This window comes from Polaribacter sp. KT25b (assembly GCF_900105145.1).
GTDB lineage: Bacteria > Bacteroidota > Bacteroidia > Flavobacteriales > Flavobacteriaceae > Polaribacter.
In genome coordinates this window covers 3,664,900-3,722,570 of record NZ_LT629752.1, presented here as the reverse complement: position 1 = coordinate 3,722,570, position 57,671 = coordinate 3,664,900, and the positions used below count along the sequence as shown (strand labels likewise).

The 57,671-nt window shown below is 28.4% G+C and carries 60 protein-coding genes and 1 pseudogene (2 of these 61 only partly in view); 26 read left to right on the top strand and 35 right to left on the bottom strand.

Annotation, left to right across the window (positions count from 1 at the left end; all coding sequences use genetic code 11):
* A protein-coding gene (locus BLT70_RS16170) for a nuclear transport factor 2 family protein (protein WP_091896767.1) crosses the window boundary here: on the bottom strand, positions 1–475 show its 5' portion. The gene continues 5 nt to the left of window position 1, outside the view; 475 of the gene's 480 nt are visible here — the first part of the coding sequence; the start codon lies at positions 473–475; its stop codon lies off the left edge, out of view.
* Between the two features lie 139 nt (positions 476–614).
* Between BLT70_RS16170 and panB the strand changes: the two genes are divergently transcribed.
* The 6 genes and pseudogenes from panB to BLT70_RS16140 all read left to right on the top strand — a co-directional run bounded on the left by panB (position 615) and on the right by BLT70_RS16140 (position 4,218).
* Entirely contained in the window at positions 615–1,433 is an 819-nt protein-coding gene (panB, locus tag BLT70_RS16165; protein ID WP_091896764.1) for a 3-methyl-2-oxobutanoate hydroxymethyltransferase, read from the top strand.
* Between the two features lie 272 nt (positions 1,434–1,705).
* On the top strand, positions 1,706–2,644 hold the full coding sequence (locus tag BLT70_RS16160) for a 2-hydroxyacid dehydrogenase (RefSeq protein WP_091896761.1): 939 nt from the start codon (positions 1,706–1,708) through the stop codon (positions 2,642–2,644).
* A gap of 34 nt (positions 2,645–2,678) precedes the next feature.
* Entirely contained in the window at positions 2,679–3,140 is a 462-nt protein-coding gene (locus BLT70_RS16155) for a DUF1801 domain-containing protein (RefSeq protein ID WP_091897796.1), read from the top strand.
* A pseudogene (locus BLT70_RS16150) lies at positions 3,140–3,525 on the top strand (VOC family protein). The gene BLT70_RS16155 and the pseudogene BLT70_RS16150 overlap by 1 nt, the downstream one beginning before the upstream one ends.
* 9 nt (positions 3,526–3,534) lie before the next feature.
* On the top strand, positions 3,535–3,810 hold the full coding sequence (locus BLT70_RS16145; RefSeq protein ID WP_091896758.1) for a hypothetical protein: 276 nt from the start codon (positions 3,535–3,537) through the stop codon (positions 3,808–3,810).
* Positions 3,811–3,819: 9 nt separating this feature from the next.
* Positions 3,820–4,218, top strand: a complete 399-nt coding sequence (locus tag BLT70_RS16140) for a DoxX family protein (RefSeq protein ID WP_091896755.1) — start codon at positions 3,820–3,822, stop codon at positions 4,216–4,218.
* A 477-nt stretch (positions 4,219–4,695) separates the two neighbouring features.
* Here the strand turns inward: BLT70_RS16140 and BLT70_RS16135 are convergent, their stop codons facing one another.
* From BLT70_RS16135 to BLT70_RS16115, 5 genes are all read right to left on the bottom strand, one after another.
* Positions 4,696–5,376: a hypothetical protein gene (locus BLT70_RS16135; RefSeq protein WP_157691927.1), complete on the bottom strand. Its 681-nt coding sequence runs from the start codon at positions 5,374–5,376 to the stop codon at positions 4,696–4,698.
* A gap of 528 nt (positions 5,377–5,904) precedes the next feature.
* A complete protein-coding gene (locus tag BLT70_RS16130; RefSeq protein WP_172824430.1) occupies positions 5,905–6,762 on the bottom strand; it encodes a class I SAM-dependent methyltransferase in 858 nt (285 codons plus the stop codon).
* A gap of 112 nt (positions 6,763–6,874) precedes the next feature.
* Complete coding sequence (gene mnmG, locus BLT70_RS16125; RefSeq protein ID WP_091896750.1) at positions 6,875–8,752, bottom strand: tRNA uridine-5-carboxymethylaminomethyl(34) synthesis enzyme MnmG; 1,878 nt, start codon at positions 8,750–8,752, stop codon at positions 6,875–6,877.
* Between the two features lie 46 nt (positions 8,753–8,798).
* Positions 8,799–9,212 carry an rRNA maturation RNase YbeY gene (gene ybeY, locus BLT70_RS16120; RefSeq protein ID WP_091896747.1) on the bottom strand — a complete coding sequence of 138 codons (414 nt, stop codon included), beginning with the start codon at positions 9,210–9,212 and terminating at the stop codon, positions 8,799–8,801.
* 1 nt (position 9,213) lies between these two features.
* A complete protein-coding gene (locus BLT70_RS16115) occupies positions 9,214–12,594 on the bottom strand; it encodes a DUF4175 family protein (protein WP_091896744.1) in 3,381 nt (1,126 codons plus the stop codon).
* Between the two features lie 134 nt (positions 12,595–12,728).
* Between BLT70_RS16115 and BLT70_RS16110 the strand changes: the two genes are divergently transcribed.
* The 5 genes from BLT70_RS16110 to BLT70_RS17195 all read left to right on the top strand — a co-directional run bounded on the left by BLT70_RS16110 (position 12,729) and on the right by BLT70_RS17195 (position 17,871).
* Positions 12,729–13,580, top strand: a complete 852-nt coding sequence (locus BLT70_RS16110) for a hypothetical protein (protein WP_091896741.1) — start codon at positions 12,729–12,731, stop codon at positions 13,578–13,580.
* A gap of 221 nt (positions 13,581–13,801) precedes the next feature.
* On the top strand, positions 13,802–15,322 hold the full coding sequence (gene gltX / locus BLT70_RS16105; RefSeq protein ID WP_091897790.1) for a glutamate--tRNA ligase: 1,521 nt from the start codon (positions 13,802–13,804) through the stop codon (positions 15,320–15,322).
* 2 nt (positions 15,323–15,324) lie between these two features.
* Positions 15,325–15,879 carry a hypothetical protein gene (locus BLT70_RS16100; protein ID WP_091896738.1) on the top strand — a complete coding sequence of 185 codons (555 nt, stop codon included), beginning with the start codon at positions 15,325–15,327 and terminating at the stop codon, positions 15,877–15,879.
* 158 nt (positions 15,880–16,037) lie between these two features.
* A complete protein-coding gene (locus BLT70_RS16095) occupies positions 16,038–16,961 on the top strand; it encodes an SPFH domain-containing protein (protein ID WP_091896735.1) in 924 nt (307 codons plus the stop codon).
* Positions 16,962–17,460: 499 nt separating this feature from the next.
* The gene (locus BLT70_RS17195) at positions 17,461–17,871 is read left to right on the top strand and encodes a LytTR family DNA-binding domain-containing protein (protein ID WP_157691926.1); all 411 of its coding nucleotides are present in this window, start codon (positions 17,461–17,463) and stop codon (positions 17,869–17,871) included.
* Positions 17,872–18,067: 196 nt separating this feature from the next.
* Here BLT70_RS17195 and BLT70_RS16085 read toward each other — a convergent pair whose 3' ends face one another.
* The 5 genes from BLT70_RS16085 to rnr form a co-directional block, all read right to left on the bottom strand.
* Positions 18,068–18,259, bottom strand: a complete 192-nt coding sequence (locus BLT70_RS16085; RefSeq protein WP_091896729.1) for a twin-arginine translocase TatA/TatE family subunit — start codon at positions 18,257–18,259, stop codon at positions 18,068–18,070.
* A gap of 56 nt (positions 18,260–18,315) precedes the next feature.
* Complete coding sequence (locus tag BLT70_RS16080) at positions 18,316–19,005, bottom strand: head GIN domain-containing protein (RefSeq protein ID WP_091896726.1); 690 nt, start codon at positions 19,003–19,005, stop codon at positions 18,316–18,318.
* Between the two features lie 89 nt (positions 19,006–19,094).
* Positions 19,095–19,418, bottom strand: a complete 324-nt coding sequence (locus tag BLT70_RS16075; RefSeq protein WP_091896724.1) for a YbjQ family protein — start codon at positions 19,416–19,418, stop codon at positions 19,095–19,097.
* Positions 19,415–19,873 (bottom strand): hypothetical protein, encoded by a 459-nt coding sequence (locus tag BLT70_RS16070; RefSeq protein ID WP_091896721.1) that lies wholly within the window; start codon positions 19,871–19,873, stop codon positions 19,415–19,417. Before BLT70_RS16070 ends, BLT70_RS16075 begins: the two co-directional genes overlap by 4 nt.
* Before the next feature lie 75 nt (positions 19,874–19,948).
* Positions 19,949–22,168, bottom strand: coding sequence for a ribonuclease R (rnr, locus tag BLT70_RS16065; RefSeq protein WP_091896718.1), 2,220 nt, complete (start codon positions 22,166–22,168; stop codon positions 19,949–19,951).
* A 111-nt stretch (positions 22,169–22,279) separates the two neighbouring features.
* Here rnr and BLT70_RS16060 point away from each other — a divergent pair, with 111 nt between their 5' ends.
* From BLT70_RS16060 to BLT70_RS17190, 5 genes are all read left to right on the top strand, one after another.
* On the top strand, positions 22,280–23,185 hold the full coding sequence (locus BLT70_RS16060; protein WP_091896715.1) for a diacylglycerol kinase family protein: 906 nt from the start codon (positions 22,280–22,282) through the stop codon (positions 23,183–23,185).
* A 71-nt stretch (positions 23,186–23,256) separates the two neighbouring features.
* Positions 23,257–23,430 (top strand): hypothetical protein, encoded by a 174-nt coding sequence (locus BLT70_RS17275; protein ID WP_172824429.1) that lies wholly within the window; start codon positions 23,257–23,259, stop codon positions 23,428–23,430.
* A 680-nt stretch (positions 23,431–24,110) separates the two neighbouring features.
* Positions 24,111–24,539, top strand: a complete 429-nt coding sequence (gene rpiB, locus BLT70_RS16055) for a ribose 5-phosphate isomerase B (protein WP_091896712.1) — start codon at positions 24,111–24,113, stop codon at positions 24,537–24,539.
* 87 nt (positions 24,540–24,626) lie between these two features.
* Positions 24,627–25,073 carry a GNAT family N-acetyltransferase gene (locus tag BLT70_RS16050; protein ID WP_091896709.1) on the top strand — a complete coding sequence of 149 codons (447 nt, stop codon included), beginning with the start codon at positions 24,627–24,629 and terminating at the stop codon, positions 25,071–25,073.
* Positions 25,070–25,246: a hypothetical protein gene (locus BLT70_RS17190; RefSeq protein ID WP_157691925.1), complete on the top strand. Its 177-nt coding sequence runs from the start codon at positions 25,070–25,072 to the stop codon at positions 25,244–25,246. Before BLT70_RS16050 ends, BLT70_RS17190 begins: the two co-directional genes overlap by 4 nt.
* A gap of 155 nt (positions 25,247–25,401) precedes the next feature.
* Here the strand turns inward: BLT70_RS17190 and BLT70_RS16045 are convergent, their stop codons facing one another.
* Together BLT70_RS16045 and BLT70_RS16040 are read right to left on the bottom strand one after the other, a co-directional pair.
* Positions 25,402–25,968 carry a pseudouridine synthase gene (locus BLT70_RS16045; RefSeq protein WP_302847815.1) on the bottom strand — a complete coding sequence of 189 codons (567 nt, stop codon included), beginning with the start codon at positions 25,966–25,968 and terminating at the stop codon, positions 25,402–25,404.
* 4 nt (positions 25,969–25,972) lie between these two features.
* Positions 25,973–26,764 carry an aldose 1-epimerase gene (locus BLT70_RS16040; protein WP_091896707.1) on the bottom strand — a complete coding sequence of 264 codons (792 nt, stop codon included), beginning with the start codon at positions 26,762–26,764 and terminating at the stop codon, positions 25,973–25,975.
* A gap of 112 nt (positions 26,765–26,876) precedes the next feature.
* Here BLT70_RS16040 and recA point away from each other — a divergent pair, with 112 nt between their 5' ends.
* A complete protein-coding gene (gene recA, locus BLT70_RS16035) occupies positions 26,877–27,884 on the top strand; it encodes a recombinase RecA (protein WP_091896704.1) in 1,008 nt (335 codons plus the stop codon).
* Positions 27,885–28,023: 139 nt separating this feature from the next.
* Here recA and BLT70_RS16030 read toward each other — a convergent pair whose 3' ends face one another.
* The 5 genes from BLT70_RS16030 to BLT70_RS16010 are packed head-to-tail and all read right to left on the bottom strand — an operon-like array spanning position 28,024 to position 31,335.
* Entirely contained in the window at positions 28,024–28,176 is a 153-nt protein-coding gene (locus BLT70_RS16030) for a PspC domain-containing protein (RefSeq protein WP_091896701.1), read from the bottom strand.
* A 25-nt stretch (positions 28,177–28,201) separates the two neighbouring features.
* Positions 28,202–28,567, bottom strand: coding sequence for a hypothetical protein (locus BLT70_RS16025; protein WP_091896699.1), 366 nt, complete (start codon positions 28,565–28,567; stop codon positions 28,202–28,204).
* A gap of 5 nt (positions 28,568–28,572) precedes the next feature.
* Complete coding sequence (dut, locus tag BLT70_RS16020) at positions 28,573–29,004, bottom strand: dUTP diphosphatase (RefSeq protein ID WP_091896693.1); 432 nt, start codon at positions 29,002–29,004, stop codon at positions 28,573–28,575.
* A 4-nt stretch (positions 29,005–29,008) separates the two neighbouring features.
* The gene (locus BLT70_RS16015) at positions 29,009–29,878 is read right to left on the bottom strand and encodes an alpha/beta hydrolase (RefSeq protein WP_091896690.1); all 870 of its coding nucleotides are present in this window, start codon (positions 29,876–29,878) and stop codon (positions 29,009–29,011) included.
* Positions 29,879–29,880: 2 nt separating this feature from the next.
* Positions 29,881–31,335, bottom strand: coding sequence for a lipopolysaccharide biosynthesis protein (locus BLT70_RS16010; protein WP_091896687.1), 1,455 nt, complete (start codon positions 31,333–31,335; stop codon positions 29,881–29,883).
* 94 nt (positions 31,336–31,429) lie between these two features.
* On the opposite strand from BLT70_RS16010, the gene BLT70_RS16005 reads away from it, so the two are divergent.
* From BLT70_RS16005 to BLT70_RS15995, 3 genes are read left to right on the top strand one after another with little or no spacing between them, the layout of a single operon-like run.
* The gene (locus BLT70_RS16005; RefSeq protein ID WP_091896684.1) at positions 31,430–32,425 is read left to right on the top strand and encodes an NAD(P)H-dependent glycerol-3-phosphate dehydrogenase; all 996 of its coding nucleotides are present in this window, start codon (positions 31,430–31,432) and stop codon (positions 32,423–32,425) included.
* Positions 32,426–32,468: 43 nt separating this feature from the next.
* Positions 32,469–33,128, top strand: coding sequence for a hypothetical protein (locus BLT70_RS16000; RefSeq protein ID WP_091896681.1), 660 nt, complete (start codon positions 32,469–32,471; stop codon positions 33,126–33,128).
* A 4-nt stretch (positions 33,129–33,132) separates the two neighbouring features.
* Complete coding sequence (locus tag BLT70_RS15995; RefSeq protein WP_091896678.1) at positions 33,133–34,398, top strand: MFS transporter; 1,266 nt, start codon at positions 33,133–33,135, stop codon at positions 34,396–34,398.
* A gap of 71 nt (positions 34,399–34,469) precedes the next feature.
* On the opposite strand, the gene BLT70_RS15990 is transcribed toward BLT70_RS15995, so the two are convergent.
* The 7 genes from BLT70_RS15990 to glpK form a co-directional block, all read right to left on the bottom strand.
* Positions 34,470–34,802, bottom strand: a complete 333-nt coding sequence (locus BLT70_RS15990) for a hypothetical protein (RefSeq protein ID WP_091896675.1) — start codon at positions 34,800–34,802, stop codon at positions 34,470–34,472.
* A 143-nt stretch (positions 34,803–34,945) separates the two neighbouring features.
* On the bottom strand, positions 34,946–36,592 hold the full coding sequence (locus tag BLT70_RS15985; protein WP_091896672.1) for a glycerol-3-phosphate dehydrogenase/oxidase: 1,647 nt from the start codon (positions 36,590–36,592) through the stop codon (positions 34,946–34,948).
* A 98-nt stretch (positions 36,593–36,690) separates the two neighbouring features.
* On the bottom strand, positions 36,691–37,233 hold the full coding sequence (locus BLT70_RS15980; RefSeq protein WP_091896669.1) for a pyridoxamine 5'-phosphate oxidase family protein: 543 nt from the start codon (positions 37,231–37,233) through the stop codon (positions 36,691–36,693).
* A gap of 2 nt (positions 37,234–37,235) precedes the next feature.
* On the bottom strand, positions 37,236–37,907 hold the full coding sequence (locus BLT70_RS15975; protein ID WP_197678368.1) for a LytTR family DNA-binding domain-containing protein: 672 nt from the start codon (positions 37,905–37,907) through the stop codon (positions 37,236–37,238).
* Positions 37,904–38,959: a sensor histidine kinase gene (locus tag BLT70_RS15970; protein ID WP_091896666.1), complete on the bottom strand. Its 1,056-nt coding sequence runs from the start codon at positions 38,957–38,959 to the stop codon at positions 37,904–37,906. Before BLT70_RS15970 ends, BLT70_RS15975 begins: the two co-directional genes overlap by 4 nt.
* Complete coding sequence (locus tag BLT70_RS15965) at positions 38,946–39,602, bottom strand: hypothetical protein (protein WP_091896663.1); 657 nt, start codon at positions 39,600–39,602, stop codon at positions 38,946–38,948. Before BLT70_RS15965 ends, BLT70_RS15970 begins: the two co-directional genes overlap by 14 nt.
* A gap of 111 nt (positions 39,603–39,713) precedes the next feature.
* Positions 39,714–41,198: a glycerol kinase GlpK gene (gene glpK, locus BLT70_RS15960; RefSeq protein WP_091896660.1), complete on the bottom strand. Its 1,485-nt coding sequence runs from the start codon at positions 41,196–41,198 to the stop codon at positions 39,714–39,716.
* Positions 41,199–41,281: 83 nt separating this feature from the next.
* On the opposite strand from glpK, the gene BLT70_RS15955 reads away from it, so the two are divergent.
* Positions 41,282–42,757, top strand: coding sequence for a Na+/H+ antiporter NhaC family protein (locus BLT70_RS15955; protein ID WP_091896658.1), 1,476 nt, complete (start codon positions 41,282–41,284; stop codon positions 42,755–42,757).
* Positions 42,758–42,984: 227 nt separating this feature from the next.
* On the opposite strand, the gene BLT70_RS15950 is transcribed toward BLT70_RS15955, so the two are convergent.
* The 10 genes from BLT70_RS15950 to BLT70_RS15905 form a co-directional block, all read right to left on the bottom strand.
* A complete protein-coding gene (locus tag BLT70_RS15950) occupies positions 42,985–43,221 on the bottom strand; it encodes a hypothetical protein (RefSeq protein ID WP_157691924.1) in 237 nt (78 codons plus the stop codon).
* 23 nt (positions 43,222–43,244) lie between these two features.
* Entirely contained in the window at positions 43,245–43,640 is a 396-nt protein-coding gene (locus tag BLT70_RS15945) for a hypothetical protein (RefSeq protein WP_091896652.1), read from the bottom strand.
* A gap of 7 nt (positions 43,641–43,647) precedes the next feature.
* On the bottom strand, positions 43,648–44,244 hold the full coding sequence (locus BLT70_RS15940) for a TetR/AcrR family transcriptional regulator (RefSeq protein WP_091896648.1): 597 nt from the start codon (positions 44,242–44,244) through the stop codon (positions 43,648–43,650).
* Positions 44,245–44,326: 82 nt separating this feature from the next.
* The gene (locus tag BLT70_RS15935) at positions 44,327–45,142 is read right to left on the bottom strand and encodes a universal stress protein (protein ID WP_091896645.1); all 816 of its coding nucleotides are present in this window, start codon (positions 45,140–45,142) and stop codon (positions 44,327–44,329) included.
* 33 nt (positions 45,143–45,175) lie between these two features.
* Positions 45,176–46,591: an efflux transporter outer membrane subunit gene (locus tag BLT70_RS15930; protein WP_091897782.1), complete on the bottom strand. Its 1,416-nt coding sequence runs from the start codon at positions 46,589–46,591 to the stop codon at positions 45,176–45,178.
* A gap of 4 nt (positions 46,592–46,595) precedes the next feature.
* On the bottom strand, positions 46,596–49,739 hold the full coding sequence (locus BLT70_RS15925) for an efflux RND transporter permease subunit (RefSeq protein ID WP_091896643.1): 3,144 nt from the start codon (positions 49,737–49,739) through the stop codon (positions 46,596–46,598).
* 21 nt (positions 49,740–49,760) lie between these two features.
* Positions 49,761–50,894, bottom strand: a complete 1,134-nt coding sequence (locus BLT70_RS15920; protein ID WP_091896640.1) for an efflux RND transporter periplasmic adaptor subunit — start codon at positions 50,892–50,894, stop codon at positions 49,761–49,763.
* A 12-nt stretch (positions 50,895–50,906) separates the two neighbouring features.
* Entirely contained in the window at positions 50,907–51,410 is a 504-nt protein-coding gene (locus tag BLT70_RS15915; protein WP_091896637.1) for a GbsR/MarR family transcriptional regulator, read from the bottom strand.
* Positions 51,411–51,634: 224 nt separating this feature from the next.
* A complete protein-coding gene (locus BLT70_RS15910) occupies positions 51,635–51,892 on the bottom strand; it encodes a hypothetical protein (protein ID WP_091896634.1) in 258 nt (85 codons plus the stop codon).
* Positions 51,893–52,009: 117 nt separating this feature from the next.
* Positions 52,010–53,029: a phenylalanine--tRNA ligase subunit alpha gene (locus BLT70_RS15905; protein WP_091896631.1), complete on the bottom strand. Its 1,020-nt coding sequence runs from the start codon at positions 53,027–53,029 to the stop codon at positions 52,010–52,012.
* A gap of 192 nt (positions 53,030–53,221) precedes the next feature.
* On the opposite strand from BLT70_RS15905, the gene gdhA reads away from it, so the two are divergent.
* From gdhA to BLT70_RS15880, 5 genes are all read left to right on the top strand, one after another.
* Positions 53,222–54,577: an NADP-specific glutamate dehydrogenase gene (gene gdhA, locus BLT70_RS15900; protein WP_231962750.1), complete on the top strand. Its 1,356-nt coding sequence runs from the start codon at positions 53,222–53,224 to the stop codon at positions 54,575–54,577.
* Positions 54,578–54,697: 120 nt separating this feature from the next.
* On the top strand, positions 54,698–55,318 hold the full coding sequence (locus tag BLT70_RS15895) for a LysE family transporter (protein ID WP_091896628.1): 621 nt from the start codon (positions 54,698–54,700) through the stop codon (positions 55,316–55,318).
* A 155-nt stretch (positions 55,319–55,473) separates the two neighbouring features.
* Positions 55,474–56,016: a hypothetical protein gene (locus BLT70_RS15890; protein WP_091896625.1), complete on the top strand. Its 543-nt coding sequence runs from the start codon at positions 55,474–55,476 to the stop codon at positions 56,014–56,016.
* Complete coding sequence (locus BLT70_RS15885) at positions 56,013–57,290, top strand: hypothetical protein (RefSeq protein WP_091896622.1); 1,278 nt, start codon at positions 56,013–56,015, stop codon at positions 57,288–57,290. The genes BLT70_RS15890 and BLT70_RS15885 overlap by 4 nt, the downstream gene beginning before the upstream one ends.
* On the top strand, positions 57,287–57,671 hold the 5' portion of the coding sequence (locus BLT70_RS15880) for a hypothetical protein (RefSeq protein ID WP_172824428.1). It continues 296 nt past the right edge of the window; 385 of the gene's 681 nt are visible here — the first part of the coding sequence; its start codon is at positions 57,287–57,289; the stop codon falls past the right edge of the window. Before BLT70_RS15885 ends, BLT70_RS15880 begins: the two co-directional genes overlap by 4 nt.

Genomic DNA, 57,671 nt, shown 5'->3' with positions numbered 1-57,671 from the left:
TTTCTTCATTTACTGCTTTGCAGTTTTCTCTTCTTCTCATATCAACTAAATAAATAATTTCCCAGTTGCCATTATTATTAAATAACTGAAAAGAATTAGCGCCACAATGACTAAATTTTTCATTTAAATAAAACTCATAAGGCGTCCAAACTGAAGCTAAATTTCCATCAATTTTAATATCAAAAGAAAGTAATTTTTCTTGATAAATAGTTTCTGGCTTTTTATTAGCAATATTAGTTAACAAAGCTTTTTTAGTTTCTAGTTTTAAGATATTTTGATTTTTATCGTTTGTATAAGTAGTTTGAATTTTAATATCATTATGCAATGTGGTTTTTATAAGTGTACTATCTCCATTATGCAATCCATCAAAAAAGGTTTCAATTACATTTTTTATAGCTTTTTCTTCTGATTTATTTTGAGCTACCAAAGTAAAAGACAATACAAAAGCTATAATTGCAAGTATAATTTTAAGCATAATATGTTGGTTTTTAAGCCATAAAACTACTTAAATTTTTGGTTCTATATTCTTAAAGATTTTATTTTAACCTAATATTAACTAGTTAAATATCTCTTGATATTTCTTATTTTTACAGAATTCTAAAAATTTAAAAAAAATGTCTGTAGCAAAAAAACAGTACAAAAGAATTACCGTAAAATCTTTGGTAGAAATGAAAGCAAATGGAGAGAAAATCTCTATGTTAACTGCTTACGATTATACGATGGCAAAAATATTAGATGGTGCTGGTTTAGATGTACTTTTAGTTGGCGATTCTGCATCAAATGTTATGGCAGGTCATGAAACTACTTTACCAATTACTTTAGATCAAATGATTTATCACGCTAGCTCTGTTGTTAGAGGTATTGAGCGTTGTTTAGTTGTTGTAGATTTACCTTTTGGTAGTTATCAATCAGATCCTAAGGAAGCTTTACGTTCTGCAATTAGAATTATGAAAGAAAGTGGCGGACATTCTATAAAATTAGAAGGTGGTAGAGAGGTAAAAGAATCTATAAAACGTATTTTAAATGCTGGAATTCCTGTAATGGGTCATTTAGGTTTAACACCACAATCTATTTATAAGTTTGGTACTTATACTGTTAGAGCAAAAGAAGAAGAAGAAGCAGAGAAATTAATGGACGATGCTTTTCTATTAGAACGCCTTGGGTGTTTTGCAATAGTTTTAGAGAAAGTACCAGCTCATTTAGCAAAAAAAGTTGCAGAATCAATATCGATTCCTGTTATTGGAATTGGTGCTGGAAATGGTGTTGATGGTCAAGTTTTAGTTACACACGATATGTTAGGAATGACACATGAATTCAACCCACGTTTTTTACGTAGATATTCAGATTTATATACAGAAATGACTGGCGCATTCCAGCAATATGTTACCGATGTTAAAAGTAAAGATTTTCCTAGTGATGATGAGCAATATTAATTTAGATTGTTAATCTGTTAGATTATTAGATTTTTTGATAATTGAATTTTAGTATTTATAATTTATTTGATGATTTACATAGTTAAAAATCAAAAACATGCATAGATTATAAAGAATTAAAATTGTAGCAATTAAGTAGATTATTCTATAAATAAATTTAATTAAACCAAATTATTCTGTTTAATAATTCGGTTTAATTTTATTCTACGCAAAACATCTAACAATCCTAGAATTTTTTTATCTAAATATCCAAAAAATCTATAAATCTATTTATGAAAATACTACACCTAGACTCAAATCATCCTTTATTAATAAATCAACTAAATGATTTAGGTTTTACAAACGATGTAGATTACACTTCTTCAAAACAAGAAATTGAAGCTAAAATTCATTTGTATGATGGTTTTATCATCAGAAGTCGTTTTTCAATTGACAAAGCTTTTTTAGACAAAGCCACAAATCTAAAATTTATTGGAAGAGTTGGTGCAGGTTTAGAAAATATAGATTGTGGGTATGCAACATCAAAAAATATTGCCCTAATTGCAGCGCCAGAAGGCAATAGAAATGCAGTTGGTGAACATTCTTTAGCAATGTTATTATCGCTCTTTAACAAGCTAAATAAAGCCGATAAAGAAGTAAGAAATGGTATTTGGTTACGTGAAGAAAACCGAGGAATTGAACTTGACGGAAGAACTGTTGGATTAATTGGTTATGGAAATATGGGAAAATCATTTGCAAAAAAATTGCGTGGTTTTGATGTTGATGTAATTTGCTATGATATAAAACCTGGTGTTGCTGATGAAAATTGCAAACAAGTTTCTTTAGCAGAATTTCAACAAAAAGCAGATGTATTAAGTTTACATACACCACAAAATGAGCTTTCTAAAAACATGGTAAATATTGATTTTATCAACAGTTTTAAAAAGAATTTTTGGCTGATAAATACTGCACGTGGAACAGCTGTAGTTACAAAAGATTTAGTTACTAGTTTAAAATCTGGTAAAATTTTAGGTGCTGGTTTAGATGTTTTAGAATACGAAAAATCATCTTTCGAAAATCTTTTTTCTGATGATAAAATGCCTGTAGCTTTTCAATATTTAATCAATTCAGAGAATGTTTTATTAAGTCCGCATGTTGCAGGTTGGACTTTTGAAAGCAAAGAAAAACTAGCGCAAACAATTGTAGATAAAATTAAAGCAAAATTTTATTAACTTGTTAGCTTTAAATCATCAAACAAAAAACAAGATGACTTACGAAGCAAACACACCTGAAGAATACATTGCTCAATTACCTGATGACCGAAAAATAGTTATTGAAAAACTACGAAAAATCATCAAAAAAAACCTACCAAAAGGTTTTGAAGAAGGCGTTAATTACAAAATGTTGGGCTATTATGTTCCGCATTCAAAATATCCAGAAGGCTATCATTGCAACCCAAAATTGCCTTTGCCATTTATAAATATTGCATCACAAAAGAACTCTGTAAACTTATATCACATGGGTATTTACGCAGATAAAGAACTCTTAGATTGGTTTGTTTCTGAATATCCAAAGCATTGTAAACGCAAATTAGATATGGGTAAAAGTTGTATCCGATTTAAAAAAATGGATGAAATTCCGTTTGATTTAATTGGTGAATTAGCAAGTAAAATAAGTGTTAATAAGTGGGTTACTATTTATGAATCTGCAATTAAAAAAAATAAATAATGAAAAAAAGAGTTACAGGAATTGGTGGTTTGTTTTTTAAAAGCGACGATCCAAAAGCATCAAAAGATTGGTACAAAAAACACTTAGGTTTTAACACTGATGATTATGGTTCTACCTTTTGGTGGAAAGATAAAAAAGGCAAAGATTGCTCAACACAATGGAGTCCTTTTGCCGAAAAAACAACTTATTTTGAGCCTTCAAAAAAGACTTTATGTTTAATTATAGAGTCGAAAATTTAGTTGAATTATTAGTTGAATTAAAAAAAGAGGGCGTAACCATTGTAGGTGAAATGCAAGAATTTGATTACGGAAAATTTGGTTGGATTTTAGATAACGAAGGCAACAAAATTGAACTTTGGGAACCAATTGACGAAGCTTTTTTATAAAAAATAAATATGTCAGAAAGTAAAAAAATTAAAGATTTAAGTGAAACTGCAAAAGAAAAAACTACTGAATTTGTTACCGACACTAAAATAGTTTATGACGTTTTAAAGAATAAATTAAATGAATCTTTAACCGAAGAAAACGTAAAAAACAGTACTGTAAAAACTGCAAAACTAGCTAAAGAAGCATCTGAACAATTACAGGTTTTTGCGGATGAAGCAAAAGACGAATTGATAGAAATATCTAAAAAATCTAAAGTTCTTTTTCAAAAATTATTTAGAAAATAAAAACGAATAATGAAACTACTTTCTAATTATCCAGCAGAAATTTTAATTCTACTTTTTTTAGTGATTACTTTTTTAATATCTGTTGTTGAAAAAATTTCGGATTGGAAAGGAACAGTGACTTTTATAAAAGAACATTTTAAAAATTCTCCATTAAAAAATAGTGTTCCCTTTTTAGTAAGCATTCTTGTATTCTTAGAATTTATTGCCACTATTTTTATGATCATTGGCGTTTATCAAATATATACTTCAGAAATAAAAGAATTTGCATTATTAGGTTTAGAGCTTTCTGCTGTCGTTTTAATTTTTATGTTAATTGGTCAACGTTTGGCAAAAGATTATCCAGGAGCAATGAGCTTAACAGTCTATTTTATACTCACAGTTTTTGGTGTGGTTTTATTAAATAGTTAAAATTTATACAAATATTAAATAATTATAAGTAAAACTTATAAAAAAACTCCTTAAAATTCGCGTTTTAAGGTGTTTTTAATTTTCTTTAAGGTATTTGTATGTTTTTCCAAAAAAAAACAAAAAAATCATTTTTAAAATCGATTTTTACTCTTTTTTAGAGCTTCAAATCAAAGTAAAATATACTTCTCTCCTATTTTCTCTTATATTGATGTAAAAACTCATTAAAAAAATTATTAGATTCATTTTTATAAAAAAATAAATGAGTTTGGAAATGCTACTTTTGGAAAGAACTCATTTCTAATAGAAAAAAATGAAAGTTCTTATTATACTGGTTTACTTCTTTACGATTTCAAAAAAAGTAATTTTAAGGAATATTGAAATTATTTGTTTTGGCTTTTAAATAACTTTCTGATGAAAAAAGAGCTACTTCAAAAATAAATGCAACGAATATTTATATGAAATGTTAGTAAGTAACTTTTATAAATATTTATTTTCTGCTATTTCCCAATCGTACATTTCACCAAATTCGGAAAGTGTTTTTGGTTTACTATTGATTTTTATAATTTCAGTTTTTACTTTGTCCTGTGAAATATTTCCAATTTCTGATGTTATAACGTTTTTAATAAAGTCATATTTGTCACTTTCAAAATTACCACTCCAAGATTCTACACCATTGCTTTCTGCACGAACAATTTCCATTTGATCATTTCTAAATCCAAAAGTATAAGATTGGTTTGAACGAGTAAATTGATAATAAATCGTCAACAATTGATTTTCAATTGATAATTCAGGCTCAATATAATTTGCCATTCCACCTTCATCTCCTCTAGCAATAAATCTATTATTCTGAATTGTTACCTTTTTTTCTCCATCTTTATTAAGAAAAACGAGTAAAATTCTCGCTTTATTTTTTAATAAAAAACAATCAGAACATCTTTTTTCAAGGACACTATCTTTTGATTCTATGATTAGAGAATAATCTTCAAATCCGTCTTTATTTAAATCTCCAGTTGCATTTTGTAAAATTTCCCAATCTAAATTATTTTTAACCGATTCTATATTTAGTCCTATAAAATTCGGATAATTAGATTCATTATTTTGAGAAAATCCCAAAACACAAAGAACTAAAAATAGTATCGTAAAAATTCGTGTTTTCATAATTGTGCCAACTTTCCATTAGAAAAATTCTATTTATCGTAAATAAAATATTCAGATTTAATTTGTTCTCTAAAGTAATTATAAATAAATGAAACCAATTTTCAAAATATTTTCTGCCTCCTATTTAGTTTGAGAAATAATCACATTTACAAATTACAATCTTAAATAAATTTAAGGTTCATCTATCGATATAATATTAATTGATTTTATAATCAGAAAAAAGTAGAACATCAATAACATTAAAATTAACTAAAACCTACAAGGTGGTTTTAAAAAATCCTTTTATAAAAAGCATCTTTAAATATTCTTATTATTCTAAACTTAAAGTTAGGTCTAAGAAAAAATCATATTCAAATTTAAAACTCAGAAAATCCCTTTATCAGAAAAGCTTATTTTAAAAAAGTGAATTATTAGTTTTATTGATAAAAAAGAACCTCTAAAACGACGTTTTAAAGGCTTATAAAATTTCCGCAAAGTGTTTATATGTTTTACTTACAATCGTTAGATTATTCGTTTTTAAAATCGTTTTTAACTCTTTTTAAGCACGTAAATTAAAGATGAATACTCTTTTGTGCTAGTTGCTTTTAAGTTTGAAACAAAACCTCTATAAAAAGATTTTATAGGATTCATTTTTCCTGATTTATATTTCTCACTTAAAAGAGAAACATAATACGCATCAAATTTCATTGGAATTGTTTTTTCGACAATCATATTTTCTGAAGAAAATAATTTAGAAATTGATGTTTGAGAGAAATGCCACAAATGTCTTGGAACATCAAAAGCCGCCCAAAACTCCTTGTAATAATTTGCATCGTAACTTTTAAAATTAGGAACTGCAATTATTAATTTTCCGTTTTCTGTAAGCAACTTATTTAGTGTAGAAATATATATTGATAAATTTTCTACATGTTCTAAAACATGCCAAAGTGTAATGACATCAAATTGTATATTTTTTATTTCTGATAAATCTTCTTGTAAAATAATTCCTTTTTTAGCGGCAATATTTCTTGCATCTAAACTAGGTTCAACTCCTAAAACTTTCCAAGAATTATTTTGACAAACTTTTAAAAAATCTCCTGTTCCTGCTCCAACATCTAAAATGTTTTTTGAACTAGTTTTAAAAGAATCAATCAGTTTTAATTTTCTTTTTAAAGTGATGTTTTTTACAACTTGATATACTTTATCTAACAATGATTTTTTAGAATCTGTATGCGAAATATAGTTTTCACTTTTATAATAATCTGCCAAGTTTTTAGGAACAGGATTTGTAACCAACATATCATATTCTTTATGTATCATAACTTGATAAACTTCTCCCGAAACAGTGTAATCTTTACAGTTTAAAAAAGGTTGTAAATTTTGATAAAAATCAATCTTTGAATTCATTTACAGTAGTACTTTTATTTTTAAAATCCTGCCGAAGCAGGATCAAAAATTCTTGAAATTATAATTTATTTATAAATTGTTCCTCGTGGAACATTGTAAAAAATAGTGCGTTTTATCTTCCCATATAAACTAACAAAACAGAAATATCGCTAGGTGATACTCCACTAATTCTACTTGCTTGTGATATTGAAGTTGGCTGAATTTTAGTTAATTTTTCTCTCGCTTCAAAAGAAATAGATTGTAATTTCTGATAATTAAAATTAGAAGGAATTGTTACGTTTTCTAACCTATTCAGTTTATCAGCATTATTCCTTTCTTTTTCTATATAACCAGAATATTTTAAATGAATTTCAACTTGCTCAATAATCTCCCAATCAATATTATTATCAGCAATAAAAATCTTCAATTTCTCTAAATCTTTAAAGTCTGAAAAATCTAATTGTGGTCTTGCTGCAACTTTAAAAAGCTTCAAAGATTGATTAATCAAATCTAAATTCTTCGCTTCTAAAATAGGATTTATCTCTGCTTCTGTTACACTCGTTTCTGCTAAAAATTTAATTAACAAATCTGTTTTTCTTTGCTTTTCTAAAACCCTATCCATTCTTTCTTTCGAAGCTAAACCAAGTTCAAAAGCTAACGGAGTTAATCTTAAATCTGCATTATCTTGTCTTAATAAAGTTCTATATTCTGCTCTTGATGTAAACATTCTATAAGGTTCTTCTGTACCTTTTGTAATTAAATCATCAACCAAAACACCAATATAAGCTTCATTTCTTTTTAAGATAAATGGAGCTTTTCCATGTACTTTTAAAGCAGCATTTACACCTGCCATTAATCCTTGAGAAGCTGCCTCTTCGTAACCTGTTGTTCCGTTAATTTGACCTGCGAAAAATAAATTCTCTACCAACTTTGTTTCTAAAGAATGTGTTAATTGTGTTGGCGGAAAATAATCATATTCTATTGCATATCCATATCTAAAAAACTTTACGTTTTCAAAACCTTCAATAGCTCTTATTGCTTTGTCTTGAATATCTTCCGGAAGAGATGTTGAAAATCCATTTACATACATTTCTACTGTTGTCCAACCTTCTGGTTCTACAAAAATTTGATGTCTTTCTTTTGTAGCAAAACGATTTACTTTATCTTCTACAGAAGGACAATATCTTGGTCCGGTAGATTTAATTCTACCATTAAACATTGGCGATCTATCAAACCCTTCTCGTAACAATTCATGTACTTTAGGGTTTGTATACGTTAAATAACATGAACGTTGTTTTACCAAAGATTTTGTACTTGGTAAATAAGAAAATTTCTCTGGATTTTCGTCTCCAGGTTGTTCTAACATTTTAGAATAATCTAAAGAACGACCATCAACTCTTGGCGGAGTTCCTGTTTTCATTCTTCCAGATTCGAAACCTTTTGAAACTAAATCTTCTGTAATTCCTGTTGATGCACTTTCTCCTGCTCTTCCTCCTCCAAATGTTTTATCACCAATATGAATCAATCCATTTAAAAAAGTACCTGCAGTTATAACTACCGTTTTAGCTTTTATTTCTAAACCCAAAGCAGTTTTTACACCCACAATTTTATCACCATCAAACAATAATCCGTTGACAGAATCTTGATAAAAGTCTAAATTTTCTGTTTGCTCTAACATCGTTCTCCAGCATTCTGCAAACATCATTCTATCTGATTGTGCTCTTGGACTCCACATTGCAGGTCCTTTAGATTTGTTTAGCATTTTAAACTGAATGGCAGTTTTATCAGTAACAATTCCACTGTAACCACCCAAAGCATCAATCTCTCTTACAATTTGCCCTTTTGCAATTCCTCCCATTGCAGGATTACAACTCATTTGCGCAATATTTTGCAAATTCATTGTAATTAATAAAGTATGCGCACCCATGTTTGCAGCAGCAGCAGCAGCTTCACTTCCTGCATGACCTCCACCTACTACAATTACATCATATGTTGTTGAAAATAAACTCATTATCTTATAGTTCCACGTGAAACCTTATTTTTTATTAATTTGAATATCAATTATTTAACAGTAATAAAGCAGTGTTTTCAGCATTTCTCATTTGCTTTATATCCACTTCATCTTTATCTTTAAAACCCATGTAATGCAAAACACCATGAATCATTACTCGATGTAATTCATCATCAAAAGAATCATTATATTCTTTTGCATTTTCTGTAACTCTTTCAACAGAAATATAAATATCTCCATTAATTAACTTCCCTAAAGTATTATCAAAACTAATAACATCAGTTAAAGTATCGTGTTGTAAAAACTCTACATTTAATTTATGAAGATACTCATCATCGCAAAAAATATAATTGATTTCACCAACTTCAAAACCTTGATTTGAAGCAACTTTTTCTATCCAATTCTCAAGGCGATTTTCATCATCTAATTGAAAAGTTGTTACGTAATTAAACTCTACCATATTACTCTTTCTTGATGTCAGAAAAATAATCTCTAACTTTAATTTTATAATTTTGCTGCAAAGGTAATGATTGTCTATTTAATATTTCAGTTTGATTATAAAACTGCTTTTTAAACTCCAATTGCTTTAAATTATTCTTTTGATTTTCCTTTTTATTAGATGCTGATTTACGCTTTTTATCCTCTCCTTGTTCTAAAGCTGCTTTATCTAATTTTAATAATTCATAATTTAAATTTTGCATTTTTTGAAGTGTACCACGATTAAAACCTTTTTCTAGAATTTCATTTTCTAATTGCTCCATTGTTTTTAAAGCTTTTCTTGCACCGGAACTTCCACCAGGTTTACCGTTTTCGCCTTCCTTAATTGCATCTTGTAATTCTTGTCTTAATTGCGATTGTTGTTTGTAAATTTCATAAAGTTCACCATCTAAATCATCATTAGAATTACCTTCACCCTCACCTTGTTTGTTACCATTTTTTCCTGATTTACCATCTTCACCTTTCTCTCCGTTTTCTCCTTTTTTACCTGGCTTTCCATTTTTATCAGGTTTATCACCATCTTTTCCTTCACCCTTTTTTTTTCCATTTTTCATTCCATCTTTCATCTTTTCTGATAAACCTTTTTGTTTCTTTATCAAATCTGGCAAACTAAAACCTTGTCCTTTTCCTTTCTTTCCTTTACCCATTTTCATAGACATGTTTTCTTTCATACTATTTAACATATTACTTAAATAATCTGCTAAATTATTGCTCGAAGTCATCACATATCGTTGATTTGAAATTCCTTCAGGAAAATAATTTTCAGAAAAATTCTCTAAAGATTGATCTAAATTATAATGTACAGCAGATAAATCATCTTGAATTTTAGTAGATATTTTTGGAAGACGCATAGAAAGCACATACAAACTATCGTCTATATGTTCAAAATATTTTTTAATTTCATGTTGCTTTTTTAAGTCTTTTCCAAAATCAGGATGCGTTGTAGAAGTCTCAGAAAATTTATTCATTAACTGTTCTTGCTGAAAAGAAAAAATAACTAAATTTTCGAGAATCTTTCTTAAATCTTCCATGTTTTCCTCTATAGATTCTCCTTCCATTTCCATCATTTGTTGTTGCATTTTAGCGCTCATCTCTTTCATTTTTTTAGATGATTGCTTCTGCCTTTTATTAGCTTCCTGTGTTTTATTCTCTTTTAAATTTTCTTCGGATTTATCAAGTTCTTTATCAATGTCAATTTTTTCATCTTCAACATCTGGCAACTCCATCGGTTTTTTCAACTTTTCATTATCCTTATCAAGCTCCTCTAATTCCTTCTTAATTTCTTCAAATTCTTTTTTAATTTCCTTTTGATCTTCTAAAGTATCATCAGAATTTTTTTCTAATTCATCTTGCTTTTTAGATAATTCTTCAATCTTGTTTGCGATTTGCATGGTTTTTTGTTCAACATAAAAACGCTTTACCATTTCAAGAATTTTTTCTAAACTACGTTGTTCTTGTTTATTTTGTTGTGCTAATTCTTTCGCCTTTTTTAAGAGATCTTCTTTGTTTAATTTCTCAGACATTTTCTGAATTTCATCTAACAACTTTTGTTGCTTATCCAGTTTTTTTAATTCTTCAATTCGTTGTTTTAAATCCTCTTTTTTTTCTTGAAGACTTTCAGTATCTTCTTTTTTCTCGTCTAAATTTTCTTGCAATTGATCGGTTTGACGTTCCATCATTTGCTTATATTGCTCTTGACGTTTTATAAAATTATCAACTTTCTTTTTATCATTCCAATTAATATCTTTTTTATTCTGTAAATCTTGCTGAATAGTTTCTAATTGTTCTTGTTGCTTTTTCTGCTTTTGAATAGAATTTTCTAAATTATTAATCGTTTGTTTTTGTTCTTGCAACAAATCCTCCTCTACTTCCTCTTCTGTTTTTTGTCTATACTTAAAAATAGTGCTTTTTGCCCTTTTATTCCCATTAACAGCATCATTATCAAATACTTGAAAATACATTTCGTAATTGATTCCTGTTTTTAAATTTAATCCATCAGGAAATTGATAAAAAAATGTTTGAATATTCTCTTTATTTATCTGTAAATCAAACTTTTGTAAATTATTTGAATTTTGTTCATCATAATACACAAATTGCAATTTCTTTAATCCATAATCATCAGAAATCTGACCAGCAAATTGTGCAACTCCTCTAGAAATACTATCAATATTTGAAGTTACAGAAATCATAGGATGTTCATCTTTTACAACATCCACAGAAAACTGTAAATTCTCAAAATCTTTTAAATTTTTGTTGGATGATGAAATTTGATAACTAAAAGCATTCTGAATCCTTTTTGATAATTCATAATTATTTTTAGACAAACTTTTAAAAGGTTCTCTTTTTTGATTGCTGATAAAAGCCACAGAATCTGTTTGAGCAGTTTTTACGTTCCAAGTAATATTTGTTCCTTCCGGAACAATTAAATTTCCAGAATTCTGAATCGTTTCATTCCTCCTACCTAAATAATTAGGATATTTTAATTCTAAAGAAATAGAATTTATTGTTGGCGTACCAATTACTTTTAGCTGATAATCTTGGGATTGAATTCCATTTGCTTCCACATAAAAATTAATTGGTTCTTGTACATCAGAAAACGTATATGAAAAAGTATTATTTCCAGTATTATTTAGATAATATTGTTGATTATTAAAAATGATTTTTGCTTCACTAGGTACAACTTTTCCAATTGTTTTTACCGAAATCGAAAATGGTTTTCCCTGGATGACATTTAAATCAGTATTTAATAAAGAAAACAAAAAAGGAGCTGGTGGATTGTAGGAAGTTCTATAATGCACAACGCGTTCTAAACTTTGAGTTAACGCATTTTTATTTCCCGTAAAAAAACTAATTATAAAAATTAAAAAAGGCACAATTGCATATTTTAAATACTTTTTATTTTGTGTAAAATCAATGGCTTTTAAAAAGGGAATTGGTGCAATTTCTTCTGACTTTTGATTGATGCCTGCCAAAATTAAATCAGAGTAATTTGAACTTTCTTTAAGTTGCAAAATGTTTAGTAATTTGTCTTGCACTTCAGGAAAATGATTTCCAATAATTTTTGAAGAATCTTGTAAAGATATTCCTTTTCGTAAACCAATTAATTTAAAAACAGGAATTACAATAAATCGAATTAATAAAAATAATTCCACAAGTATAAACACCCAAAATAAAATGGTTCTTGCAGTTGGCTTTAACCACAAAAAATATTCTAAAAATAACGTAAAAAAAAGATACAAAAATCCTAATGAAAGAAATAAAATGGTTCCTTTTATCAATTCATTTGTATAATATTTGCGCGTAAATTGATGTAACTTTTGCGTTATTTTAGTGTATCCATCCATAATTAACTAATAAAAATACTGTTTTCGCGGTAATTTGCAATCAAAAATATGTTAAATAGATTTGTAAGTAAATTAAAACTGAAACAACTAACTGTTTATAACTTATCGAATTTGTTCGAAAAAAATTATTTATAATGAAAAATATAACCAAACTATTATTTTTATTCATCAGTATTTCTGTATTTTCTCAAGGTCCGTGGACGCAAGAAAAAGGAAAATTTTATACACAACTTTCTTTTACAACAATTCCTAGTTATAATGAATTATTTGGCGATCCAGATTATACAATTTCTGGAGAAATATCAGATAATACGATGCAAATTTATGGTGAATATGGTTTATCAGAAAAAACAACTTTATTAGTTAATATTCCTTATAAATTGATTACTTTTAATAGGACATCAACAATTAACTGTGTTACAACTCCTTGTCCTGGTATAGTCAATAATACATACAAAGAAAATTCTTTAGGAAATATCGAAATTGGATTAAAACATAACTTTTACAAAAAAACTTGGTTACTTTCTGCTCAACTTTCTATGGAAGCAAATACGGGTTCTTTCGATGAAAATTCAGGAATAAGAACTGGTTATGATGCCTTCACTTTTTCGCCACTTTTTATTGCTGGTAGAAGTTTTAGTAAGTCTTATTTACAAACATTTATGGGTACAAAAATTAGAACAAATAATTATAGTTCTAACTTTAAAATTGGTGGAGAATACGGAGGTAAAATTTCTAAAAATATTTGGTTAATCGGTTTCTTAGACATCGAAAAATCTTTTAAAAATGGCGATATTGTTTTACCAGCTTCAAATTTAGCAACAGGTTTGTATGTAAATGATCAAGAATATGGCGTTGTTGGCGTAAAAGCAATTGGAGAATTTTCTGATAATTTTGGAGTTACAGCAAGTTTACCAGCAGCATTTTTTGGTAATAATGTTGCAAAACAAGTAGCTTTATCTTTTGGTGTATATAAGAAGTTTTAAGTTAAAAATAGACACTAATTTCACGGATTATCACTAATTTATATGTTCTCGATTAAATTATTGTAGTCAAATAAAATACCACGAAATCACTAATATAAAATAATTTAGACCTCACAAGTTTCGAAAACTTGTGAGGTCTTTTCGCTTTAAAAACTTAAATTAGTGAATTAGTGACTAATTTTTATAGAAAAACTATATTTGCAGCTTTAAAACAAGAAAAAATGGAATCTAATGTACGCGTTCGTTTTGCACCAAGTCCTACAGGACCTTTACATATTGGTGGTGTAAGAACAGCTTTATATAATTATTTATTTGCTAAAAAATATAACGGAACTTTTATTTTAAGGATAGAAGACACAGACCAAACACGTTATGTTGCAAATGCAGAACAATATATTATAGACTCTTTGGAATGGTGTAATATTCCGTTTGATGAAGGTCCAGGAAAGAACGAAAAATTTGGTCCTTATCGTCAATCAGAGCGTAAAGAATTATATAAAAAATATGCTACTATCTTAATAAATTCTGGTTGGGCATATTATGCTTTTGATTCTTCAGAATCTTTAGATGCAGAAAGAAAAGGTCATGAAGCAGAAGGAAAAACCTTTATTTACAACTGGCATAACAGAGAAAAAGGACGCTTAGTAAATTCATTGGTTTTAACAGCTGATGAAGTGCAAACTAAAATAAATGCTGGCGAAAATTATGTAATCCGTTTTAAATCTCCGCAAGATGAAACCTTGATTTTACAAGATGAAATTCGTGGAACCATTAAAATTGATACAAATACATTAGATGATAAAATTTTATTTAAATCTGATGGAATGCCAACCTATCATTTAGCGAATATTGTTGATGATCATTTAATGGAAATTAGCCACGTAATTCGTGGTGAAGAATGGTTACCTTCTATGCCTTTACACGTTTTATTATACAAAGCTTTTGGTTGGAATGCTCCAAAATTTGCACATTTACCATTGATTTTAAAACCTGTTGGAAAAGGAAAATTAAGTAAAAGAGATGGCGATAAATTAGGTTTCCCAGTGTTTCCTTTAGCGTACACAAACGAAGAAACTAATGAAGTTTCACGTGGATATAAGGAAGATGGTTATTTTGCAGATAGTTTTATAAATATGTTGGCTTTCTTAGGGTGGAATCCTGGAACAGAACAGGAAATCTTCTCTTTGGATGAATTAGTACAATCTTTTGATTTAAAACGCGTTAGTAAGTCTGGAGCCAAGTTTAATCCGGATAAAACAAAATGGTTTAATCAACAGTACATGCAATCTAAATCTGATGCAGAATTAACTGATTTATATCTACCAATTTTATCAGAAAAAGGAATTTCTAAGGATAAAGAATTTGTTCAAAAAGTAGTTTCATCAATCAAAGAAAGAGCAATTTTTGTTGCTGATTTTTGGGATTTGTCAAATTTCTTTTTTGAAACTCCAACTGAGTTTGATGCCAAAGCATCAAAGAAAAATTGGAAAGAAGGAACTGCTGAATTAATGACAGAATTAATTGCTGTTATTTCTTCTATTGAAGATTTTTCATCAGCAAATACAGAAAAAGAAATAAAAGAATGGATTACCGCTAAAGAAATTGGTTTTGGTAAAGTTATGCAACCTTTACGTTTGGCTTTAGTTGGTAAATTAGCTGGTCCTCATTTGTTTGATATTATTGCAATGATTGGCAAAGAAGAAACTATTAAAAGATTAGAAAACGCAATTAAAAACCTATAATTATGAAAAAACTTATCTTATTAATCATTCTATTTTCTGCTTTTGCTGCAGAAGCTCAATATGGTAATGGTTATGGAAGTCAACAAAGAAGGCGACAAAGTGATATGATGCAAACACAAGAAAAAGCGCCAGAACCAAATTTTGAAATTGAAAAATATTTAGGTATTGTAATTTATAACATAGAAAAAGCTGCAAAAAAAACTAAAATTAAATTATCATCTAAAGAAGGTAAGTTATTTTCTAAAGCTTTAACAGAATACAACAAAGATATTAAAGATATTACGAGAATTAACAGTTTTTTACTTAGAAGTACGAAAGAAACAGTAGAGAATTTTCAGAAAGTTTCTGCAAAAAGTGGTGATTTTTCTAATCGTACAGAAGTTATAAAAACTATGAACGATAATTTAAAACCAATAAGTAATACGCTTAAAAAAGAAGATATAAAATTGGATGCAACAATGAAAAGTATCCTTTCTGAAAAACAATATAAAAAATGGATTAAGTATAATAGAAAATTATATAAAATTTTTCCTAAAGAAGGAGAGGAAGAAGAATAATCAAATCTAAAAAAAGAACAAAAAACCCTGTAAAAGTATATTTTACAGGGTTTTCTTGTATAATAAATGTAACATTCTTAATAAAAAGCGTCCAATTAAGTGATATTAAAATTCAGTATCTTTACATTAATCAATTATTAACATTTAAAAACACATATATGCCATCAATAGCACTTATAATTATAGTTATTATCGGGCTTCTACTATTTGCTTCATTTTTTATAGTTAAACAACAAACTGCAGCAATTATTGAAACCTTTGGAAGATTTACAAGTATTCGTCAATCTGGTTTTCAATTAAAAATTCCAGGAATGCAAAAAGTTGCCGGAAGATTAAGTTTAAAAATTCAGCAATTAGATGTAATTGTTGAAACAAAAACATTAGATGATGTTTTTGTAAAGTTAAAAGTATCAGTACAATATAAAGTAATTTATGAAAAAGTGTATGAAGCATTTTATAAGTTAGATTATCCTCATGATCAAATAACAAGTTATGTTTTTGATGTTGTAAGAGCAGAAGTACCTAAAATGAAATTAGACGATGTTTTTGTTAAAAAAGATGATATTGCCATTGCTGTAAAAGCAGAATTAAATGATGCAATGATGGAATATGGTTTTGATATTATTAGAACTTTAGTTACAGATATTGATCCAGATCCTCAAGTAAAAATAGCAATGAACAGAATTAATGCTGCAGAAAGAGAAAAAGTTGCTGCACAATATGAAGGAGATGCACAACGTATTTTAATTGTAGAACGTGCAAAAGCAGAAGCAGAAAGCAAGCGTTTACAAGGACAAGGTATTGCAGATCAAAGACGTGAAATTGCACGTGGTTTAGAAGAGTCTGTAGATGTTTTAAATAGAGTTGGTATCAATAGTCAAGAAGCATCAGCATTAATCGTTGTAACGCAACATTATGATACTTTACAATCTATTGGACAAGAAACGAATAGTAATTTAATTTTATTACCAAACTCACCACAAGCTGGTAGCCAAATGTTAAATGATATGGTTGCAAGTTTTACGGCAAGTAATCAAATTGGTGAAGCAATGAAAAACCAAAAACCTAAAAAGAAAGAGTAAAATTTAATTAATAACAATTAAAAGAAGTAATAATTATCATTACTTCTTTTTTTTTGCTTTATATTTAGACTTATTAAATTCAAACAAATTGTATAAATCTATTTTAAATTTTCTTAAAAAACCTTTTAATATAAAACCGTATTTATCTAATAAATTAGCTTTAAGTTTATTACATGGCGTATTTGTATTTATTTTTCTAAACCTTTTTAAACCTTTTAATTTAGATGTTTTAAAGGATTATTTATTAGGATACTCTATTGTAATGGGTATATTAACCTTTTTAATTCCTTTTTTCTTATTTTTTATATTAGAAAAAATAAAATTTAAAAATTGGTCTATTTATTCCTTTATAATTGTAACCTTTTTTTTCACAATAATCTATAGTTATATTCTTTGGTATTTTAGTGGTATTTATAAAGACCTTTATGGATTAATTAAACTTAATTTTATTCTTTTTTATAAGTACTCATCCTCTTTATTTATTATTTCAATACTATTTATGCTGATAGTAAATGATAAATTACTAAAACTAAAAAAAGAAAAAATTAATAGCATAAAAAAAGATGAAATAACCATCTTTTCAGAAAATAAGAAAGAAAATTTAACTCTAAATATTGATAAATTAATTTACATTACTATAGATGGTAATTATGCAAGTTTCTTTATAAAAAAAACAAAAGGTATAAAAGAATTAATTTTAAGAAACACATTATCTAACATTTTAAAACAGATAGAAAACTATCCATTTATCTTTAGATGTCATAAATCTTATATTATAAATTCTCTATTTTTTGATGAAATTACAGGTAATGCAAGAGGTTATTTTTTAAAATCTAAAAATATTGAAAACAAAATTCCTGTTTCTAGAAGTTTAAATAAAACAGAATTAGAAAAATTACTAAAAATATAGGTTCCCATTTATCCCAAAACCTTATAAAATAACCCTTTTTCACTATTTTACTTTAAATATTAATATAATATTATAACTTTGAATCCGTTAATTTAAATTGAAATATTGGGGGATATTTTTTTTTAAAAGACATAAAAAAAAGCTCAATCTGTTTTATACAAATTGAGCTTTTAAATTTTATTAAAATAAATTTAGATTATTTTTTTTCTTCTATTTTTTCTTCAGGTTCTTCTTTTGCTGCCTTTTTAAACTCTTTTAGGCCACCACCAATTCCTTTCATTAGTTCTGGTATTTTTTTTCCACCAAATAGTAATAAAACTGCCACAATAATTAAAATCATTGAAGGGCCACTAGGCATTCCTAATAAAAATATATTAAAACTATACATGTTTTCTTTAATTTATGATTACAAATATACAAAAAAGCTAATAACAGAACTCTTTGTTAATCTCTTTTTTGAATGATTCCTCCAATAACTTTTTTATCCTTTACAACTTCTGGATTTCCTTTGTAAAAAATTGAACCTCCAAAACTTACTTTTGCATTTAAAGTTTCGCCAGCTAAGATTTCTGCTTTTGCTCCTGTACCAGAAAAAACTGTTGAGTTTGCAGTAGCTTTTAAAGCAAACCCGTTATAAATACCGTATAAATCTACATTTACATCTTGATTTTTAGTTTTACCAGATAATTTTATAATTCCACCAGATGAAGTTCTTACATCTAAATGCTTTGTGTTTACCACTAAATTTATAAATGCTCTTTCTTGTGCATTTACTTCTAATTTATCTTGGGTAATTTCTTTTCCGGTAATTGTTGAACCTTCATTAGCATCAATAATAGCAATATTAGAATTATAATAAAGCTTTATTAACACTTGACCATTTGCAGCATTATTTTCTGGTTTTAAAGAAAAAGGTAAAGACAATTTTAATGTATTATCTACATTTTTAACTTTTACCATTTCAGACTTTTTACCAGTAATTTCTAACTTTTGTTCGTTAGATTTTATCAACTCTACTTCTATACCGTTATACACTTTTAACGTTGTAAAATCTCCTAAATTAGTAGTTACTGTACTTTGTGCTAAAAAGTTAAAACTAACTAATAACGCACATATAAAAATTGTTTTTTTCATCATTTAAAAAATTTGATTAGTATACATAAATCAATAAGTATACCAGTATAAAGACTTTTTTTACTAATTATTGTTGCTAATATTAAATTTTATTCCACTTTTACTGCTGTACCTGTAATAGAAACTAATAAAGTTGATGAATTTGCAAGTGGTTCTACATCTAACTGAATACCAACAACAGCATTTGCGCCTAATTTAACAGCATTATCTTTTAAATTTTGAAATGCTTTTTCTTTAATACCTTCTAAACCTAAAGAATACATTTCGTAATACTTAGACATGCTAAACATATCTTTAAAAGACATTTTTTTTCCTTTAGAGGTATAACTAGAATCATAAGCTGTACCAGTTACTATACCTAAATAATCGACTATTTTAAAATTCTCTATATTATTTGTTGTTGTTAAAATCATGGTTTATGTTGTTTATTATAATTTTTACATATAATTGATATTTCTGATATTCTATCATCTTTTATAAATATTAAATCTGGTAAAATATCAACAAAAGGATGTGTGTGTTTACTTAATAAATGGGTTTGTTTTGCAAACTGTTTTAAAACTACAAACCCTTCTTGATAACCACAAGCAGCCAAGCAAAAAGCAATACAATAGCAATTATCTTCATTTTTGGTTTTTAAATATGGTATTAAGATTTCTTTATCAATATCTGTTAAGCCAGCTTTTACTAAAAGTTCAAATGTATATTCTGGCCAAGGTTGTTGAGTTGCAAAAATAATTGCAGTTTGTTTATCATATTTTTCTATAAGTTCTTTTAATGCTGGAAAAAACCAAGATTCTTCATCTGGAATATTATCATACAATTGCTTGTACAATTTGTTATATTCATCTGTAAAAGAGTTAACCATTTTAAACTGTTAAATGTAATTCTGTTTCTCAATCTTGTTATTATCTATTTAAAAGATGTTGAAATAAATTAAGAATTAATCTTCTATTAGAGAAAAATCTAAATGCTTACGTTCTAAATCTGTATTTTTAACTCTAATTTTTACTTCATTTCCTAATTGATAAATATTTTTGGTAGATTGACCAACAATTGCGTATTGTTTTTCATCAAAAATATAATAATCGCTTTTTATATCTCTAATTCTAACCATTCCTTCGCATTTATTTGATGAAATTTCTACGTAAATTCCCCATTCTGTAACTCCAGTAATTACACCATCAAATATTTCATCTTTATGATCTTGCATATATTTAACTTGCATGTATTTAATAGAATCTCTTTCTGCTTTACTTGCTAATTCTTCTCTTTTGGATGAATGTTTACACTTTTCTTCATAAATATCTGCTTTTGGACTTTCTCCGCCATCTAAATAATACTGAAGTAATCTATGCGTCATTACGTCTGGATATCGTCTAATTGGCGACGTAAAGTGGCTATAATAATCAAAAGCCAATCCGTAGTGACCAATATTCTGAGTTGTATACACCGCTTTAGACATTGTTCTAATAGTTAAAGTTTCTATCATATTAGATTCTGCTTTACCATGAACATCGTTTAAAAGCTTGTTTAAAGAATCTGATGTTGATTCTTTAGAGTCTGTGTTAATTTTATATCCAAATTTACCAATAATGTTTTGTAGAGAAGCTAATTTTTCTACATCTGGTTCATCATGAACTCTATAAATAAAAGTTTTATTTGTTGCTTTTCCTTTAGAAAAACCTATAAATTCGGCAACTTTTCTATTTGCTAACAACATAAATTCTTCAATTAATTTATTAGCATCTTGAGATTCTTTAAAGAAAACGCCAATAGGATTTGCATTTTCATCTAAATTGAACTTCACTTCTACTCTATCAAAAGAAATTGCGCCTTCTTTCATTCTTTTTTTACGAAGAATTTTGGCTAATTCATCTAACTTTAAAGTTGCTTCTACAATTTTTGGATCTACTTGATATTCTTCATCAATAATAGAAGTTTCTAAAGGCATTGTATATGGCTTAATATCATCAGATAATTTACAATTTTCTATGATTGATTGCGCTTCTTCATATGCAAAACGTTGATCTGAATAGGTTACAGTTCTACCAAACCATTGATTAATAATTTGTGCTTTCTTATTAATTTCAAACACAGCAGAAAAGGTTAATTTTTCTTCATTTGGTCTTAAAGAACAAACGCCATTACTTAACATTTCTGGTAACATAGGCACTACCCTATCAACCAAATAAACAGATGTTGCACGTTTATAAGCTTCATCATCTAAAATAGTTTTTGGTTGTAAATAATGCGAAACATCTGCAATATGAATTCCTATTTCGAAATTACCATTTTCTAATTTTGTAAATGATAATGCATCATCAAAATCTTTTGCATCTTTTGGATCTATGGTAAAAGTTAAATCTTTACGCATATCTCTACGTTTGGCAATTTCTGCTTTCGTAATTTCTATAGGTAAATTTCCTGCTTCTTTTTCTACTTCTGGTTCAAACTCATAAGGTAAATCGTATTCTAATAAAATAGAATGCATTTCTGTATTATGATCGCCAGGTTTTCCTAAAACTGTAGTAATTTTTCCAAACGGATTTTTAGAATTTTCTGGCCAATCTACAATTGTAGCTTGTACTTTATCGCCATCTTGTGCACCATTTAATTTGTTTTGAGATATAAAAATATCTGCATACATTTTATTGCTATCTGGTACTACAAAACCAAAGTTTTTATTCATTTGTAAAACACCTACAAACTCTGTTTTTGCACGTTCTAAAATTTCTACAACATCTGCTTCTAATTTTTTTCCACTACGTTTTTTATATACATACGCTTTTACTGTATCTTGATGTAAACCTTTACCAAGATTTATATTTGGTATAAAAATATCATTTTCATAGTCATCAGTAATAAAATACCCATTTCCGTTAGATGTAATATCTAAAGTACCAATAGAATATTTTCTATCTGTATTAATTTGAAACTTGCCTCTGTCTACTTCTTTAATTTTTTTAGTAGCAGTTAATTCTGCTAATTTCTTTAAAACTTGAGTTTTACCATCAGTATCAGAAATCTTTAATTTTGCAGCAATTTGTTTATAATTATAAAACTTTTCGCTGTCTTCATTTAATATTCTAAATATATTTTTGGTTAAATCTTTTACAATTTTTCCTTTCTTTTTATATATTTTATTTTTCTTTCTAGTCATTTATTCTTACTTCTTGTTATATGATACCAAATTACAATTTTTTACCATTATTAACTATTAAAAAATAGTTATCAATCAATTATTGTATTTTGGCTTTTAAAATTATTATTTATGTCTAATTCTTGGTTTATAATTGCAAATCCTACTTCTGGAAATCGGAATTTTTCTAAACAATGGAAAGAAATTCAACAATTATTAAACACTAAGAAAATAGACTTTTCTTTTGCTTTTACACAGTTTTCTAAACACGAAATCGAATTGGTAGATAAAGCAATTCAAAAAGGTTTTAGAAATATTATTTCGATTGGTGGAGATGGAACACTACATCATGTAGTTAACGGAATAATGTTGCAAAGATATACAAAAACTTCTGATATAACTATTGCAGTAATTCCTATAGGAACAGGAAATGATTGGGTAAAAAACTATAATATTCCAAATAATATAGAAAAAGCTTTAGAAATCATCCAAAAAAATAAAACCATTTTACAAGATATTGGAGTTTTAAAAACTGAAAATAAAACAACTTTTTTTAACAATGCTGCTGGTTTAGGTTATGATGGTTACATTGTTAATAAACTAAAAACTTTAAAATATTTAGGATCTATTGCTTATTTATTAAGCGGATTAATTGGTTTATTATTTTATAAAAAATCTGTTTTTAAAATTATTTTTGATGATAAAATCTTTGAAGAAAACTGTTTAATGACCGTTTTTGGTATTTGTAAATTTTCTGGTGGTGGAATGCAGTTTACAGAAAATGTAAATCCTTCGGATGGTTTGTTTGATATTACCATTGCTAAAAACCTAAATTTATTAGACTTAGTTTTTAATCTGCCTAAATTATATTCTGGTAAAATTGTAAACCATAAAAAGGTAGCAACTTATAAAACAAAAAAAATAACTGTTATTCCACAAACTTCTAAACCTTTTATTCAAGCAGATGGAGAATTAATTGGTACAGGAAAAGTATCAGTAAAAATTATTGAAAAAGCCATTGGTTTTGTTATTTCTTAAAATTATCTTAAAAAAATTGTAACATTTGTTAAAATTAAGCGTCTTTATAAAAAGAAGTTACACTTATAAAGATGAAAAATCTACGTAAAATTATCGCTTTATTCATATTTATATTTATTGCAGGCATTTTTGTAACTGTAATAACTATAAATACTTCTTTAAATAAAGATGAAACTCAAATAGAAACTGTAAAAATTCAAAAAGACACTTTATCTCTTTTAAAAGCAGAAAAGAAAACTGTTTAATTTCTTTTAAAAAAATTACTTCCTTTTTAAAAATTTTTCTTTCTTAAAATATTCATTTTTAATTTTTAATTTTTTTTTCGTTTTAAACAGTTATAAACATTCTATATTATAATTACTTTTCTTTTTAAAAATTTTAAAAAACAATGATGGTTATAATAGTGTGTTAATAGCTACTATAAATTTTTTACTTTTTATTTTTTTATTTGAGTTATTAAAAATCATTGACAACTTATAAGCTACTTAAAAGCTTAAAAATCAATTTAAATTTAGAGTTATTAACAATAGTTATAAACAGTAATTAACCTAAAATTCTTAATAGTTAATAACCAAATCTCTGTAAACAAATTGTAAATTTTATGTTGATAAACTTTTATCAAAAACTCATAAAAAAAGTTGTGTATATCGTACTACTCGCTGTATTGTAATATTTTTTTAAACTACCAAAAATACTTGTAAAACTTTACTGATACTTCTTAACAATTAGATAACATAGCTAAAGAGTTAAAAATTAAAAGGTTATTAAAAAAGTTATTTTTTTGATTGTTTATAACTGTTGATAACCGTTAGTTTCTGTATTTTTGTTCTTATAACTAAGTCATTACGAACAAAATGAAGTAATCTTTTTTACTAAAATTACTTTATTATTCTTACTCGTAACGATTATTTTAATTTAAAAAATTATGACAATTGCCATAGGTAACGATCACGCAGGTACAGAATATAAATTCGAAATTATAAAACATTTAGAAGAAAAAGGCTATAAAGTTCTAAATTTTGGAACCGATACAAACGATTCTATGGATTATCCAGATGCAATTCACCCAACAGCAGATGCAGTAGAAAGTGGTAAAGCAGAATTTGGTATTATTCTTTGTGGTTCTGGTAACGGCGCACAAATGACCGCAAATAAACATCAAGGTATTAGAGCTGCACTTTGTTGGAATAATGAGTTGGTTACCTTAACAAGACAACATAATGATGCAAATATATTAGCAATTCCTGCACGTTTTGTTTCTTTACAACAAGCAATCGGGTTTGTAGATATTTTTCTTACTACAGAATTTGAAGGTGGAAGACATCAAAATAGAATTAATAAAATTTCTTGTTAATCATTCTGTCATTACGAACGAAGTGAAGTAATCTTTTTATTATTTAACAAATTGCTTCGTAAACTCGCAATGAGGTAAATAATATATATGAATTTCATAATAAAATCTTTCAAAGAATTTACAATTGATGAATTATATCAAATTCTACAATTACGATCAGAAGTTTTTGTGGTAGAACAAGATTGTGTGTATCAAGATATCGATTTTAAAGATCAAAAATCCTTACATGTTTTTGGTATAAAAAAAGATAAAATTATTGCCTACACTCGTATTTTTAAACCTGGAGATTATTTTGATAACGCAAGTATTGGTAGAGTTGTTGTTGCTGCAGATGAACGTACATATGGTTATGGTCACGATTTAATGAAAGCATCTATAAAAGCTATAAAAGATCATTTTAAAGTAGATAAAATTACCATTTCTGCTCAAAAATATTTAAAAAAATTCTATGAATCACATCAATTTATTCAAGTAGGAGAAGAATATTTAGAAGACGGAATTCCGCATATTAAAATGATCAAAAATAAATTATGAGTAAACCACTTCAATATTTTATAATAGCAATAAGTATTGCATCAATATTTTTATCGATTTATACAATTTATAAAACTCAAATTTTTTTTGATGGATTAGGTGGTATAATTGTAGGAGCAGGATTATTAGGTGCCTTATATTTTGATAATTATAAGAAAAAAACTAAACAATAATTATTTATCATTCTTTTTATTCATTTTATAGATTAAGTAGCCAAAACCTACAACAAAATGTAAAATTATAACTGCAGCTACTATATATAATGTGGTGTTAGAATTGTTCATAACGCAAAATTAAAAAGATATTTTTTCTTTTTTTGTGATAAATGTTACATAAGTTTATCAGTTTCTATAACGCCGCTAACTTCCATATTTTCAAGTTTTATGTTACCAATTCTAACACGAATTAATCGTAAAGTAGGGAAACCAACAGCTGCAGTCATTTTACGCACTTGTCTAAATTTTCCTTCTCTAATAATAATAGAAACCCAACTTGTAGGTCCGTGTCTATCATCTCTAATTTTCTGACTTCTTAGCGGAAATTTAGGGTCGTTAATTAAAAAAGCTTTACCCGGTTTTGTAATGTATTTTTTACCATCAAAACCAATTTCTACACCTTTTTTTAGTTTTTCTACAGCTTCTTCATTTATAATTCCATCAACCTGAACGTAGTATTCTTTTTCAAATTTACTACTTCTAATTTTTTCGGATATTTTTCCATCCGTAGTTAATAAAAGCAATCCTTCGGAGGCTACATCTAAACGTCCAATTGCCATTGTTCCAGCAGGAAAATTATATAAATCTCCTAATAATTTCTTCTTCCTTTTTGCGGGATTTACAAACTGAGAAATCATTCCCCAAGGTTTGTGAATAATAAAATGTCTGTGTTTTTCTATCAAATTATAATACTTTTATTGTAACAGAAAAATAATTTTTACCTTCGGATAAACTCATATTTTCTTCAGAAAATTTTTGATCTGTATACGAAGTATATTGTGTAATTGGTTCAATACAAAGCATGTTGTCAACTTCTGTCCAAAGCATAAAATTGTTAAAACCTATTGTGGTAATTTCTAAATCGTTTTTATCAGTATTTTTTAGGATAATTTTATCAGTTCCTAAAACAGGAAAAGCATTAGAACCTACTTTATAAATATCGTCTAATGTAATTTTTTCTTCACCTGCTTCTAAAGTTTCTGTTCCAGTATCAGACAATAAAAAAGCCGGATGATAACCCAACATAAATGGCATTCCTTTATCAGAATTGATAATAAAATTGATTGTTAAAACATCATTTTCTAGTGTAAAATTCTTTTCAAAAGTAAAATTAAAAGGCCAAGATAAATTTTCTTCTTTAGATTTAGCTGGAAATTTACTATTGTTAATAAGTGTATCTTTTTTATATTTTTTGATGAATTTTGCACTGTTTTCATCCGAAGAAACCAAAGAATAATCTAACTCACGCAACAAACCATGCTGATCTTGAATTGCATCTCCATTTTTTGTATGAACTCTAAAATTATTTTTAGCAGTTGGCCCAATTACAGGAAACATTTCATCATCAGAGTTTCGCCAACCAGGATTTCCTTTCTGATGAATATATTCTTGGTTGTCTTTTTGAAAACTAATTAGCTCACCTTTTTCAATAATAACGATACTATTAGTATTTTTTAAAAATATCTTTGAATTCATAAACTTAAATTTTGGGTAAAAATAAGATAAAAATCTAGTTTAAATTTTAGGAAAATAGATTTAGATTTTCGTAACTTGTCGCCCATATTTAAAAATAAAATTAGGAAGATTCATGGCAGTAGATAAAGAAAAAGAAGCAAAATTAAAAGCATTACAACTTACACTGGCTAAGTTAGATAAAACTTATGGTAAAGGTTCTGTAATGAAATTGGGTGATGTTGCTGTAGATGATATAGAGTGTATATCTTCTGGTTCTTTAGGATTAGATTTAGCGTTAGGCGTTGGCGGTTATCCAAGAGGTAGAGTTATTGAAATTTATGGTCCAGAATCTTCTGGTAAAACTACGTTAACTTTACACGCAATTGCAGAAGCTCAAAAAGCTGGCGGAATTGCTGCTTTTATTGATGCAGAACACGCTTTTGATCGTTTTTATGCAGAAAATTTAGGTGTTGATATAGAAAATTTAATTATTTCGCAACCAGATCATGGTGAGCAAGCATTAGAAATTGCAGAGAATTTAATTCGTTCTGGTGCAATTGATATTGTTGTAATTGATTCTGTTGCAGCTTTAACACCAAAATCTGAAATTGAAGGAGAAATGGGAGATTCTAAAATGGGTTTACATGCTCGTTTAATGTCTCAAGCATTACGTAAATTAACGGGTACTATTTCTAAAACAAAATGTACTGTTATATTTATCAATCAGTTAAGAGAAAAAATTGGGGTTATGTTTGGTAATCCAGAAACTACAACTGGTGGAAACGCATTAAAATTTTATGCTTCTGTACGTTTAGATATTAGAAGAAGAACTCAATTAAAAGATGGTGATAGAGTTATTGGAAACAGCACCAAAGTTAAAGTTGTAAAAAATAAAGTAGCACCTCCTTTTCAAATTGCAGAATTTGATATTATGTATGGAGAAGGAATATCTAAAGTTGGAGAAATTTTAGATATTGGTGTAGAATTAGGTATTGTAAAGAAAGCTGGATCTTGGTTTAGTTATGGTGAAACTAAATTAGGTCAAGGTAGAGATGCTGTAAAAGGATTGATTAAAGACAACCCTGAATTAGCAGACGAGTTAGAAAAGAAAATAAAATTAGCTATTGAAAACCAAGAATAAGTATTAAAAGTTCTAACTATTATTATTAAAACTGCTGTAGAAGTAATCAATCTCCAGCAGTTTTTTTGCTATAAACTATGGTAATATTTTGATTTATTGTATTATAAATTGAGCCAATTTTTTTAAAAGAAAGACTAATTTACTCATTAGAAAATATTTTTACCAACCAAAGAATTAAATAGGCACCAACACCAAAACCAGCTAACAACACTAATAAAACAAATAATATTCTAATATTTTTTGCTGAAAATTGTGTTTTTGTACTTAACCATTCACATACTCCTAAAATCATAATTTTTGTTTATTTAGTTCTTTTTTTATCCTTTAAAAGGAGGTATTTCTCTTACCAACCTTTCTATTTCTTTTACAATTTCAATTCTACTTTTTGATGTTAATTCGAAGTATAAATTTTCCCAATCTCCGTCATAATCAATTTTTTTAGTTCTTGGGTTTTCTATTTTTGTTAAATTGATTACACGCAAATAAAAATGACCATTTACATCATTTTCTGGTCTAAAATCTAAATTTATAGCTCTCATTAAACTATAATTATTTAAGTGCAAAAGAGAGCTAGCATCTAAATAATGCATTGTTTCTTCTGTAGGATCGGCTTCATAAAATAAGTTCCACTCAACATTCCAACTCCCAGTAATTCTTAAAGGTTGTAAATCTATTTCATCCATAATATTTATACGCCTGTACTTCCAAAACCACCAGCACCACGTTCTGTTTCGCTTAAAACGGTAACTTCTTGCCAAGTTGCACGTTCGTGTTTTGCAATCACTAATTGAGCAACTCTTTCACCATCATTTATAACAAAATCGTCATTTGATAAATTTACTAAAATTACGCCAATTTCTCCTCTATAATCTGCATCTACAGTTCCAGGAGAATTTAAAACAGTAATTCCTTTTTTAGCAGCCAAACCACTTCTAGGTCTAACTTGAGCCTCAAAACCAACAGGTAAAGCTATAAATAAACCCGTTTTTACGATGGTTCTTTCTAAAGGTTTAAGTGTTATAGATGCATCAATATTTGCTCTTAAATCCATTCCTGCTGCACCCTCTGTTTCATAAGCTGGTGTTGCGTGTTTAGATTTGTTAATGATTTGTACGTTCATAAGTTTATAAATTATATAAAAATGTTATTACTTCTAAAAATTCTGCTTTCCAAAAAGATTCAGAATGTTTTCCTTCTGTAACAATTTTTGTTTTAATATTTTCTTTCGGAAAACCAGTTTCTAGCAACAGTTTTTCCATGTTTTTTGTATCAGGAACCATAGAATCTCCTTCTTTTTCGCCAACTAATAAAAAGAGCTTTGTATTTTTCTGATTTCCATTCTCTTTAGCAAAAATTTGTACTTTATCAGAAAACCAAAAAGACGTAGAAAGCGCGCCAATTTTACCAAAAACTTCAGGATGTTTCAATCCTCCATAAAAAGAAATTAATCCACCTAAAGAACTACCAATAATTGCAGTTTGATTTGCTTCTGATTTTGTTCTGTAATTTTTATCGATAAAAGGTTTTAGCTCATTTGTTAAAAAATTGATGTAAATATCTCCTTTTCCGCCGCCATGTTTTTCGTGTTTCCAAGGTGTATATTCTTCAATTCTTTTTTCTCCACCATTTTCTACGCCAACAATAATAAAGTTTTTTCCAGTATTTTTGTAGAGCTCATTTAAAGTTTCATCAATTCCCCATTCACCAACAAAAGAAGTTACGTCATCAAATAAATTTTGAGCATCGTGCATATAAATTACAGGATATTTTTCTTTTGATTTATCATAATTTGGAGGTAAATACAGCCAAACTTTATGAGAAATATCGTTTAATCCATCAATAATAAATTCTTTTTTTAGGATTGAAACATTAGTTGCTTTTGTTGATTTTCTTTCATCCGTATTTACTGATGAACTTTCCTTTTTTTGAGCGTATATTTTAGTAGAAAACATCAGGAATAAAAGAGACAAAAACAGTAGTATTTTTAGTTTCATCGTTATCGTTTTAGAAGTTGTTTAATTTCCATTTTCTCATTAAAATAAATCAATCCAAAGAAAAGAAAAATAGTGCACACAGAAAACCAATATTGTCCTCTAAATACGTGAAAAGAAACCAATCCTAAAATGGTTGATGAAATTAAATAATAAGTAACTTTTTTGAGCTTATAATTTACAGGATAATGTTTTTGACCTACAAAATAAGAAACAATCATCATTGTGCCAAAAGCAAATAAAGTTGCCCAAGCAGAAGCCATAAAACCAATTTTAGGAATCATTATAATATTAAAAACAATCGTAATAAAAGCGCCAATAATGGAAAAATACATTCCGTATTTAGTCTTGTCTGTTAGTTTGTACCAAATTGATAAATTATTATAAATACCTAAAAATAAGTTGGCTAAAAGTATAATTGGTACAATAGAAAGTGCTTCGAAATATTCTGGTTTTCCTAATAAAATGGTTGCAAATAAATCAATAAAAACAACAACAATTAGCATAAAAAATGCACCAAAAATGGTGAACCAAGTCAGAATTTTTGAATAGGTTTCTTTGGCATTTTCTTTATCAGCATTATTAAAGAAAAAAGGCTCTGCTCCCATTCTAAAAGCTACAATATATAAGGTCATAAAAACGCCTAATTTGTAACAAGCTGCGTAAATTCCCATTTGTTTTTCGCCTAACATATCGCCTAATAAAAGTTTGTCTAAGTTTTCGTTGGTTACAAAAGCCAAACTACCAATCATAATAGGAAAACTATACACTAACATCCTTTTAAACAGTTTAAAATCAAAGTTAAATTTGAATTTTAAAACAGCAGAAATCATCAGTAAAAAAGTTGATAAACTTGCAACTGCACCAGCAACAAAAATGTGAATTACTTTAGGATATTCATTATAATAATTTACAAGAGATTCTGGTAGATAAATTTCATTTTGAATAGCATACGGAACAAACCACAGAAAGAAAACATTTAAAATGCTAAAAACAATAATATTTATAAGTTTAATTGCTGTAAATTTTAATGGTTTATTGGTTACTCGTAAATAAGCAAAAGGCACAACTACCAATGTATCTAGTGCAATTGTATACACTAATAATTTAAAGAATAAAGGGTTTTTAAATCCGAAGAAAGCAGCAATTACATCATTAAAAAATAATGCAAAAAACAGGAAAATTAAGGTTGAAATTAGCAAACTAATAAATGATGTAGAAAGTACTTTTCCTTTGTCTTTTTCTCTTGAAAAAAAACGAAAAAAAGTAGTTTCCATTCCAAAAGTTAACAATGCATTTAAATAAGCTGCGTACACATAATAATCTGTATTTACGGCATATTTTTCTGCATCTAAAGTTGAAGTGTGTAGTTTTACTAGAAAAATATTGATTGCACGTGGCAAAACAGCGGCAATTCCGTAAATAATTGTGTCTTTAAAAAAACGTTTTAAGGTACTCAAAAATATAAAGTTATGGTAGACAAAGATAATAAAACAGTCAAGGATTCCTTATAAGTTAATAGTTTTCTTACATTTGATATCTAATTCGATATTTATGAGCGAACATCAGAAAATTGCGGTTTTTGGAGGTGGAAGTTGGGCAACTGCCATTGTTAAAATGTTGACAGAAAATTTAGAAACTGTTGGTTGGTATATGAGAAGTGTGCAAACCATAAAATATATAAAAGAAAATGACCACAATCCAAAATATTTAAGTTCTGCAGAGTTAGACGCAACTCACTTAGATTTGTCTAGCAACATTAATTATATGGTTGCAAATTATGATGTATTAATATTTGCAATTCCGTCTGCTTTTTTAACAAGTGAACTCGGTAAATTAAAAAAATCTTTAAAAGGAAAAACTATTTTTTCTGCGATTAAAGGTATTGTACCAGAAACAGGTTTAATTGTTGGTGAACATTTTAATATACAATATAATATTCCTCTAGAAAATATTGGTGTAATTACAGGTCCTTGTCATGCAGAAGAGGTTGCAATGGAACGTTTGTCTTATTTAACAATTGCTTGTCAAGATGAAGAAAAAGCTAAAAAAATGTCTCTTGCATTAGAAAGTGATTATATAAAAACCAAAATTTCTGATGATATAATTGGTACGGAATATGCTGCAATGTTAAAAAATATTTATGCAATTGCTGCAGGAATGGCACATGGTTTAGGTTATGGAGATAATTTTCAATCTGTATTAATGAGCAATGCAATTCGAGAAATGAAACGTTTTATTAAAAAAGTGCATAAAATGAAGCGTAACATAAATGATTCTGCTTATTTAGGAGATTTATTAGTAACAGGTTATTCAGTTTTTAGTAGAAACAGACAATTTGGAAATATGATTGGTAAAGGTTATACAGTTAAATCTGCGCAAATGGAAATGAGTATGATTGCAGAAGGCTATTATGCAACCAATAGTGCTTTTAAAATAAAGGAAGAAAATGGTGCTAAAACGCCAATTATAGATGCAGTTTACAATATTTTGTACGGTAATAAAAACCCTAAAAAAGAATTTAAAAAGTTGACGAATAAATTAGATTAATTGTTTAATTTTGAACAATTATTTATAGTTTTAAACTTTTATCATGAAAACCATACAAGAAGTTGTAGAAAGTACCATTAGAAAAACACCTTTTATAGAAGAAGCTTTAAACGAAAAGTTGATAAATGTTTCTTCTTTAGCTCGAATTATTTTACCAGAAGTTTCTACTGTTTTAAAGAAAAACGTGAAGGTTGGCGCTGTAATGATGGCAATTAACAGACTTTCACCAGCAAGCGAATTACGTATTAGGAAAAATATAAAAAAGCTAGCTTTAGATTTAGGTGATGTAATTGTTCGTTCTGATTTGTGCGATTTTACTTTTAAAAATACACCATCTTTATTGCGAGAAATTGCTAAAATATTAACCAAATCTTCAGAAAATTCTGATTATTTTTTAACAGTTTCTCAAGGAATTTTTGAGACGAATATTGTTACTAGTAAAAACTTAAGACCTTTTGTAGAAGAAATTTTTGAACCAGAAACGTTAATAAATAGTGTTTTAGAATTAGCGTCTATTACCATAAAATTACCAAAAGAAAATCAAGAACAATCTGGTATTTACTATTTTATTTTAAAGCAATTAGCTTGGGCAGATATTCCTTTACAAGAAATTATTTCTACAACAAACGAAATGACAATTGTTGTAAAAGAAGAAGACATCAACCAAACATTTGCCATTTTAATGGATATGAAATTAAGCTAATATCATGGCAAAACAAGATCCTTATGCTGCTCTAAGAATAAAAGAATTTAATATCTTTTTATTTGTTAGATTTTTACTCGTTTTTGGCTGGTCTATGCAATTTATTGTAATTGAATGGGAAGTTTATAGCATCACAAAAGACCCTTTATCATTAGGAATTATTGGTTTAATGGAAATTATTCCCGCTTTTTCTATGGCATTATTTGCTGGTCATATTGTAGATCAGAAAGAAAAAAGAAACTTATTAGCAATTTGTACAGCTGCTTTTTCTTTAATTAGTTTAGGTTTGTTCTTTTTAACTTCGGATGCTATTACAGGTCACTGGTCTACAAATGCAACACTTTATACAATTTATGGGTTGGTTTTCTTTGGCGGATTTTTACGCTCGTTTTTTGGACCTACAATTTTTTCTTTAGTAGCACTTTTAGTTCCTAAAAAAATATATCATAATGCGGCAACTTGGAGTACAAGTACCTGGAAAACAGCTACAGTTTCTGGAGCTCTATTTGGCGGATTTTTTATCAGTTGGATTGGTGTTGATAAAACCTTATGCCTAGTTTTTGGCTTAGTAATTTTATCACTTATTTTCCTTTTTCAAATTAAAAAGAAACCAATTTTAAATACAAAAATTGGAGAACCGATTATGAAAAGTTTAAAAGTTGGAGTGTTATTTGTATTTCAAAATAAAGCAATTTTAGGCGCTTTAACTTTAGATATGATTGCTGTTTTATTTGGCGGAACAGTAGCAATTTTATCAGTATTTGCGCAAGATATTTTAAAAGTTGGTCCAGAAGGTTTTGGTGTTTTAAACGCATCAATTTCTATGGGAAGTATCGTTACTATGCTTTTAACAACCTACATTCCTATTAACAGAAACACAGGTAAAAAAATGTTGATTTCTGTCTTCATTTTCGGATTAAGTATGATTGCCTTTGGATTATCTTCTATCTTTTGGGTAAGTGTTTTAGCGCTCTTTGTAAGTGGCGCTGCAGATGGAATTTCGATGGTAATTAGACAAACGATTCTACAATTAAAAACACCCGATGAAATGAGAGGAAGAGTTTCTTCTGTAAATTCAATGTTTGTTGGTTCTTCTAACGAATTAGGGGCTTTTGAAAGTGGTTTAGCAGCTAAATTAATTGGACCTGTTGCGGCCGTAGTTTTTGGCGGAACAATGACGTTAATTACTGTTGTTGCTACAGGAGCTTTAAACCCAACGATTAGAAATTTAGACCTTACAGCAGATATTGAAGAAAACGAAAAAGAGTAATAAATTAAGAAATCAAATACTATAAAGCACAAAAAAACCGGTTGTTAAATGTAACAACCGGTTTTTTATTTTTACTTAACTTGTACAATAGTTAAGATTGTTTTTACAGTCAATTTAAGGCCTGTTTCATCACCTTCTTCATTTAATTCGTCAACTTCTTTTGAACTCCAAGTAATTGAGAATTTTTTACCAATATTTTCATCATCTTCTAAACCTAATTCTACGCTTTCATCTAAGTCATAAAATAAGTGTTCTACTTTTTGATCATCAATAAATTTGTAGTAATCATTTTCTGTTACACCTTTAAAAGTAGCAACTAATTTATTTTCTTGAATTGTAATTTTTTTAGCAGAAAAAGAAACTGCGATTAACAGCACTAATGCTGCAGTAAATAATTTTTTCATTTTTTAAATATTTATGTTATAATTAATTTTTTTAAGTAAAATGCTTTTCTTTTCTCCAGAAAAGAAAGAGCTTTAAATTTAGAGTGTATTAACTATGTTTCATAAATATATGATTGAAAAACCTATCAAATATAATATTATTTTTAATTAAAATTTAAAATTGATATTAATTTTTCATCTAAATTATTAATATTTTTTTCTTTAGTAATTTTATCTAATTTTAACTGATTTTCAAATAGTTGAGTGACATAATTTTTATACAGATACACACTCTGAGTGTCAAAAAATAAACGACCAGTTCTGCGCATAAAGAAATCTGTTGGGTTGCAAGCCATTTCATAATTTATGGTAAACCAAACTTCTGCTTTTATCATTTTTTCTTGCTGATTTTCATCAGTATATTCATCAAACTTTTTTAGAATGATATCCGTTTGTTTGCCATAATTATACACCAAATATTCTGCATCTTTTTGAGAGAAATCTACTTCTGCAATTCTATTATAAATAGCATCTGTATAACTTTTTACTTCTTTAAAGTTTTTAAAAGTTCCACCAGAAAGCACAATTTTTTCAGTTTTGATGTCATCAAATTCTTTATCAAAGCGACGTTTGTATTTTTTAGCAACCAAATCTACAATACGTTCTGCCATTTTTCTATAACCTGTTAATTTTCCACCAGCAATAGAAATAAGTTCTGTATCAGAAACAAATATTTCATCTTTTCTAGATAATTCTGATGCAGATTTTCCTTCTTCATGAATTAAAGGGCGTAAACCAGCCCAGGAAGATTGCACGTCTTCTATGGTTAAATTTATTTTTGGAAACATGTTGTTAACTGCAGATATTAAATAAGACGCATCAACAATACTTGTGTTTACATGATCTTTATCTTTTTGAAAATTGGTGTCTGTTGTGCCAAAATAGGTAACTTTTCCTCTCGGAATTGCAAACATCATTCTACCATCAGGAATATCAAAATACACAGACTGTTTTACAGGTAATTTTTCATGAGGAACTACTAAATGAACTCCTTTTGTTAAATGTAAACGTTTGCCTGTTTTAGAGTTGTTTAATTGGCGTAATTCATCAACCCAAGGTCCACAAGCATTTACTACATATTTCGCTTTAATATCATAGGTTTCGTCAGAAAATTCATCTTTTACAGTTGCTCCAACTACTCTATTTTCTTCATAAATAAATTGTGTAGCTTCTGTATAATTTATGATTTTTGCGTCATAATTTAAGGCTGTTTTTAGCACTTCAATTGTTAAACGCGCATCATCAGTTCTGTATTCTGCATAATAACCTGCGCCATTTAAAATCTTTTTTGGTAACAAAGGTTCTTTTTCTAAAGCTTCCTTTTTTGTGAGCATTTTACGCTTGTCTTCTCCTTCTACAGAAGCTAAAATATCATACACTTTTAAGCCAATGGATGTTAGCCAAGAACCATAAGTTCCGCCTTCAATTAATGGTAAAATCATCTTTTCTGGAATCACTAAATGTGGCGCTAATTTGTGTACAATTGCGCGTTCTGTACCTACTTCTTTTACCAGCCAAAAATCGAACTGTTTTAGGTATCGTAAACCTCCATGAATTAGTTTTGTCGATTTACTTGAAGTTCCAGAAGCGAAGTCGTTTTTCTCAATTAATGCCACTTTCATTCCGCGTGAAGCTGCGTCTAAAGCAATTCCTGCACCCGTTATTCCGCCACCAATTATTAAAACATCAAATTCTGTGGTTTTTAATTCGTTGGTGATGTTTTCTCTGTTGAAATATGAAAAATTGTTCATGGTATTTATTTTTTACGGTACAGATTTCACGGATTTTCACGAATCTGAATTATGATTTTTTTATAAAATTTTTCCCCTTAGGAAATGCTATCATAGCATTATTCTAAAAGATGAGTTGGCAAACCATCAATACTTGTTTGATTTTTGTTTTCCCAATAGTTTTCTATTCCTTCTTTTCCTTGTGCTGTTGCCCAATCATTTAGCTCGTTTCTTTCGCCTTTATATTCAAAAAACGGAATGGACATTCCGCAAGAAGTCTGAGCTGATTCAATGATAATTTCAAAAATTTGACGCGTTCCTGGTGTTTCTGGAAACAAAGAAATTACGTCATTCCAGTTTGTATCTTTTGGCTTTATTTCTTTTCCTTTGCCGTATAAACGTAAAATGTTTGGCGCGTTTTCAAACGAGCAAAACATAATTGTAATGCGTTCATTTTCTGATAAATGAGCAGCCGTTTCATTGCCACTTCCTGTAACATTTAACCATAAAACTTTGTTTTCGTTGAGCACTCTAAAAGAATCCATTCCTTTTGGTGATAAATTTATTCTTCCAGAATTTGGTGCAGTTGCAACAAAGAATATTTTTTGCGCTTCAATAAATTTTTGAAGTTTTGAGGTAATTTTTGTGTAAAATTTTGACATAATTATGCATTAAAATGATCAAGAAATTCTTTCTTATATTTTTGTCCTAAAGGTACTTTTTGTGAGTTGATGATTGCCAAATTGCCTTCTATATAATCTAGTTTATTTTTGTTAATTATAAACGATTTATGAACTTGTATAAAAATAGACTTTGGCAGCAAATTATGCATCATTTTTAAGGATTTATACGTTACTAAATAGTTATTTTTTAAATGAACCTTTATGTAATCTCCCAATCCTTCTATAAAATAAATATCTTCAATTTTTATCTGATGTAATTTTTTGTCAGATTTTACAATGATATAATCGATTTTAGCATCATTCAAATCTTTAACTTTTGATACCGCTTTTACAAAACGATCAAAAGAAAAAGGTTTTAATAAATAATCTGTTGCATCAACTTCAAAACCTTCTAAAGCGTATTCTGAATAAGCAGTTGTAAATATTACTTTTGGCGGATTTTTTAATGATTTATAAAAATCGATTCCAGAAAGTTGCGGCATATTAATATCTAAAAAAAATAAATCTACTGTGTTGCTTTTTAAAAACTCTAAAGCCTCTAATGCATTATTACAAACGTGTATTAATTCTAAATAATCAATTTTTTGTATAAATGATTTTAGTACGTTTTGCGAAGAAGGTTCATCATCAATTATTAAGCAACGTATATTCATTTTTCTAAATCTATGGTTAGCTTTACAGTAAAAATAGTTTGGGTATTTTCAATCGAAAAAAGATGTTCATCAGGATAAATAATGGCTAAATTTTCTTGAATATTTTTTAACCCAATTCCTTTTTTTTCTTTTGTATTATACTTTTTAGTTTCTTGAAAGTTATTAGAAATTACAAAATCTATTTTTTTACTTTTAGCTATTAATTTTACATCAATATACGGATTTTTTACGCCACTTTTCAATCCGTGTTTAAAACTATTTTCTAGCAATGGTAATAACAACATTGGATAAATTTTCAAATCTTCATCAACTTTAAAATCAAAAGTAATTGTAGAATCATTTACATGTCTGTTTTTTTCAAATTCGATGTAATTTTTAAGCAATTCAATTTCTTTTCTGATGGATATTTTATCAGCATTGACATCATAAATAACATACCTTAAAATATCTGATAATTGTAAAATTGCATTGGTAATTTCCTTTTTTTCATCGATAGCCAACGAATACAAAACATTTAAAGAATTGAATAAAAAATGCGGATTAATCTGACCTTTTAAATAATACAATTGATTTTCTATTTGTTGCTTCTGAATTTTAAGTGTTTTGTTTTCTAATTGATTTAAATACACCCAATTTTCGGCAAGTTTTATAAGCGCAGTTAGGATAAAAAACACCGAAAAAATAAAATAGATTTCTATGGTATTATGATAGGAAATAAAGAAGTAATCGTTAAAAAAATTATTGACCAATATATTGAAAACCCAAGGATTTATCTCTGCAAACACAATAAGATTTACAATAAAAAGGATTCCAAAAAGCCCATATTTTTCTTTTTTAAGATAGGTGGGAAGCAACCAATATAAATTGATGCAAACAGGAATTATAAGTGTAAAAATAAAACTAGCTGTATAAATATAATCAATTTTTGAAGGCGATGAACTTCCAGAAAAAAGAAACAATAGAATAAGAAAAGAACAACTCCATAATATAGCATTAAAAATTACTTTATTATGAGCGTTTGTTCTTGTTAAAAAGGGTTTAATTTGATTCATTTACCTTATGTAATGTGAATTTTATGTCAGTTTTCCATTTTTCATCATCGTTAGAAGCCATATATTTTTCTATAAATTTTTGTAACTTTTTTGGACTAGCGGTTAGTAGATACTTATCGTTTAAAACACCAAATGTTTCGTGTTTTATCTTAATTTTATGTTCTTTAAAAAGGGCTCGAATTTTATCTTCATCTAGCCATCTTACTTCTATTTCTCCGTTTTTTTGTACATCATATTTTACTAAACTATGGGTGTAAATAGAATGACTTTCTAATAAATTATCAACATCTTCTTGATGATCTATAGGGAAAAAATCTAAAAATTTTTGATTGTTAATTATAAAAGGAGTTGCAATATAAATAGCTTCTTTACCTTCATATTCTCTTAAAATATAATAGCTATTTTTATATTCTTCGTAGAATTTTAAATCCTCTTTTTTCATTTTTTCAACCGGATTATCTTTTATCATTTCACTTTTAAATGAAACAATTTTCCAGTTTCCTTTTTTTGAATCTTGCCAATCTCCAATAAAATTTTGATCAAAAGAGATGGTTTCTTTGGTATAAAAAGGATGCAAAGATTTTACAACGCAAGAAGTTAATAGTATTAAACTAAGTCCTAAAATTACATTTCTAATTTTCATGATTATCAAATTTAAAATTATTTAAAGCAAAAAAAGAACAGTTTATATTGAAAGAGAAATTTTTTAGACAAACACTGCTTTTTTCTCGGTTAAACAATGTTTTAGAAGTAATTAATCAATCCAATCTTTAGAACGTTCCACTGCTTTTAGCCATTTTTTATACAAACGATCTCTTTTTTCAACGGTATATTCTGGAGTAAATTCTTTGTCAATTTTTCTGTGTGATAAAATTTCTTCTTGTTTCCATAAACCCACACAAATTCCGGTTAAATACGCTGCGCCCATTATTGTGGTTTCTGTAATTTCTGGTCGCTCAACCACCACATCTAAAATATCTGATTGAAATTGCATTAGTAAATTATTTTCGCAAGCACCACCATCAACTTTTAAAGAAGTTAACGGTATTTCTGCATCATGTTGCATGGCAACTAACAAGTCTTTTGTTTGATATGCTAAAGATTGTAAAGTGGCTTTTATTAGGTGATTTTTGCCTGTATCTCTCGTTAAACCAAAAATTGCACCTCTTGCATACATATCCCAATAAGGAGCGCCTAAACCCGCAAAAGCAGGCACAACAATTACAGGATTTTCACCTTCAACTTCTAGTGCAAAAGCTTCACTTTCTTCTGCCGATTTTATAATTTGTAAACCGTCTCTTAACCATTGTATGGCGGCGCCAGCAACAAATACGCTGCCTTCTAGAGCATAATATACTTTATTGTCAATTCCCCAAGCAATTGTGGTTAACAATCCATTTTTAGAAAATTGAAGTTCAGTTCCTGTATTCATCAATAAAAAACATCCTGTTCCGTAAGTGTTTTTTGCTTCTCCTTTTCTAAAACAAGCTTGTCCAAAAAGTGCTGCTTGCTGATCACCAGCAATTCCTGCAATGGGAATTTTATATCCGTCTAAAATATAATTACCAAAATGAAAAGAAGACGGTTTTACTTCTGGTAACATCGATTTTGGAATGTTTAATGCTGCTAAAATTGTTTCGTCCCAACATAAATTTTTGATATCAAAAAGCATCGTTCTTGATGCATTGCTGTAATCTGTTGCATGAATTTTTCTGTCGGATAAATTCCATAAGAGCCAAGAATCTATCGTTCCGAAAAGTAGGTTTCCTTTTGCTGCTGCTACTTTTGCATTTGGAACATTTTCTAAAATCCAATGAATTTTTGTTGCAGAAAAATAGGCATCAACCACTAAACCAGTAGTTTGTTTTATATGATTTTCTAATCCTTCTTTTTTTAATTTTTCACAAACATCTGCAGTTCTCATGTCTTGCCAAACAATGGCATTGTAGATTGGTTTTCCGGTATTTTTATTCCAAATAACAGTGGTTTCTCTTTGGTTTGTAATGCCTAAACCAATAACATCTGCAACATTAATATTCGCTTTTTCTATCACTTTTTTTAAAGTGGATACCTGCGTTTCTAAAATTTCTAAAGCATTATGTTCTACCCAACCAGATTTTGGAAATATTTGTTGAATTTCTTGTTGTTCGATTTCAATAATTACTCCTTTTTCATCAACAATTACAGAACGAGAACTTGTAGTTCCTTGGTCTAAAGCTAAAATATATTTTTTTGCCATTTGGATTTTAAAAAGTTGAACAGCAATTTACAAAATAAGATGTAGATAAATTATTACCTTTAGCCAAAATAAACACTCTTTTTATGGAATATGGATTTCTATCAGTAATACCACCAATTGTTGCCATTATTTTAGCACTTAAAACAAAACAAGTTTACATCGCTTTGTTATTTGGTATCTGGTTTTCTTGGTTAATTATTAAAGGTTGGAATCCATTAACAGGAACTTTAGCAATGATTGAAGGAATGGTAAATGTTTTTCAATCCGAAGGAAATACAAGAACAATTATGTTTAGTGCTTTGGTTGGCGCTTTGTTAATTTTTATTCAATATTCTAGAGGAGTTGAAGGTTTTATCAATATTTTAAATAGACAATTGGTAAAATTAGAAAATAAAAAATCGGGTTATAGTAGAGTTATGGTTCAGGTTTTAGCAACGTTAACAGGTTTATTATTATTTGTTGAAACGAGCATTAGTTCTTTAACTGTTGGTACTTTATATAGACCAATTTTTGATAAGTTAAAGATTCCGAGAGAAAAACTCGCATACCTTGCAGATTCAAGTTCTGCACCTTCATCAATTTTAATTCCGTTTAATGCTTGGGGCGCTTTTATAATGGGACTTTTGTTAACACAAGGAATTGACAAACCATTTTCTGTGATGATAGCTTCCATCAAATACAACTTTTATCCATTGATTGCAATTGCAATGGTTTTTATTATAATTTTTACAAAAAAGGATTTTGGTCCAATGAAAAAAGCCGAAGAAAGAACAAAAGAAACTGGCGAATTAATGAACAAAGGTTCTAAGCCAATGGTTTCTGATGCTGTAACTTCTTTTCCGCCAAAAGAAGGCATTGAAGCAAAAGCATATAACATGATTGTGCCTTTATTGGTAATGGTTTGCATGATGCCAATAAATTTAATGTATACAGGTTGGGATGCTGTAAAAGAGTCTAATTCTTTTTTAAATCATGCCTCACAAGCAATTGGCGAAGGTTCTGGTTCATCATCTGTTTTATACGCGGTAATTACGTCTTTATTGGTTGCTATGATTATGTATTTTATACAAGGAATTATGAAGCCAAAAGAAGCTGTAAACTTAACTTTAAAAGGAATTAGTGAGTTAATGCCTTTGGCTTTATTGATGTTGTTAGCATTCGCAATTGGTGATGCTTGTAAAGAATTAGAAACAGGAGTTTATGTTGCAAATGCCACTAAAGAATGGCTTTCGCCAGAATTGTTGCCAGCAGTTGTTTTTATAATTAGTTCTTTTATCGCTTTTTCTACCGGAACTTCTTGGGGAACTTTTGCAATAATGTTGGCAATTTCTGTACCAATGGCAAATATTCATGGCGCAGATATTACCATTGTAGTTGCTGCAACTTTAGGTGGAGGAATTTTTGGTGATCATTGTTCGCCAATTTCTGATACTTCAATTATATCTTCTATGGCTTCTGCCAGCGATCATATAGATCATGTAAAAACACAATTGCCTTATGCGTTAGTTGGTGGTGCAATTACTGTTTTAATGTATTTGGTTATTGGATTTTTAGGATAACGTCATTGCGAGGAAGAATGACGAAGCAATCTGTTTAATTGAATTACGAATTTTTTTAATAATTTGGGCGTTACCACAAGGGTCGCGCTTTCTCTACTCGCTTTTTTTGTAAAAAACAAAAAAGAGCTCAAACAAATCGTTCAATCGCTAACGCGGGTTTCTAGGAAAAGATTGTAATTTATATTAATATAATATGAGAAAGGTTTTCACAAGGTGTTCGTGTATAGTTATTTTTTTTCATTTTCAAATTCACAAATTATTGGATTGTGATCACTTAATTTAGTCCAATTCTGGTATTTTCCAATTGAAACTTTTTTCAATCTGTTTACAAAATAATCTGATATAAAACAAAAGTCAATATGGTATGGTCTTTCAATTTTTCGATGCATAAATAATGTTGCATTACTTTCTTTACCTTGTTCTTCTTTGAAAAATAGATGATAAGCACTTTCTCGTAAACTCACAATGACCATGGTTTACGCAATGATTATTCCGCCAAAATACCACGTTTTTTAAGCTCAGTAATCATTCGTAAAGCACCTTCTTTAATGGTGTTTTCTTTTAAGATGAATGTTTTTTCGAACAAGGTGTTTCCTTCAAAAAAGGTAACTTGAAAACGGTTGTTTAATTTGAATAATTCGGGTTGAATTAATTCAATTTTAGCATAAGAATTTGCTGGTAAAACATTAATTTTTTTACGGAATAAAGAAGTGATTTTTTTGTCAGAAAAACCCTGAGTAACAATTACGACCATTTCTAAATCAACATTTTTATTGTTGATAATATACACATTCCAATCATCAGTTTTATAAAGGTCATTGTATTCATAAACAATGGCAATTTCTACATCTGTAACTTCGGGTATTTTAATGTCTTTTTTCATAAAATAATCAAGCAAACAACTTGTTTGTGTCTTTATAATTTGGTGTAATAAAACCTCTTAAACTATTTACAATTAAGTGTTCGAAAACTACTTTTTCACTATAAATTTCAAAAAGATTTTTTGGATCAAAAATCAGATTTTGTACTCTTGTAAAATACAAATCGCAAAACAAATCTGAATTTAAATTTTTGCGAAGATACTCTTTTTCTATAGCCTCTTCAAGCAAAGGTTGTAAGTTACTTTTTATAAAGTTGTCTTTAAAATTTGTAAAAACATCATCCGCATTGCTGTAATATTTTTTAATTCCGAATAAAAAAGAAGGTTTTAAATAATTTAAATATTGAAAACTGGTTTCTTGAATTAAGATGATTTTTTGAAGCGGATCTTCACTGTTTTTTTTGATTTTATCCACTTCGTGCAGATATTTGTCAATAAGTAAACGAACGCCCTTAGAAACCAATTCGTCTTTGGTTTTAAAGTGTTTGTAAATGGTTTTTTTAGAAATACCAAGTTCAGAAGCAAGTTCGTTCATAGAAAAACGTTTGCTTCCAAACTTGATAAAATTTGTAATAGAACACTCTAAAAGTTGTTGTTTATCAATCATTATGGGTTGTTCTAAAAAGTGTATTATTTAAACATTATTCTAAAAATTAAACATCAAATAAATGAATAATACACACTATAAATTATTCAATTGGGATTGATAATAACGGAATATTCATTCCAGAAGCCATTACTCTGGTTTTACTTTTATGAATTATCGATTCCCAAAAGCCATATTTTTTAGGAACCATTACTAACAATTCAGAATCAGATTTTTTAATTTCTTTTTCTATTTCTTCAATAACCGTGTTCGATGAAATATTTTTATATAAATACGCAACTCCTTCTAATTCTTGATTAATATTTTCAAGACACTGTGTATTTAATTTTAGTTCATCTATTTTTTGATCAACATAAAACACTGTAATTTCTGCCTTTAATTTAGTTGCAACTCTTCTTAATCTTGCCAATGTTTTTAATGGAATATCTCGCATTAAATCGCAAGCAAAAAGAATTTTTTGAATTCCGTTAAATTTTGCGTTTACAGGAATCGCCAACACCGGAAATTTTTTCATACTAATTAAAGTAGTCGTTGGGTTTCCTAATAGATTTTGTTCCATTGATTTAGAAGACATTCCCATTACTAAAAACGGGGAATCATACAATTTCATTAAACGATCTATTTCTTGTTCTAGATTTACATATTTACAGATAACTTCTACATCAATATTAAATTTTTTAGAGATATCTAGAGCAGTTTCTTTTAATTTATTCCTCTCTTTTTCAATTAAACCATCAATAGAAACTGCCGATAATAATGTGTTTGAAGCATGAACTGGAAGTTTATAAGCATTAAAAATAACAAGTTTTGTATTAAATAATTGTGCTATTGAAGCCGAATATAATACTGCATTTTTTGATGCTTTAGAAAAATTTGTTGCAACTAAAAGAGTACTCATAATTTAAATTGATTTAGTATTCGTTAAATTAAATTACTGCCATCCGCCACCAAGAGCTTCGTATAAATCTACAATAGAAACTAACTGTTGTAGTTTAGAATCTATAACACTAAGTTCTGCACTTAAAGCACTTTGTCTAGCAGTTAACAAGTCTAAATAAGTTGCATAACCATTTTTAAGTAATTCCTCAGAATTTTGCTCAGCTTTACGTAACGCTTCAACTTCATTTTTTCTAAATTCGAATTTTTTAGTTTCTGATGTATATGTAAATAAAGCATTCGATACTTCGTTTCCTGCAACTAATAATGCTTTTTTAAACTGAAGTAAAGATTGTTCTTGTTGAGCCAAAGCAACTTCTCTTTGTGTTTTTAAACTACGCTTATTAAAAATAGGTTGTGTTAAACCACCTAGAATTGTAGCAAATAAAGAATTTGTATCAATTAAATTATCTAGATTTAAACTTTGAAAACCTCCAGAAGCCGTTAATTTTAATGATGGATAAAAATTACTTCTAGCTACATTTGATAATTCAAAAGACTGAATTAAATTATATTCTGCAGCCATAACATCTGGTCTGTTACTTAATAAAGTTGATGGAACGCCTAATTTTAATTCGGTTTCTATTATCTGATTTGTTAAGTGACTTCTTTCAAATTTTTGAGAACTTTTTCCTAATAAGATACTCAATGTATTTTCAGTTTTAAAAATAGCAGTTTCAATATCTACTTGTAATGCTCTTGTGCTGTTGTATTGTGCAATGTTTTGATCTACAGCAACCTGATTTGTTAATCCTGCATCTTTTAAAGCTTTGATAGTTTCTACACCGTTTTTACGAGATTCAATTGTTTTTTTGGTGATTTCTAATTGAGAATCTAAAGCTAAAAGCTGATAATAAGTAGTAGCAATACTAGCAATTAATTGTGTTTTTACCGCTTTATGTGCAGCTACACTTTGCAAATAACTGGCAGCAGAAGCACGTTTGTTACTTCTAATTTTACCCCAAATATCTGCTTCCCAAGAAAGATTAGCAGTAACATCGTATTGATCTATTCCTCCGCCAAATATCGATCCGAATTGACCATTTTTTGACAATTCTTGATGTGTAGCATTGGCTCCTACACTAACTGATGGTAAATAACCAGCTTTACCTTGTTTTGCGTATGCTTCTGCAGCTACCATTTGCTGAATTGCAATACGAACATCCATATTATTTTGAAGTCCTTCTTCAATATACTGATTTAAATACGTGTCTGTAAATAAATTTTTCCAAGATATATTTGCCATAGAAATACTATCTGATGGCAAATTATCTGTTCTATACAAGTTTTCTGTTTCTGTAACTTCTGGCCTTGTATAATCTTTGGCAACAAAACAACTTTGTAATGTAAAAGCCATTATTGCTATAACTAGTCCTTTTTGAAGGCTAGTATTTTTTAGTCTTGATTTCATATAATTAATCTTCATTTTGTTGAGAAATAACAGCTGGTTTACTAGATACTTTTTCTTGTAACCATTGAAATAATATAAATAAAATAGGAATTACAAATACTCCTAAAATAGTTCCTATTAGCATTCCTCCTGCAGCTCCAGAACCAATAGAATTGTTTCCTTCAGATCCAACACCTTTTGCCAATGCTAATGGCATTAATCCTAAAATAAAAGCAAAAGAAGTCATTAAGATTGGACGTAAACGTGATTTTGCTCCATGAATTGCAGCATCTACAATGCTCTCTCCATTCTTTCTTCTTTGTAAAGCAAATTCAACTATAAGGATGGCGTTTTTAGCCAATAACCCAATAAGCATTATTAAAGCAATTTGGAAATAAATGTTGTTTTCTAAGCCTAAAAACTTCGTACTTATATAAGCTCCAAATACCCCAAATGGTAAAGATAAAACTACTGCAAATGGTAATAAATAACTTTCATATTGAGCACTTAATAAGAAATACACAAATAGGATACTTAATATAAATATAAAAGTAGTTTGGTTTCCTGCATTTACTTCTTCACGAGTTAAACCAGAATATGCAACTGTATAATTGCTTGGTAATTTTGCAACTTCTTCTTCAATAACTCTAATAGCATCTCCTGTACTAAAACCTTCATTGGTTGCACCAGAAATCATGGTAGAATTAAATAAGTTAAAGCGTGTTACCGATTGTGGCCCATACACTCTTTTAAGTGTTACAAACTGTGTAATTGGTGTCATTTCGCCAGAATCTGTTCTTACATACATGCTATTTAATGCGTTTTCGTCTGCTCTATCTTCTGGTAATGCTTGAATATATACTCTAAATTGTTTACCAAATCTAGAGAAATCCGAAGCATAAACTCCACCAATATAACCTTGTAATGTAGAGAATATACTAGTTACAGAAACTCCTTTTTCTTTTGCTAGAGGCACGTTAACTTCCATTTCATATTGTGGATAGCTTGTACTAAATGATGACTGTGCATATTTAATTTCTGGATGACTCATTAAAGCCATAGAGAAATCTTTATTTGCTTTGTCAAGATCTGCAAATTCGCCACCAAACTTATCTAATAAATTAATTTCAAATCCTGATGAATTACCAAAACCACGAATACTTGGCGGAGAAAAGAAAATGATGTTGGCATCTGGAATACTCGCTGCTACACCAAATAATTTTCCAGTTATAGCTTGTGCAGACAGCGCAGGATCTGTACGATCTGCCCAATCTTCTAGTTTAATTATACCAAAACCAAAGTTACTACCAGCTCCACTTATTAAACTTCTACCTTTAATAAAGTTAACAGCGACAATACCTTCAATACCTTCTATTTTATCATATAGTTTTCTTGCTACTGCATCTGTTCTATCTAAAGAAGCTCCTGGTGGTAATTCTATATTTGCAAAAACAATTCCTCTATCTTCATTAGGTACAAATCCTGTTGGTGTTGTTTTTGCTGCCCAAAAAATTCCGATTATTGCAATGATTAATAATAAACCAGAAACAAATTTTCTCTTATATAAAAATTGTAATGATTTACCATATCTATCGATGGTTGCGTTAAATCCTCTATTAAAAAGTGTATAAAAACGTTTTAAAGGACTTTTTCCTTTTATTTCTTCATCTTCTTTATGTGGTTTTAACAATAAAGCACATAATGCAGGACTTAATGTTAAGGCATTTACTGCAGAAATTAAAATAGCAATAATTAATGTTACACCAAATTGCTCGTAAAATACACCTGTTGGTCCAGTTACAAATGTTACCGGAATAAATACTGCAGCCATTACTAAAGTAATTGAAATAATAGCTCCAGAAATCTCATTCATTGCAGTTAGTGTTGCTTTTTTCGCGCTCTTTTCGCCTTCATCTAACTTGGCATGAACGGCTTCTACAACTACAATTGCATCATCTACCACAATACCAATTGCTAGTACTAAGGCAAATAGTGTTAGTAAGTTAATTGAATATCCGAAGACATTTAAGAAAAAGAAAGTACCAATTATTGAAACTGGAACTGCAATTGCAGGAATTAATGTAGATCTAAAATCTTGTAAGAAAATAAATACTACTAAGAATACTAGTAAAAAGGCTTCTAATAAAGTACTAATTACTTTTTCTATAGATGCATTTAAAAATAAACTTGTATCATAAGGAACAAAAACATCTAAACCTTCTGGAAGATCTGCTTTTACTTGTTCTAAAGTTATTTTTATATTTTCAATAATTTCTTGGGCATTAGATCCTTTGGTTTGGAAAATCCCCATAAATACAGCAGGATTCCCTTTACTCATTGCGTTAGAAGCGTAAGATTGTGCATCTAATTCAATAGTTGCTACATCTTTCAAACGTAAAAATTGTCCGTTTCCTAAAGCTTTAATTACAATATTGCTGTATTGCGCTTCGTCTTTAAAACGTCCGCTATAAGTTAATGTATATGAAAATGATTCTCCGTTATTTTGCCCTAAAGATCCGGCTGCTGCTTCTAAATTTTGTTCTGCTAATGCAGCAGAAATATCCGAAGGAATTAAACCATAAGAAGCTAGTTTCTCTGGGTTTAACCAAATACGCATTGCATAATCTTGTTGTGAAAATACGCTTACGTCTCCCACACCACTAATACGTTGCATCGCCGGAATTACGTTAATTTTTAAGTAATTCTGAATAAAAGTAGCATCATAATCATCACTTTCCGAATACATGGAAATAAACATTAACGCACTCGTTTCTTGCTTTTGCGTTATAATACCTGTTTGGGTAACTTCTGATGGTAATAAAGGCGTTGCTCTTGCAACACGGTTTTGTACGTTTACAGCTGCGATATCTGCATCAATTTTCTGATCAAAATATACTGTAATTTCGGCTGCTCCTGTATTAGATGCAGTAGAGGTAATATATGTCATACCTTCTACACCATTAATTTGTTCTTCTATTGGTATTATTACACTCTCTAAAACGGTTTCTGCATTTGCTCCTGTATAATTTGCAGTAACTTTAATAGTTGGTGGTGCAATATCTGGATACTCTTCTATTGGTAAGCTAGTAATACTTATAATACCAAGCAGAACTATGATAATAGAGATTACTGTTGAAAGAACGGGTCTTTCAATAAATGTTTTTAACATAACTTAATAAGTTTATAATTACTAGTTTTTAAATAAAGTTGCGATTGGTTTAATAGCTTCATCAAAAGGAGTTACTTGTGGTGAAATTGCCATTCCATTTCTTAATTTACCAACTCCAGAAACTACTATTTGATCTTTTACATCTACTCCAGATTCTACAACATATAAGTTACCCACAGTTCCTTTTACTTTAATAATAGAAGTAGCAATTTTATTATCTGCTGAAAGTTTAAAAATCATAATATTTCCTTGTTGCTCAAAAGTTGCAGTTTGAGGTACAACTATGGCGTCTTTATATTCTATAGGAAATCTAATTTTACCACTGTTTCCATTGGTTAAAATTTCATTTGGATTGTTAAAAGCAGCTCTAATTGTAATGGTTCCTGTGCTTTGATTAATTTGTCCTGTACTTGTTTGAATACGTCCTTTTTCTGAATATTCTTTTCCGTTAGCTAAAATCAAAGTTAAATCTGGAGAGTTTTTAATTCTCTCAGCTTTATTCTGACCTTCTGATCTTTGTAAGTGATCTATATATTGTGCTTCATTAAAACTAAAAAAAGCATATACTTGGTCAATTTCACTAACAGTTGTTAAAGGTGTTGCATCACTTGGGCTAATTAAAGCACCTTCTCTAAAATTGATAGCACCAACATAACCATCTATAGGGCTTTTAATTGTTGCATAACCAATATTTGCAGAAACACTGCTATAGTTTGCTTTTGCTTGTTCTAAATTTGCTTTTGCTGTTTCTAATTGTACAGGACTAATAATGTTTTTTTCTACAAGTGGAATCAGTTTATTAACTTCAACCTGTGCTACATTAACAAGCGCTTTTGCTGCATCTGCATCTTGGCTTAAAGATTGTGTTTCTAATTTAAATAATGCTTGTCCTTTTCTTACTTTTGCTCCTTCGTCTACGTATACTTTTTCAATATACCCAGATGTTTTAGCTCTTACATCACTGTTTACAATGCCTTCAATCGTTGCTGGGTAATCTGTAAACCCTGTAACTGTTTTTGTTTGCAAGTTTACTACCGGAAAAGAAGGTGCTAGTCCTTGTACTGCTGCCGTTTTTTGTTTTTCATTGTTTGTACAACTTACAGCAACTAAAAATATACTTAGTGTTACTAATGTTAGTAATTTATGGTGTTTCATTTTTGTGGTGGTTTAAATATCTAATTTATTATTGGTTAATTTAGTTCTTAGTTCTTCTATAGACGCAGTCGCTCCATCTAGAAATTTTATGTAATCGTTATGGAAATTTAAATTGAATTTTTCTTCTTCTTTTTCAATCTTTAAATTGTTCTGTAATTCTTTATAGTTTTTAATTTCTAAATGTAGCTCACTTACTTCTTTCCATTCATTTATCAAGTTTTCAATATGTTGCAGAATCATGTCCTTATTGATGATAAAATATTTTTTACGATCTCCAGTTTTAGTGAAATACATAATCTTTTTTAAATCTTGTAAATGATTAAGATGTGTAGATATTGTACTTTTACTTGCGCAAAGAATAGTTACCATATCTTCAAAAGTAGCTCCCTTTTTTCCTGTAAGAATTATGTAGGATAAAATACGAGCAGCAACAGGGGCTAAGTGTTCTCTATTTTCTAAATGCACTCCTAGTTTTTCTACTAAACCCATTTTTACTTTACAGATTTCTTGTTTCATTTTGATTATTTTGTTACTGTTTTAAAAAATCAAATAATTAATACCAGTAAAATTCATTGCAAATATATATCATTAGTTCGGAACAAACCGAACTAAACGAAGTTAATTTATTGTTAAAGAAAAAAGCCGATAGAAATATCGGCTTTAAAATATATGAAAATAGTGTTAACTATTTTTAATTCAGGTTGTTGTGATTTGTTCTGAAAAAATATTCATTTTAATAATTACCAAATTTTATAAAATTCTTCTTTAGTCATTTCTTCACCATCACATTCATCAATGGTTAAAGTGCCATCGCATAAACCACCAAACTCATCTTCTAGATTGTCTTCGTTATATTTAGTAACTTTTCCGTTTTTATAAACCGTAATTTGTTTTAAAACTTCATCAGCATTATTTGTTTCAAAATACCAAGTTGAGAAACCCCAATCTGCATATTCATCATCTCTATTTTCATCCCAATATTGCGAAAAGTAATTCATTTTATAAATTTATTTAGTTAAAAATACTGTTTGATGTCATCACTTTTTTGAGAAATTTTTAAACTAAAGATTTCACAAACTTGCTAACTCCTTCCCTTTGGGAAGATTGGGATGGGCCTATATTACCGATTTAAATTGCTCTAAGAAACGTTTATCATTTTCGTAAAACATTCTAATATCAGGAATCTGATATAACAACATTGCAATACGTTCTATTCCCATTCCAAAAGCATAACCAGAATATTTAGTAGGATCAATGTTTGCATTTTTCAACACATTAGGATCTACCATTCCGCAACCCATAATTTCTAACCAACCAGTACCTTTTGTAATTCTATAATCGGTTTCTGTTTCTAATCCCCAATAAATATCTACTTCTGCACTTGGCTCTGTAAACGGGAAATAAGAAGGGCGTAAACGAATCTTAGATTTCCCAAACATTTCTTTTGTAAAGTATAAAAGTGTTTGTTTTAAATCAGCAAAAGAAACATCAGTATCAATATATAAACCTTCAACTTGATGAAAAATACAATGCGCTCTTGCAGAAATATCTTCATTTCTAAAAACTCTTCCTGGAGAAATTGTTCTAATAGGAGGTTGATTTTCTTCCATATAACGTACTTGTACAGAAGAAGTATGTGTTCTTAATAAAATATCTGGATCTTGCTCTATAAAAAACGTGTCTTGCATGTCTCTTGCAGGATGATATTCTGGTAAATTTAAAGCAGTAAAATTATGCCAATCATCTTCAATTTCTGGTCCTTCAGAAACTGTGAAACCAATTCTGTTAAAAACTTCAATAATTTGATTTCTTACCAATGAAATTGGATGACGAGAACCTAACTCAATAGGTTCTGATGGGCGTGTTAAATCTCCATAAAAAGATTTTTCGTTAGTAGAATTCTCTAAAGCATCTGTTAATTCTGCAACTTTGCCTTCTGCAGAACTTTTTAAATTGTTTAGTGCTTTACCAAAATCCTTACGTAATTCTACATCTACATTTTTAAATTCTGCAAATAAATCTTTTAATAAACCTTTAGAACCTAGGTATTTAATTCTAAAATTTTCAACTTCTTCTTTTGTAGTTGCATTAAAAGATTTTACATCGCCAATAAGTTCTTTTACTTTATCTAACATTCAAATAAAATTTGGGTGCAAATTTAAACTTTTTTAAAGAGTTTTATATTGTATTTGTTAAGAAAACAAGAAAGGCTACCGAAATCGATTGAAATTATGGACTATAAATAAATATTATTAATATTTTATTTTACGAATTCAGAAATTAACTATCTTTGTTGGGTTAAATTTTTATAAAATTCATAAAAAACTATGGCTGAAAATATAGATTTTAAAATTACGGAATTTATGGAGATGGTTAAAAAGAGAAATAACCATGAGCCTGAATTTTTACAAGCTGTTCAAGAAGTTGCAGAAACTGTAATTCCTTATATTGTTAATAACGATATTTATAACGGCAAAAATATTTTACTAAGAATGGTAGAACCAGAAAGATTAATTTCTTTTAGAGTTTCTTGGGTAGATGATAGTGGTGAAATACAAGTAAATAGAGGATATCGAATACAAATGAATTCTGCAATTGGGCCATATAAAGGTGGTTTGCGTTTTCATCCAACAGTAAATGCTAGTATTTTAAAGTTTTTAGCTTTTGAACAAGTGTTTAAAAACTCTTTAACAACTTTGCCTATGGGTGGAGGTAAAGGAGGTTCTGATTTTGATCCTAAGGGAAAATCAGACAATGAAATTATGCGTTTTTGCCATTCTTTTATGACAGAATTGTATAGACATATTGGTCATAATACAGATGTTCCTGCAGGAGATATTGGAGTGGGAGCAAGAGAAATTGGTTTTATGTTTGGTATGTATAAAAAATTAAACAACACGTTTACAGGTGTTTTAACTGGTAAAGGTGCCTCTTGGGGTGGTTCTTTGATTAGACCAGAAGCAACTGGTTATGGTAATGTTTATTTTGCACAAAATATGTTAACCAGAAAAGGCAATTCTTTTAAAGGTAAAAAAGTAGTTATTTCAGGATCTGGAAATGTTGCTCAATATGCTGCAGAAAAAGCAATAGAATTAGGGGCAACAGTTTTAACTTTATCTGATTCTGCTGGTTATATTTTAGATGAAACAGGTATAGATTTAGAAAAACTAAAACACGTTATGTTTATTAAAAACGAAAAACGTGGAAGAATTAGTGAGTATTTAGATAAATATCCAAGTGCTACATATGTTGCAGGGCAAAGACCTTGGTCTGTTAAATGTGATATTGCTTTACCATGTGCAACTCAAAATGAGTTAAATGGTGATGAAGCAAAAGAGTTGATTAAAAATGGATGTGTTTGTGTTTCTGAAGGTGCAAATATGCCTTCAACTCCAGAAGCAATTCACGAATTTCAAAAAGCTAAAATTTTATTTGCTCCAGGAAAAGCTTCAAATGCTGGTGGTGTAGCAACATCTGGTTTAGAAATGAGTCAGAATTCACTACGTTTAAGTTGGACTCGTAAAGAGGTGGATGATAAATTAAAAGTAATTATGGAAAACATTCATGATTCTTGTGTAGAGTATGGAGAAAATGAAGATGGTTCTATAGACTATATTAAAGGTGCAAATATTGCAGGTTTTGTTAAAGTAGCAGACGCAATGTTAGCGCAAGGAGTTGTATAAAGATTCAGTAGTAAATTTAAATCTAAAAACGCATCAAATTTATTTGATGCGTTTTTTTTATTTAGATGAATAAATAGCGTTAATTTTAAAAAAAAATATACGACCAATCAATTTTACGTAATGATTTTAGTTTCACATTTTTTCTTCGGATTAATTTTTTCCTTTTTAGGCTCCATCACACCAAGTATGTTAAACATGACAGCACTAAAAATCACTTTAGAGAATGGTAAAAAAGAACTAAATAAATATGTAATTGGGGTTTCGCTTGTTGTACTTCCGCAAGCTTATGTCGCTGTTTTTTTAACGAAACAGATTGTAGAAAATCCATCAATTATAGAAACGTTAGAGAAAGTAGGAATTGTAATTTTTTTCTTTTTATCGTATTATTTTTATTCTGAGTCTAAAAAAAGTAAAATCAAAATTGAAACAACTGATGTAAAAAGAGAAAATGCTTTTTTAGCAGGAATTACTTTGTCTGCTTTAAATATGTTTTCGATTCCTTTTTATTTTGGAATTGTGGCAACTTTAGATGCTTTTAATTTATTTAATTTTGATGTAATTCCCGTTTTATTTTTTATTTTAGGATCTACAATTGGTACATTTTACATCCTTTATTTATATGGAAAATTTGCAAATTTTATTCAGAAAAAGACAGGGAAATTAACAAAGGACATCAATATAATTTTATCAATTTTAACCGCATTTGTTGCTGTTTTATCAGTAATAAAACTAATTTTTTAAGAAGAAATGAAAATAGTAAAAAATAGGATTATCGAAGTAAAACAAGGAAAAAACCTGTAATTGAACAAGGTATAAATAATAAACCGATTAAAATGGTAAACTGTAATAAAAGAAAAAATAATTCGTTAATTTTATGATTGCTAAGAAATTACTGAATGAAAAACAGATTGCTATTTTACTTCTTCTTTTTTACTGTTTCTTTAAATGCTCAACTTTTAGATTTAAAAGACAAGGATATTGTTTTTAAAACAGTAAATAAATCACAAATATTTAAAGTAAATAATTTTAAGTTTAACGTTACTTGGGATAAAAAATTAAGTTATTCTAATAACTTAGGAAGTTATGGTGGCATTAAAGAGTTAAAAATTTATAAAGGAAATAAATTAGTTAATGTTTTTAAGAATATAGAAGACCCAAATGCTCTTAATCAAATTGTATTTCGTTTTTTTGATTATAATTTAGATGGCTATATAGATTTTTCTGTTCAAATAGATTCGGGAAAAAGTACTTGGGAAAAATACTATTTGTATAATCCAACTGAAAACAAATATGAGCATATTGAAACTTGGGATTATCTAAGAATTCAGAAAATAGATAAAACCAACAAACGCATTCTTACCCAACCTGATGGAAATGTAGATAATAGAGAATTGTTTAAAATTGAAGGAGTTAAATTAATAGAAATAAAGAGAAAATGAATAACGAAGATTTTTTATATGACTTAATTAAAGAAGAAAAAGAGTTTTTTATTAATTTAATATCTAAATATTATTACTTCAATTTACAGAATTTACAAAAAGTAAAAGAAAAGGTAAATTGGAAGTTTATTAGCAATAATCAAAATATATTATGGTCGTTAGAATTTGTAAAAGAATATGAAGATAAACTTTATTTTGACTTGTTAGATTGGAGTAATCATCAAGATTCCGAAAGACCTGGTTTGTCAAGTAATCCTAAAATTAGTATTGAGATAATTGAAAAGTATAAAAATGAGTTAAATTGGGAAATGTTATCTAGTAATTTTAACTTTTCTAACTTAGATATTGATGAAGTATTAGAAAGGGAAGGTTTTTTATGGAACTGGAATGACTTATATTATAATTTAACATTACCTAGTTGGAATGAAACCTTTATAGAGAAGCATAGAAATAAACTTGATTGGAAAGTTTGGAAAAAGCTATCACGTTACTTTAATTTTTCTAACTTAGACTACAATAGAATATTAGAAAAGAATTTTTTTTTATGGGATTGGTATTATTTATCTAATAACGAGACATTACCTTGGAACGAAAACTTTATAGAGAAATATAAAAGTAAATTAAATTGGAAAGAGTTGTGTTCTAATTCTAAAGTAAATTGGACAGAATCTTTTATTGAAAAACATAATGACAAACTAGATTGGATTAACCTTTCTTTTAATAGTAGATTACCATGGTCTAAATCTTTTTTAATTAAATATGAAAAACAAATTAATATAAATAATTTGTCACGTAATGAAGGTTTTTCTTGGAGTGTAGAACTAATTGATAAATATAAGGATATTATTAATTGGGATTATTTAAGTAAAAACACCGGAGTACAATGGTCAAGTAATTTAATTGAAAGGTTTGGATATAAAAACATTGATATTTTTGATTTAACAGAACCTCAAGTTTTCTATTCTTATGAGTTAAGCCAAAACAAATCACTACCATGGCAAGATATTACTTTCTTTATGAAATTCATTCTCTTTTATATTAGTGATTGTGATTACACAGGCTTAATTAATAACCAAGGAATTATCTGGGATAAAATTAAAATAGGAATATGTAAAATGAAATGGAAAGATTTTTCTTTAGAAAAAAACGATCATAAAAAAACACTTACAAATCTTCCTTTTTATATGAAAGATAAAGAAGAGAATGAAGATATTATTTGGGAGTTAATCAATCCTTTTATTGAAGATAATAATCTAGAGGAAATATTAAAATGAAAAAAGAAGAGATAAAAATTGCAGGAAATTTAACCGTCAATGACTGGAAAGATATAAAAGAAAAACTAGAAACACCAAATAATAAACTATGGGGTTTAGCAGTACATTTTTTTGAAGAACGGATAAAAACACGCTATTTAGACCCCATACACGCAATACAAAAACTAAATATAAATGAAGGTGAAGGTTTTACGATGTTAAACCTCCAATGTTCTTTGATAGAAACTTTTGAATGTTTTATTAATGGATGGTTGTTTTACTTAGAAGGAAGAAACCTCGTGTGGAAAGACAAAGAAGGGAAAGTTGCTAGTTATAATAATAAAGTTAATAGTAGACAGATTTTTATTTCATTTTTCGATAAATTTAAGGATGAATTTCACG

Bases quoted from the DNA above. Each gene is read 5' to 3' on its own strand.
- panB (WP_091896764.1), top strand. From the start codon at position 615: ATGTCTGTAGCAAAAAAACAGTACAAAAGAATTACCGTAAAATCTTTG.
- BLT70_RS16160 (WP_091896761.1), top strand. From the start codon at position 1,706: ATGAAAATACTACACCTAGACTCAAATCATCCTTTATTAATAAATCAA.
- BLT70_RS16155 (WP_091897796.1), top strand. From the start codon at position 2,679: ATGACTTACGAAGCAAACACACCTGAAGAATACATTGCTCAATTACCT.
- BLT70_RS16145 (WP_091896758.1), top strand. From the start codon at position 3,535: ATGTCAGAAAGTAAAAAAATTAAAGATTTAAGTGAAACTGCAAAAGAA.
- BLT70_RS16140 (WP_091896755.1), top strand. From the start codon at position 3,820: ATGAAACTACTTTCTAATTATCCAGCAGAAATTTTAATTCTACTTTTT.
- BLT70_RS16135 (WP_157691927.1), bottom strand. From the start codon at position 5,376: ATGAAAACACGAATTTTTACGATACTATTTTTAGTTCTTTGTGTTTTG.
- BLT70_RS16130 (WP_172824430.1), bottom strand. From the start codon at position 6,762: ATGAATTCAAAGATTGATTTTTATCAAAATTTACAACCTTTTTTAAAC.
- mnmG (WP_091896750.1), bottom strand. From the start codon at position 8,752: ATGAGTTTATTTTCAACAACATATGATGTAATTGTAGTAGGTGGAGGT.
- ybeY (WP_091896747.1), bottom strand. From the start codon at position 9,212: ATGGTAGAGTTTAATTACGTAACAACTTTTCAATTAGATGATGAAAAT.
- BLT70_RS16115 (WP_091896744.1), bottom strand. From the start codon at position 12,594: ATGGATGGATACACTAAAATAACGCAAAAGTTACATCAATTTACGCGC.
- BLT70_RS16110 (WP_091896741.1), top strand. From the start codon at position 12,729: ATGAAAAATATAACCAAACTATTATTTTTATTCATCAGTATTTCTGTA.
- gltX (WP_091897790.1), top strand. From the start codon at position 13,802: ATGGAATCTAATGTACGCGTTCGTTTTGCACCAAGTCCTACAGGACCT.
- BLT70_RS16100 (WP_091896738.1), top strand. From the start codon at position 15,325: ATGAAAAAACTTATCTTATTAATCATTCTATTTTCTGCTTTTGCTGCA.
- BLT70_RS16095 (WP_091896735.1), top strand. From the start codon at position 16,038: ATGCCATCAATAGCACTTATAATTATAGTTATTATCGGGCTTCTACTA.
- BLT70_RS17195 (WP_157691926.1), top strand. From the start codon at position 17,461: ATGCTGATAGTAAATGATAAATTACTAAAACTAAAAAAAGAAAAAATT.
- BLT70_RS16085 (WP_091896729.1), bottom strand. From the start codon at position 18,259: ATGTATAGTTTTAATATATTTTTATTAGGAATGCCTAGTGGCCCTTCA.
- BLT70_RS16080 (WP_091896726.1), bottom strand. From the start codon at position 19,005: ATGAAAAAAACAATTTTTATATGTGCGTTATTAGTTAGTTTTAACTTT.
- BLT70_RS16075 (WP_091896724.1), bottom strand. From the start codon at position 19,418: ATGATTTTAACAACAACAAATAATATAGAGAATTTTAAAATAGTCGAT.
- BLT70_RS16070 (WP_091896721.1), bottom strand. From the start codon at position 19,873: ATGGTTAACTCTTTTACAGATGAATATAACAAATTGTACAAGCAATTG.
- rnr (WP_091896718.1), bottom strand. From the start codon at position 22,168: ATGACTAGAAAGAAAAATAAAATATATAAAAAGAAAGGAAAAATTGTA.
- BLT70_RS16060 (WP_091896715.1), top strand. From the start codon at position 22,280: ATGTCTAATTCTTGGTTTATAATTGCAAATCCTACTTCTGGAAATCGG.
- BLT70_RS17275 (WP_172824429.1), top strand. From the start codon at position 23,257: ATGAAAAATCTACGTAAAATTATCGCTTTATTCATATTTATATTTATT.
- rpiB (WP_091896712.1), top strand. From the start codon at position 24,111: ATGACAATTGCCATAGGTAACGATCACGCAGGTACAGAATATAAATTC.
- BLT70_RS16050 (WP_091896709.1), top strand. From the start codon at position 24,627: ATGAATTTCATAATAAAATCTTTCAAAGAATTTACAATTGATGAATTA.
- BLT70_RS17190 (WP_157691925.1), top strand. From the start codon at position 25,070: ATGAGTAAACCACTTCAATATTTTATAATAGCAATAAGTATTGCATCA.
- BLT70_RS16040 (WP_091896707.1), bottom strand. From the start codon at position 26,764: ATGAATTCAAAGATATTTTTAAAAAATACTAATAGTATCGTTATTATT.
- recA (WP_091896704.1), top strand. From the start codon at position 26,877: ATGGCAGTAGATAAAGAAAAAGAAGCAAAATTAAAAGCATTACAACTT.
- BLT70_RS16030 (WP_091896701.1), bottom strand. From the start codon at position 28,176: ATGATTTTAGGAGTATGTGAATGGTTAAGTACAAAAACACAATTTTCA.
- BLT70_RS16025 (WP_091896699.1), bottom strand. From the start codon at position 28,567: ATGGATGAAATAGATTTACAACCTTTAAGAATTACTGGGAGTTGGAAT.
- dut (WP_091896693.1), bottom strand. From the start codon at position 29,004: ATGAACGTACAAATCATTAACAAATCTAAACACGCAACACCAGCTTAT.
- BLT70_RS16015 (WP_091896690.1), bottom strand. From the start codon at position 29,878: ATGAAACTAAAAATACTACTGTTTTTGTCTCTTTTATTCCTGATGTTT.
- BLT70_RS16005 (WP_091896684.1), top strand. From the start codon at position 31,430: ATGAGCGAACATCAGAAAATTGCGGTTTTTGGAGGTGGAAGTTGGGCA.
- BLT70_RS16000 (WP_091896681.1), top strand. From the start codon at position 32,469: ATGAAAACCATACAAGAAGTTGTAGAAAGTACCATTAGAAAAACACCT.
- BLT70_RS15995 (WP_091896678.1), top strand. From the start codon at position 33,133: ATGGCAAAACAAGATCCTTATGCTGCTCTAAGAATAAAAGAATTTAAT.
- BLT70_RS15990 (WP_091896675.1), bottom strand. From the start codon at position 34,802: ATGAAAAAATTATTTACTGCAGCATTAGTGCTGTTAATCGCAGTTTCT.
- BLT70_RS15985 (WP_091896672.1), bottom strand. From the start codon at position 36,592: ATGAACAATTTTTCATATTTCAACAGAGAAAACATCACCAACGAATTA.
- BLT70_RS15980 (WP_091896669.1), bottom strand. From the start codon at position 37,233: ATGTCAAAATTTTACACAAAAATTACCTCAAAACTTCAAAAATTTATT.
- BLT70_RS15975 (WP_197678368.1), bottom strand. From the start codon at position 37,907: ATGAATATACGTTGCTTAATAATTGATGATGAACCTTCTTCGCAAAAC.
- BLT70_RS15970 (WP_091896666.1), bottom strand. From the start codon at position 38,959: ATGAATCAAATTAAACCCTTTTTAACAAGAACAAACGCTCATAATAAA.
- BLT70_RS15965 (WP_091896663.1), bottom strand. From the start codon at position 39,602: ATGAAAATTAGAAATGTAATTTTAGGACTTAGTTTAATACTATTAACT.
- glpK (WP_091896660.1), bottom strand. From the start codon at position 41,198: ATGGCAAAAAAATATATTTTAGCTTTAGACCAAGGAACTACAAGTTCT.
- BLT70_RS15955 (WP_091896658.1), top strand. From the start codon at position 41,282: ATGGAATATGGATTTCTATCAGTAATACCACCAATTGTTGCCATTATT.
- BLT70_RS15945 (WP_091896652.1), bottom strand. From the start codon at position 43,640: ATGAAAAAAGACATTAAAATACCCGAAGTTACAGATGTAGAAATTGCC.
- BLT70_RS15940 (WP_091896648.1), bottom strand. From the start codon at position 44,244: ATGATTGATAAACAACAACTTTTAGAGTGTTCTATTACAAATTTTATC.
- BLT70_RS15935 (WP_091896645.1), bottom strand. From the start codon at position 45,142: ATGAGTACTCTTTTAGTTGCAACAAATTTTTCTAAAGCATCAAAAAAT.
- BLT70_RS15930 (WP_091897782.1), bottom strand. From the start codon at position 46,591: ATGAAATCAAGACTAAAAAATACTAGCCTTCAAAAAGGACTAGTTATA.
- BLT70_RS15925 (WP_091896643.1), bottom strand. From the start codon at position 49,739: ATGTTAAAAACATTTATTGAAAGACCCGTTCTTTCAACAGTAATCTCT.
- BLT70_RS15920 (WP_091896640.1), bottom strand. From the start codon at position 50,894: ATGAAACACCATAAATTACTAACATTAGTAACACTAAGTATATTTTTA.
- BLT70_RS15915 (WP_091896637.1), bottom strand. From the start codon at position 51,410: ATGAAACAAGAAATCTGTAAAGTAAAAATGGGTTTAGTAGAAAAACTA.
- BLT70_RS15910 (WP_091896634.1), bottom strand. From the start codon at position 51,892: ATGAATTACTTTTCGCAATATTGGGATGAAAATAGAGATGATGAATAT.
- BLT70_RS15905 (WP_091896631.1), bottom strand. From the start codon at position 53,029: ATGTTAGATAAAGTAAAAGAACTTATTGGCGATGTAAAATCTTTTAAT.
- gdhA (WP_231962750.1), top strand. From the start codon at position 53,222: ATGGCTGAAAATATAGATTTTAAAATTACGGAATTTATGGAGATGGTT.
- BLT70_RS15895 (WP_091896628.1), top strand. From the start codon at position 54,698: ATGATTTTAGTTTCACATTTTTTCTTCGGATTAATTTTTTCCTTTTTA.
- BLT70_RS15890 (WP_091896625.1), top strand. From the start codon at position 55,474: ATGAAAAACAGATTGCTATTTTACTTCTTCTTTTTTACTGTTTCTTTA.
- BLT70_RS15885 (WP_091896622.1), top strand. From the start codon at position 56,013: ATGAATAACGAAGATTTTTTATATGACTTAATTAAAGAAGAAAAAGAG.